General features: G+C 73.1%; 58 protein-coding genes (1 of these 58 cut by a window edge). 37 read left to right on the top strand and 21 right to left on the bottom strand.

The window, feature by feature from the left end; all coding sequences use genetic code 11:
• Positions 1–520, bottom strand: the 5' end (the start) of a protein-coding gene (locus Q0817_RS15535) for an endonuclease/exonuclease/phosphatase family protein (protein ID WP_298590186.1). 731 nt of this gene lie to the left of the window's left edge; the window shows 520 of its 1251 coding nt (coding positions 1–520); its start codon is at positions 518–520; the stop codon falls past the left edge of the window.
• Positions 521–713: 193 nt separating this feature from the next.
• On the opposite strand from Q0817_RS15535, the gene Q0817_RS15530 reads away from it, so the two are divergent.
• On the top strand, positions 714–1181 hold the full coding sequence (locus tag Q0817_RS15530) for a hypothetical protein (protein WP_298590183.1): 468 nt from the start codon (positions 714–716) through the stop codon (positions 1179–1181).
• A gap of 225 nt (positions 1182–1406) precedes the next feature.
• On the opposite strand, the gene Q0817_RS15525 is transcribed toward Q0817_RS15530, so the two are convergent.
• Complete coding sequence (locus tag Q0817_RS15525; RefSeq protein WP_298590180.1) at positions 1407–1913, bottom strand: hypothetical protein; 507 nt, start codon at positions 1911–1913, stop codon at positions 1407–1409.
• Positions 1914–2387: 474 nt separating this feature from the next.
• Here Q0817_RS15525 and Q0817_RS15520 point away from each other — a divergent pair, with 474 nt between their 5' ends.
• Positions 2388–2987, top strand: a complete 600-nt coding sequence (locus Q0817_RS15520) for an AAA family ATPase (protein WP_298590177.1) — start codon at positions 2388–2390, stop codon at positions 2985–2987.
• 245 nt (positions 2988–3232) lie between these two features.
• On the opposite strand, the gene Q0817_RS15515 is transcribed toward Q0817_RS15520, so the two are convergent.
• The 5 genes from Q0817_RS15515 to Q0817_RS15495 form a co-directional block, all read right to left on the bottom strand.
• The gene (locus tag Q0817_RS15515) at positions 3233–3637 is read right to left on the bottom strand and encodes a hypothetical protein (RefSeq protein WP_298590172.1); all 405 of its coding nucleotides are present in this window, start codon (positions 3635–3637) and stop codon (positions 3233–3235) included.
• A gap of 210 nt (positions 3638–3847) precedes the next feature.
• Positions 3848–4084 carry a hypothetical protein gene (locus Q0817_RS15510; protein WP_298590170.1) on the bottom strand — a complete coding sequence of 79 codons (237 nt, stop codon included), beginning with the start codon at positions 4082–4084 and terminating at the stop codon, positions 3848–3850.
• 4 nt (positions 4085–4088) lie between these two features.
• Positions 4089–5321: a VCBS repeat-containing protein gene (locus Q0817_RS15505; protein ID WP_298590167.1), complete on the bottom strand. Its 1233-nt coding sequence runs from the start codon at positions 5319–5321 to the stop codon at positions 4089–4091.
• A gap of 51 nt (positions 5322–5372) precedes the next feature.
• Entirely contained in the window at positions 5373–6602 is a 1230-nt protein-coding gene (locus Q0817_RS15500) for a VCBS repeat-containing protein (RefSeq protein WP_298590164.1), read from the bottom strand.
• A 931-nt stretch (positions 6603–7533) separates the two neighbouring features.
• Positions 7534–7707, bottom strand: coding sequence for a hypothetical protein (locus Q0817_RS15495; RefSeq protein ID WP_298590161.1), 174 nt, complete (start codon positions 7705–7707; stop codon positions 7534–7536).
• 365 nt (positions 7708–8072) lie between these two features.
• Between Q0817_RS15495 and Q0817_RS15490 the strand changes: the two genes are divergently transcribed.
• The 5 genes from Q0817_RS15490 (at position 8073) to Q0817_RS15470 (ending at position 11178) form a co-directional block, all read left to right on the top strand.
• On the top strand, positions 8073–9161 hold the full coding sequence (locus Q0817_RS15490) for a TerC family protein (protein ID WP_298590159.1): 1089 nt from the start codon (positions 8073–8075) through the stop codon (positions 9159–9161).
• Positions 9158–9646 (top strand): hypothetical protein, encoded by a 489-nt coding sequence (locus Q0817_RS15485; protein WP_298590156.1) that lies wholly within the window; start codon positions 9158–9160, stop codon positions 9644–9646. The genes Q0817_RS15490 and Q0817_RS15485 overlap by 4 nt, the downstream gene beginning before the upstream one ends.
• Positions 9647–9831: 185 nt before the next feature.
• Entirely contained in the window at positions 9832–10095 is a 264-nt protein-coding gene (locus tag Q0817_RS15480) for a winged helix-turn-helix domain-containing protein (protein ID WP_298590211.1), read from the top strand.
• A 177-nt stretch (positions 10096–10272) separates the two neighbouring features.
• On the top strand, positions 10273–10572 hold the full coding sequence (locus Q0817_RS15475; RefSeq protein WP_298590153.1) for a hypothetical protein: 300 nt from the start codon (positions 10273–10275) through the stop codon (positions 10570–10572).
• 42 nt (positions 10573–10614) lie between these two features.
• Complete coding sequence (locus Q0817_RS15470) at positions 10615–11178, top strand: DinB family protein (protein WP_298590150.1); 564 nt, start codon at positions 10615–10617, stop codon at positions 11176–11178.
• A gap of 188 nt (positions 11179–11366) precedes the next feature.
• Here the strand turns inward: Q0817_RS15470 and Q0817_RS15465 are convergent, their stop codons facing one another.
• Positions 11367–11570 (bottom strand): hypothetical protein, encoded by a 204-nt coding sequence (locus Q0817_RS15465; RefSeq protein WP_298590147.1) that lies wholly within the window; start codon positions 11568–11570, stop codon positions 11367–11369.
• 289 nt (positions 11571–11859) lie between these two features.
• On the opposite strand from Q0817_RS15465, the gene Q0817_RS15460 reads away from it, so the two are divergent.
• Positions 11860–12156, top strand: coding sequence for a hypothetical protein (locus tag Q0817_RS15460; protein ID WP_298590144.1), 297 nt, complete (start codon positions 11860–11862; stop codon positions 12154–12156).
• Between the two features lie 34 nt (positions 12157–12190).
• Here the strand turns inward: Q0817_RS15460 and Q0817_RS15455 are convergent, their stop codons facing one another.
• Positions 12191–12922 (bottom strand): DUF72 domain-containing protein, encoded by a 732-nt coding sequence (locus Q0817_RS15455; protein WP_298590141.1) that lies wholly within the window; start codon positions 12920–12922, stop codon positions 12191–12193.
• A gap of 85 nt (positions 12923–13007) precedes the next feature.
• Between Q0817_RS15455 and Q0817_RS15450 the strand changes: the two genes are divergently transcribed.
• Complete coding sequence (locus Q0817_RS15450; protein ID WP_298590208.1) at positions 13008–13667, top strand: thymidine kinase; 660 nt, start codon at positions 13008–13010, stop codon at positions 13665–13667.
• A 33-nt stretch (positions 13668–13700) separates the two neighbouring features.
• Here Q0817_RS15450 and Q0817_RS15445 read toward each other — a convergent pair whose 3' ends face one another.
• The 3 genes from Q0817_RS15445 to Q0817_RS15435 form a co-directional block, all read right to left on the bottom strand.
• Positions 13701–14198: a hypothetical protein gene (locus Q0817_RS15445; protein WP_298590138.1), complete on the bottom strand. Its 498-nt coding sequence runs from the start codon at positions 14196–14198 to the stop codon at positions 13701–13703.
• A gap of 420 nt (positions 14199–14618) precedes the next feature.
• Complete coding sequence (locus tag Q0817_RS15440; RefSeq protein ID WP_298590136.1) at positions 14619–16247, bottom strand: MDR family MFS transporter; 1629 nt, start codon at positions 16245–16247, stop codon at positions 14619–14621.
• Positions 16244–16957, bottom strand: a complete 714-nt coding sequence (locus Q0817_RS15435; RefSeq protein WP_298590133.1) for a TetR/AcrR family transcriptional regulator — start codon at positions 16955–16957, stop codon at positions 16244–16246. The genes Q0817_RS15440 and Q0817_RS15435 overlap by 4 nt, the downstream gene beginning before the upstream one ends.
• A gap of 136 nt (positions 16958–17093) precedes the next feature.
• Between Q0817_RS15435 and Q0817_RS15430 the strand changes: the two genes are divergently transcribed.
• Positions 17094–17705: a hypothetical protein gene (locus tag Q0817_RS15430; RefSeq protein WP_298590130.1), complete on the top strand. Its 612-nt coding sequence runs from the start codon at positions 17094–17096 to the stop codon at positions 17703–17705.
• On the opposite strand, the gene Q0817_RS15425 is transcribed toward Q0817_RS15430, so the two are convergent.
• Positions 17680–18570 (bottom strand): SDR family NAD(P)-dependent oxidoreductase, encoded by an 891-nt coding sequence (locus Q0817_RS15425; RefSeq protein WP_298590127.1) that lies wholly within the window; start codon positions 18568–18570, stop codon positions 17680–17682. The two genes, Q0817_RS15430 and Q0817_RS15425, sit on opposite strands and share 26 nt — an antisense overlap.
• Positions 18571–18662: 92 nt before the next feature.
• Here Q0817_RS15425 and Q0817_RS15420 point away from each other — a divergent pair, with 92 nt between their 5' ends.
• Together Q0817_RS15420 and Q0817_RS15415 are read left to right on the top strand one after the other, a co-directional pair.
• Positions 18663–19535 carry an aldo/keto reductase gene (locus Q0817_RS15420; protein ID WP_298590125.1) on the top strand — a complete coding sequence of 291 codons (873 nt, stop codon included), beginning with the start codon at positions 18663–18665 and terminating at the stop codon, positions 19533–19535.
• Positions 19536–19597: 62 nt separating this feature from the next.
• Positions 19598–20296 carry a type 1 glutamine amidotransferase domain-containing protein gene (locus Q0817_RS15415; protein ID WP_298590123.1) on the top strand — a complete coding sequence of 233 codons (699 nt, stop codon included), beginning with the start codon at positions 19598–19600 and terminating at the stop codon, positions 20294–20296.
• A gap of 101 nt (positions 20297–20397) precedes the next feature.
• Here the strand turns inward: Q0817_RS15415 and Q0817_RS15410 are convergent, their stop codons facing one another.
• Complete coding sequence (locus Q0817_RS15410) at positions 20398–20601, bottom strand: hypothetical protein (protein WP_298590120.1); 204 nt, start codon at positions 20599–20601, stop codon at positions 20398–20400.
• A 181-nt stretch (positions 20602–20782) separates the two neighbouring features.
• Between Q0817_RS15410 and Q0817_RS15405 the strand changes: the two genes are divergently transcribed.
• Together Q0817_RS15405 and Q0817_RS15400 are read left to right on the top strand one after the other, a co-directional pair.
• On the top strand, positions 20783–21526 hold the full coding sequence (locus tag Q0817_RS15405) for an MBL fold metallo-hydrolase (protein WP_298590116.1): 744 nt from the start codon (positions 20783–20785) through the stop codon (positions 21524–21526).
• A 132-nt stretch (positions 21527–21658) separates the two neighbouring features.
• Complete coding sequence (locus tag Q0817_RS15400) at positions 21659–22666, top strand: NAD(P)-dependent alcohol dehydrogenase (protein ID WP_298590113.1); 1008 nt, start codon at positions 21659–21661, stop codon at positions 22664–22666.
• A 67-nt stretch (positions 22667–22733) separates the two neighbouring features.
• Here the strand turns inward: Q0817_RS15400 and Q0817_RS15395 are convergent, their stop codons facing one another.
• Entirely contained in the window at positions 22734–23912 is a 1179-nt protein-coding gene (locus Q0817_RS15395; protein WP_298590110.1) for a CAP domain-containing protein, read from the bottom strand.
• A 438-nt stretch (positions 23913–24350) separates the two neighbouring features.
• Between Q0817_RS15395 and Q0817_RS15390 the strand changes: the two genes are divergently transcribed.
• The 3 genes from Q0817_RS15390 to Q0817_RS15380 all read left to right on the top strand — a co-directional run bounded on the left by Q0817_RS15390 (position 24351) and on the right by Q0817_RS15380 (position 27477).
• On the top strand, positions 24351–24782 hold the full coding sequence (locus Q0817_RS15390) for a hypothetical protein (RefSeq protein ID WP_298590107.1): 432 nt from the start codon (positions 24351–24353) through the stop codon (positions 24780–24782).
• A 49-nt stretch (positions 24783–24831) separates the two neighbouring features.
• On the top strand, positions 24832–26166 hold the full coding sequence (locus Q0817_RS15385; RefSeq protein WP_298590104.1) for a M20/M25/M40 family metallo-hydrolase: 1335 nt from the start codon (positions 24832–24834) through the stop codon (positions 26164–26166).
• Positions 26167–26235: 69 nt separating this feature from the next.
• The gene (locus Q0817_RS15380; protein ID WP_298590101.1) at positions 26236–27477 is read left to right on the top strand and encodes an acyl-CoA dehydrogenase family protein; all 1242 of its coding nucleotides are present in this window, start codon (positions 26236–26238) and stop codon (positions 27475–27477) included.
• 40 nt (positions 27478–27517) lie between these two features.
• Here the strand turns inward: Q0817_RS15380 and Q0817_RS15375 are convergent, their stop codons facing one another.
• Positions 27518–27751, bottom strand: a complete 234-nt coding sequence (locus Q0817_RS15375) for a DUF5703 family protein (RefSeq protein ID WP_298590098.1) — start codon at positions 27749–27751, stop codon at positions 27518–27520.
• Positions 27752–27791: 40 nt separating this feature from the next.
• On the opposite strand from Q0817_RS15375, the gene Q0817_RS15370 reads away from it, so the two are divergent.
• The 3 genes from Q0817_RS15370 to mshC all read left to right on the top strand — a co-directional run bounded on the left by Q0817_RS15370 (position 27792) and on the right by mshC (position 30473).
• Entirely contained in the window at positions 27792–28151 is a 360-nt protein-coding gene (locus Q0817_RS15370; RefSeq protein ID WP_298590097.1) for a primosomal protein, read from the top strand.
• Between the two features lie 107 nt (positions 28152–28258).
• Positions 28259–29089 (top strand): undecaprenyl-diphosphate phosphatase, encoded by an 831-nt coding sequence (locus Q0817_RS15365; protein WP_298590095.1) that lies wholly within the window; start codon positions 28259–28261, stop codon positions 29087–29089.
• Between the two features lie 100 nt (positions 29090–29189).
• Positions 29190–30473, top strand: coding sequence for a cysteine--1-D-myo-inosityl 2-amino-2-deoxy-alpha-D-glucopyranoside ligase (gene mshC, locus Q0817_RS15360; RefSeq protein WP_298590093.1), 1284 nt, complete (start codon positions 29190–29192; stop codon positions 30471–30473).
• A gap of 100 nt (positions 30474–30573) precedes the next feature.
• On the opposite strand, the gene Q0817_RS15355 is transcribed toward mshC, so the two are convergent.
• Positions 30574–31482: a PAC2 family protein gene (locus Q0817_RS15355; RefSeq protein WP_298590090.1), complete on the bottom strand. Its 909-nt coding sequence runs from the start codon at positions 31480–31482 to the stop codon at positions 30574–30576.
• A 75-nt stretch (positions 31483–31557) separates the two neighbouring features.
• Between Q0817_RS15355 and Q0817_RS15350 the strand changes: the two genes are divergently transcribed.
• The 16 genes from Q0817_RS15350 (at position 31558) to Q0817_RS15275 (ending at position 50739) form a co-directional block, all read left to right on the top strand.
• Positions 31558–32268 carry an HAD family phosphatase gene (locus Q0817_RS15350; RefSeq protein WP_298590087.1) on the top strand — a complete coding sequence of 237 codons (711 nt, stop codon included), beginning with the start codon at positions 31558–31560 and terminating at the stop codon, positions 32266–32268.
• Positions 32265–33398, top strand: coding sequence for a site-2 protease family protein (locus tag Q0817_RS15345; RefSeq protein WP_298590085.1), 1134 nt, complete (start codon positions 32265–32267; stop codon positions 33396–33398). Before Q0817_RS15350 ends, Q0817_RS15345 begins: the two co-directional genes overlap by 4 nt.
• Positions 33399–33545: 147 nt before the next feature.
• Positions 33546–34679 carry a tRNA (adenine-N1)-methyltransferase gene (locus tag Q0817_RS15340; protein ID WP_298590082.1) on the top strand — a complete coding sequence of 378 codons (1134 nt, stop codon included), beginning with the start codon at positions 33546–33548 and terminating at the stop codon, positions 34677–34679.
• A gap of 59 nt (positions 34680–34738) precedes the next feature.
• A complete protein-coding gene (gene arc, locus Q0817_RS15335; protein ID WP_298590205.1) occupies positions 34739–36448 on the top strand; it encodes a proteasome ATPase in 1710 nt (569 codons plus the stop codon).
• Positions 36445–38082 carry a depupylase/deamidase Dop gene (gene dop / locus Q0817_RS15330; RefSeq protein ID WP_298590079.1) on the top strand — a complete coding sequence of 546 codons (1638 nt, stop codon included), beginning with the start codon at positions 36445–36447 and terminating at the stop codon, positions 38080–38082. The genes arc and dop overlap by 4 nt, the downstream gene beginning before the upstream one ends.
• A 34-nt stretch (positions 38083–38116) precedes the next feature.
• Entirely contained in the window at positions 38117–38320 is a 204-nt protein-coding gene (locus Q0817_RS15325; protein ID WP_298590076.1) for a ubiquitin-like protein Pup, read from the top strand.
• A 5-nt stretch (positions 38321–38325) separates the two neighbouring features.
• Positions 38326–39771: a Pup--protein ligase gene (gene pafA, locus Q0817_RS15320; protein WP_298590072.1), complete on the top strand. Its 1446-nt coding sequence runs from the start codon at positions 38326–38328 to the stop codon at positions 39769–39771.
• Positions 39772–39895: 124 nt separating this feature from the next.
• The gene (locus Q0817_RS15315; protein ID WP_298590069.1) at positions 39896–40855 is read left to right on the top strand and encodes an FKBP-type peptidyl-prolyl cis-trans isomerase; all 960 of its coding nucleotides are present in this window, start codon (positions 39896–39898) and stop codon (positions 40853–40855) included.
• 89 nt (positions 40856–40944) lie between these two features.
• The gene (locus Q0817_RS15310) at positions 40945–41340 is read left to right on the top strand and encodes an FKBP-type peptidyl-prolyl cis-trans isomerase (RefSeq protein WP_017833513.1); all 396 of its coding nucleotides are present in this window, start codon (positions 40945–40947) and stop codon (positions 41338–41340) included.
• Positions 41341–41351: 11 nt separating this feature from the next.
• Complete coding sequence (locus tag Q0817_RS15305) at positions 41352–43427, top strand: WYL domain-containing protein (RefSeq protein WP_298590059.1); 2076 nt, start codon at positions 41352–41354, stop codon at positions 43425–43427.
• A 22-nt stretch (positions 43428–43449) separates the two neighbouring features.
• Positions 43450–43818, top strand: a complete 369-nt coding sequence (locus Q0817_RS15300) for a hypothetical protein (protein ID WP_298590056.1) — start codon at positions 43450–43452, stop codon at positions 43816–43818.
• Positions 43811–44107 (top strand): Sec-independent protein translocase subunit TatA, encoded by a 297-nt coding sequence (tatA, locus tag Q0817_RS15295; RefSeq protein ID WP_298590054.1) that lies wholly within the window; start codon positions 43811–43813, stop codon positions 44105–44107. Before Q0817_RS15300 ends, tatA begins: the two co-directional genes overlap by 8 nt.
• 138 nt (positions 44108–44245) lie before the next feature.
• On the top strand, positions 44246–45139 hold the full coding sequence (gene tatC, locus Q0817_RS15290) for a twin-arginine translocase subunit TatC (RefSeq protein WP_298590051.1): 894 nt from the start codon (positions 44246–44248) through the stop codon (positions 45137–45139).
• Between the two features lie 71 nt (positions 45140–45210).
• The gene (locus Q0817_RS15285; RefSeq protein ID WP_298590048.1) at positions 45211–48048 is read left to right on the top strand and encodes an RNA helicase; all 2838 of its coding nucleotides are present in this window, start codon (positions 45211–45213) and stop codon (positions 48046–48048) included.
• A 65-nt stretch (positions 48049–48113) separates the two neighbouring features.
• A complete protein-coding gene (locus Q0817_RS15280; protein WP_298590045.1) occupies positions 48114–49802 on the top strand; it encodes an amidohydrolase in 1689 nt (562 codons plus the stop codon).
• A 199-nt stretch (positions 49803–50001) separates the two neighbouring features.
• A complete protein-coding gene (locus Q0817_RS15275; RefSeq protein ID WP_298590042.1) occupies positions 50002–50739 on the top strand; it encodes a polyprenol monophosphomannose synthase in 738 nt (245 codons plus the stop codon).
• 83 nt (positions 50740–50822) lie between these two features.
• On the opposite strand, the gene Q0817_RS15270 is transcribed toward Q0817_RS15275, so the two are convergent.
• The 3 genes from Q0817_RS15270 to Q0817_RS15260 form a co-directional block, all read right to left on the bottom strand.
• Positions 50823–51158 carry an RNA polymerase-binding protein RbpA gene (locus Q0817_RS15270; protein ID WP_058874915.1) on the bottom strand — a complete coding sequence of 112 codons (336 nt, stop codon included), beginning with the start codon at positions 51156–51158 and terminating at the stop codon, positions 50823–50825.
• Positions 51159–51379: 221 nt separating this feature from the next.
• Positions 51380–52504 carry an SPFH domain-containing protein gene (locus tag Q0817_RS15265; RefSeq protein ID WP_298590035.1) on the bottom strand — a complete coding sequence of 375 codons (1125 nt, stop codon included), beginning with the start codon at positions 52502–52504 and terminating at the stop codon, positions 51380–51382.
• A gap of 85 nt (positions 52505–52589) precedes the next feature.
• A complete protein-coding gene (locus Q0817_RS15260) occupies positions 52590–53081 on the bottom strand; it encodes an NfeD family protein (protein ID WP_298590033.1) in 492 nt (163 codons plus the stop codon).
• 271 nt (positions 53082–53352) lie between these two features.
• Here Q0817_RS15260 and Q0817_RS15255 point away from each other — a divergent pair, with 271 nt between their 5' ends.
• The gene (locus tag Q0817_RS15255; RefSeq protein WP_298590030.1) at positions 53353–53727 is read left to right on the top strand and encodes a hypothetical protein; all 375 of its coding nucleotides are present in this window, start codon (positions 53353–53355) and stop codon (positions 53725–53727) included.
• Positions 53728–53737: 10 nt separating this feature from the next.
• On the opposite strand, the gene Q0817_RS15250 is transcribed toward Q0817_RS15255, so the two are convergent.
• A complete protein-coding gene (locus Q0817_RS15250) occupies positions 53738–55183 on the bottom strand; it encodes an alanine racemase (RefSeq protein WP_298590027.1) in 1446 nt (481 codons plus the stop codon).
• Positions 55184–55705: the final 522 nt, after the last annotated feature.

The following is a 55705-nucleotide window of genomic DNA, read 5'->3' as shown; positions in this document are numbered from 1 at the left end:
TGGAGTAGACGACCATCCCGTACTGGCCCGGGAAGGCCCCGAACCCCCACGCGTCGTCAGGCCCGCCCACGGTCCCGTCCTGGTTCAGATCCAGCCCCGAGGGCACGCCGGTGTTCACCGGGGCCGAGTAGACGTAGGGATAGTCCACCGGGTTCTGCCCGTTCTGCGAGACCGCAAGGTAGTTGTCGTGGAACAGCTCGGCGGAACGGCCCTCGGGGTCATGGTCGAACTCGTTGATGAGCAGGATCTCGGGATCGGTCCGCTGGATCACCTCGGCCACCGCTTGGGCCTGGGCGTCGTCCGCGGTGGCCAGATCCTCACGCAACTGCCCTTCGGTCCCTCGGTTCAGTGAGGCGTTGTAGGTCATGAACCGCACCGCCTCCCGGGTGCCCTTGCCCCGCTGCTCCCCGTGCCTGTGCCCGTGGTCATGGTCGGGCCCCGCCACGGCCGGGGCACCGGCCCCCATCAGCAGCACTGCCGCCAGCGCCGCCGCCGTCATCGGCCTGTGGACGCGCGTCATGGTGTCCTCCTCGCTCCGAGCGTCTGGACCGACCATAGGCCCACTGGGCAAACATCATCTGAACGGACCGCCTGCCGCCTTCGCCGCAGGTTGCTGGTGATGTCGCGGCAACCCGGGGGCCCGTGCCGGTCGGAGCGCCCCGCAGACGGCCACCGCCATTCCCACTGACGAGGCGGTGGAGCTGGGTGCTCCGTTGGCCCAGGCCCACGCCCACAACGACGACGAGCACGGTCGGCCCCTGTTCGATGCTCCGGAGCACGGCTCTACCTCCGTGGAAGCCGATGGGTGGCTGGTCGAGGGAGAGCTGCGGGTCGCCCATGACGCCGGGTACCGGGTGCGGTTCTGGGCCACCAACGACATCGCCGGGCAGGCCCGGGAGAGAATGTGGACCCAGCTGCAGGCGGCCGGGGTCGACCACACCAGCACCGAGAACCTTCCCGGCCTGCAGGAGTTCCTCACCCCCGAGCGCACCGGGTGCCGCGTTCCCGGCACCGTTCTGCCGCTGAAGGAACCCGGGTGCCCGGCCATGCGCATCCGGTGCTACTGGGCGTTCACCTGCCGTTGGCCGGACGGTCACAGCGGCTCCCTACGGTGTCGGAGGCCAGCAGGAGACCCCCGAATCCTGTCTGACCTGCACGGATGCGCCCCCGAGCACTCGTGACGAATGCCCCAGCCGTTCCGCGACGGTCCAGCTGGGGCATTCGACTGCCCCCGGCAGGCGACCGTGGTCTGGTCGGGGGCTTCCTGCGCTGAGGCGCCCAGGCTCTCGGAGATTGGAGCGGAGCCGGCGGCGGTCGGCTGGCCCTCTTCGCTGATCATGTACTTCCCGATCGCCTTGGTCAGGTCGGCGGTGGCCTGGGAGTCGTACTGCGGCCAGTACAGGTGCTCAGAGACAAGAACGATGGGGTAGGAGCCGGGTTCGGTGGTGTCCCGGGCGAGGTCCACGGCCGTGTCGTACTTCGTCCGACCCCCCGGCGGGCGTGGAGTTCTCCACAGGCCATCGTGAGGGCCTCTTGCCGGAGACCTCCTCGGTCCATACGTCCGGGGCGGCCGCGGCGATGGGGGAGATCCCGGCCGGCATGCGGGAGCCGCCCTCGGGTCCGCCGACCTCCGGCGACGCCTCGTGTTCCTCGGCGTCGAGGTCGGCGTCGGTGCGGGCGAAGTCCGCTCCACCGGCGGTGAAGGCCTCCCGGCCGGTCCCGGAGCAGCGGATGTCGGCCCCGGGGTGGGCTTCTTGGAATCCTTTCTGCCAGGCGGTCATCGCTGTCTCCTCGGAGGAGGCGCCGATGCCGGTCAGCGTGCCGGAGAGCTCATCGTCCCCGGCGGCGGAGCCGGACCCGCAACCGCGACCGCACCCGGTCAGGGTCAGGGCGGCGATGGTCAGCTCGGCCATGGGCGAGGCGTGCGGGGGAGGTGCTCATGGGTGCGCTCCGTCTTCCGGTCACGATGCGTGCAGTCCCCGACCTCCGGGATCGGATGCGCGCCATCAGCCGAGGTTCGGGCCACGGTCTTCTGGGCTCCCGTCGTGGCCAGGCATCGCAGGTGGAGAGCGTGGACGGAAGATGCAGCCCACCGGTGAGCTGTTCCCGCGACGGTTCGGGCGACCCCCGGTCGCGGTCGTCTGCTGTCGGCGATGAGTTCAGGGCAGGAGCAGGCAGAGTGCTCCGAGCACGGACAGCCCGGCCCGGAGGTGGTTGGCCCGCGTCCACGGCCGCGCTTCGTCACCGCCTGGCACCGCGCCCTCGGCCGAGGACCTCTGGAACGCGTCGTGGCGCACGGCGTGGGATCCTGCGATCAGTGGTGCGAAGAACAGCCGACAGAAGGGGTGGCCGGTGCCTGACGACCAGCGTTGCGTCCGGGGGGGAGGGTGCAGCATGCCGGGTCACCGACGCGCGGGCACCGGCAGATCGTGGTGCTGCTGGGCATCGACGGGTCCGGGAAGACGACCGCGGCGACCGCCCTGGCGGCTGCGGCACGGGAAGCCGGGGTCCCGGCGATCGTGCTGCGCAACCGGTCGGGTCGCCGCTGGCTGGCCCGCGCCTCGGCGCGGTGCGGACTGGAGGTGCCCGTGCGGTGGGCGGACCGGTTCGAGACCAGTGTGCGCATCCTCAACGTCCTGGTGTCCCAGGCCCGGGCCTGGCGCAGGGAGGGCCTGGTGATCGTCGACCGTCACCTGGTGTGCCAACTGGTGCTGCGCCGGGGTCGTGGTCTGCCGGCGGGCCGCTGGCTGCCGCGGCTGGCCTGTTGGGTGCTGCGCCCGGACACGGTGGTCGTGCTCGAGGTGCCGGCCGAGATCGCCCAGCAACGGATCCTGCGCCGCGGAGAGGACGACGAGTCCCTGGACTACCTGCGCACCGCCCGCGCCGCCTACCTCGAGCTCGCCTCCGCCTGGGGGTGGAGTGTCGTGGACGCGACCGTAACCACCGAGGTGCTGGTCGCCCGGATCATCGACGCCGCCGACCAGTGACCGTCGCCGGCGCTACGGTCACCCCTGCGGGCAGAGCAGCCCATGGCCGGTCGACGGCGAGGCCGCCGACGATCCCTGCTCTCCCAGAAGGGGCCGCCGACCTGGGTCGTCCCGCGGCGCGTTCGCGGCATCGGACCCCGGGACCTCCCGCGCCGTCGACGACCGGCGCAGTGCCGTGGTGCTCCAGGAGGTCCTCCACGCCGACGGCTCCTGCTTCTCGGCCCTCGGGTCGGAACCGCGACCGCTCAGGGGTTCGCGGTGATCCGACCACCGAGCTCGTCCTGCAGCTGCTGCAGGGGAGTCTCGTCCCGAGAGATGACCACCCAGTTGGCCGTGTGCAGGAAGGAGGCGTTCTCCTCGCTGCTGAGGAGGTCCAGAAGCTCCTCCATGCTCTCCTCGGAGCCCGCGACTGCCATCGCCATGACACCGTTGGCGCAGTCGAGGAAAGTGGTCGAGGGGTCGGCCGGTGCCTGCAGCTGATCCGTGCCCGGGCACTCGACACCGGCGCCGACGACGTCCTCGCGCAGTGCCAGTGCGTCGTCGTAGGCGGTCTCGCCGTCCACCATCGCCTGGACGTCGTCGGCGGTCGGCCCGCAGCCCGTCAGGGCCAGGGCGGAGAGAGCCAGTAGAGCAGGAACGGGGCGGCGCATGGGACGTCCTCTCGTCGATGGGATCGGGTGCCGAGCAGGGATCACCGAGCGCGCGGGTGCACACCCTGGTCCGATCCTATGTGCCGGGTGCCGCGGAAGGGGCCGGTCACGCGCGGACCGGGCGGACGGTGATCGTCGCGGCCGGCACTCCGATGGTGGCGGAGTGGATCAGCGCGCGGAGCGGCACCGGGGTCGTTCTGCCGGGGACCGTCAGGAGGCGGACCGGCGGTCCTGCACGGCGAGAGTGCGCACGCGGTCCCCGGCGGCGTCCATGGCCAGCGAGGCGAGCACGGCGAGGATCGCCATCCACCGGCGCGGGTGGGCTGCTCCGCGTCCGACCAGCCAGTGCTCGAGCGCCGCGTCGACCCGCAGCGAGGCGGCCTGGACCCCGCACGTCGCCGCGCCGAGGACAGTGCCGGCCCCGGGCGGATGGAGGTGTCCCGACACGTTCTCAGGACAGGGTCACGACGGTGCGGCTGGCCCCGAAGCCGACGACGTCGTCGCGTCCGTCGCCGTTGACGTCGCCGAGCAGGCGGGGGAGACGCTCGTCCCAGCCCAGGCCGACCCCGTAGTCCCCGGACAGCAGGAAGGGGGCATCGAAGGTGTTGTCGGTGCGCCCGTGGGCGGCGTACATGCCTTCGTAGCCGAAGCCCACGATGTCCTGGAGGCCGTCGCCGTTGAGATCTGCCAGGGTGCGCGGGTTGAGGTTGGTGCGCCATCCCTGGGCGTAGCCGAACTCCGGGACCTTTAGTGCTGCCGCGCTGAACCTGCCGTCCCCGCCGGCGTAGGAGACCCAGGTCCCGCCGTGGCCGAAACCGACCACGTCCTTCATCCGGTCGCCGTTGAGGTCGCCCAGGATCCGGGTGTGCCGGTCGGTGCGCCATCCCTGGTCGTATCCGAAGTCGCCGATCTCCAAGCGGGGAGGGCCCATGAACCAGCCGACCGGGGACCACCGGGAGATCCAGGTGCCGGCGTCCCCGAAGCCGACGATTTCGTGCTGGGTGACCCCGTACACGTCGGCGAGCAGCCGCGGGTGCTTCTCCACCCGCCAGCCCCGGTCGTACCCGAAGCTGTCCGAGAGCCGGGCGGGGGCGGTGAAGGTGCGGTTCGTCCGGCCGCTGGCGGCGAGGACCCCGGCGTCGCCGAACCCGACCAGGTCCGCCGCCGCGCTGTCTGCCCCCACGGTGGCGGCCGTGCGCACGTGGCGGGTGGTGGACCAGCCCTGGGCGGCGCCGAAGTCGCGCACCTTCAGGGCCGGGGCGGTGAAGGTCCCGTCCGCTTGGGCGTAGGCCACCGAGACCCCGGCGTCGCCGAAGCCGACCAGGTCCGCCCGGCCGTCTCCGTCGAGGTCGGCCACCGTGCGCACGTGGCCGGTGGTGGACCAGCCCTGGGCAGCGCCGAAATTCCGGACTCGCAGGACCGGGGTGGTGAAGGTTCCGTCCGGGCGGGCGTGGGCGACCCAGAGCCCGGCGTCGCCGAAGCCCACGATGTCGGCCCGCCCGTCGCCGGTGACGTCGGCCAGCTCGCGCACGTGACGCTCCACTCGCCACCCGTCGGCGTAGGAGAACATGGGTTGGGCGGCGGTGGGCGTCGCCTGCGCGGCGCCGCCCACGGCAAGACCTCCCAGGGCCAGCCCCGCAGCGGAGGCACCGGCGATCACGCGGTGCACCAGTGAACGTGTCATCTCAGGCCTCCGGGGGTTCGGGCATCGGGTGCGGTGCCGGAGTGTTTGGTTTCAGGACGGGCGCACGCTCAGCTGGGAGTGGCCGAAGGCGACGATGTCGTCCCGGCCGTCGCCGTTGACGTCGCCGAGCAGCCGCGGGTACTTCTGCGGGGTCCATCCGGTGTTGTAGCCGAACTCGGGGGTCAGCAGGCGCGGGCCGGTCAGGGGAGCGGGGTTGCCGTCGGAGACCCAGGTGCCGGCGTTGCCGAAGCCGACCACGTCCTCCACCCCGTCCCCGGTGATGTCCGCCAGCAACCGCGGGTGGCGATCGACCTGCCAGCCCTGGGCTGCCCCGAAGTCGGCGACCTCCAGGGCTGTGGGGTAGAAGTTGATGTTCCTCGGCAGCGTGGGGATGGAGCGGGCCACGTGGATCCCGCGGTGGCCGAAGCCGACGATGTCGGCCCGCCCGTCGCCGGTGATGTCTCCGACCGCCCGGGGGTGCTGGTCGACCCGCCAGCCCTGGGCGGTGCCGAAGTCGCGGACCTCCAGCCCCGGCTGGGTGAAGGTGCTGCCGGTGCGGCCGTAGGAGATCCAGGTGCCGCCGTAGCCGAAGCCGACCACATCGGCGGCCCCGTCGTCGTTGACGTCGGCCAGCTGCCGCGGGTGCTGGTCCGTCCGCCAGCCCTGGCTCACCCCGAAATCGGGGATCTTCAGGGCGGCGGGGGCGAAGGTGCTGTTCGCCCGGCCGTAGGCCACCCGGACCCCGGCGTCGCCGAAGCCGACGATGTCCTCGATCCCGTCGCCGTTGACGTCGGCCACATGGCGGGGGTGGCGTTCGACCGTCCAGCGCTGGGCCCAGCCGAAGTCGTCCACCACCTGCGCGGCCGGGGTGAAGGAGCCGTCCGGGCGGGCGTAGGAGACCTGCACGCCCTTGGTGCCGAAGCCGATGAGGTCGGCCCGGCCGTCGCCGTTGACGTCGCCGGTGGTGCGCTGGGCCTGTTCCCAGGCCCAGCGCTGGGCGGTGCCGTAGTCGCGGATCGCCAGGACCGGGGCGGCGAACGTGCCGTCGGTCCGTCCGTAGGCCACGAAGGTGCCGGGGTCCCCGAAGCCGACGACGTCGGCGCGGCCGTCGCCGTTGACGTCGGCGAGCTCCCTCACGTGCTCATCGACCCGCCACTCGTTGGCGTAGGTGAAGTACTGCTGGGCCGCGGCGTGGGCCGGGCCCGCCACCGCGATTCCCGTCACCGCCAGCGCCGCGGCCGCTGTGCCGGTGACCAGCCGTGACGTGGACGAATGTGCCATGGAGATCCGCCGCCCTTCTGTCTTCCCTCGTCAGAGCCGATTCTGCTCCTGAGTGGAGTCGGGCGGTAGGTGCAGACGCGAATGTGAGGCTGTGCGACGGGCACCACGAGAGGTGCGAATCCCATGGTGCCCGGACCATGTCCGGATGGAGCCGGCCCGTGCCGTCGTCCCGCAGCGCGAGCGCACGGACATGCGGCAGGTGGGGCGCCGGACCCTGCCTGCGCTCGGCATCAGCAGTCCCGGAGGTGGTGGTTCGTCCGCTCGGGCGCTCTCAGCCCTCCAGGGACCCGCCGAGGCTGAGCTCTGCGGCGATCCGTTCGGCGATCCCGGCGGTGGCGCCGTGCCGGGTGGCGTCGGCGACGAGGACGGTCATGACGGCTCCCTCCTGCTGTGCGGTTCTGCTGAACGGGCGGGACCCTGTGGTGGGGGCTCCGGCACGGCGTCCTGGTCGGTGGACGGTCCACGGCCTCTGCCGATCGCCCGCCACAGCAGCACGGCGCCTGCGGCGATCAGGGCCAGGGGCCACACGTAGGTGTACACCGCCAGCAGAGCCGTGGCCTCCAGCGCGCTCAGCACCGCCAGGGCCCCGAGGACTGCTGCCGGGATCCATGCCCACCGCCGCGGCCCGCCGGGCAGCAGCGCGACCAGCGCGAAGGTCAGTGCCAGCCCGGCGAAGAAGAGGGCGCCCTGGAGCGGTGGAGCCAGGCCGGCCCCCGGTCAGGCCCGCCTGCACCGCCAGGGTCACCAGCACCCCGGCGGGGATCACGGCCCACCAGCGGAGCCGGTCGCGCAGGTACACCGCGGCGAACCCGATCCCGATTCCGCCCAGGAACAGTGCCCCGCCCCACTGGTCGTTGCCGGCCACGTCGGCCTCGTCGGCCAGGATCACCAGGCCCAGACCGGCGAGGGCACCGCCGGGGATGGCCGCCCACTAGGCCTGGGGGTCGGCGACGAACAGGTACCAGAAGGCCGCGGCGGCCACGACGAACAGCGCACCCCAGAACAGCCCTGCGGCGATCAGCACACCGACCGTCTCGAGCAGAAGCAGGACCCCCGCCACCAGGAGCAGCGCACCGAACACCGTCCCCATGACCTTGCGCGACATCGGCCCCACCTCCAGCCTCAGGGTAGGTCCACGGCACCTGCCACGAACATGTGGGAGGACGAAGTTTCATCCGTCAGACCCCGGCCATGGTGCGCCGGGGCACCCCCCGGCACGGCGTCGCGAGCACGTTCCACGGAACCCCACGGGGGGGGGCGAACACGCTGGCGATCGTCTCGGCGACGACCCCGGGGCCTGACTGCGGAACCGGGTCTTGAGCAAACAGGTGAAGTGTGCTTCAGTTGTTCACACAGGGAGGGGAGTATCCCCCAGCGTTCCGTCGTCACTACGGCCCCCGCGGGCCCGGTGGAACGGGTCCGGTCCGGGCCGGGAGAGACCTCCGATCGGATCGATCGGAAGGTTTCGTCATGGATGTCCCGTTCTGGATCTGGGCCTCGGTGCTGGGTTTCATCGTGGTGATGCTGGCGGTGGACCTGTTCGCCCACCGCCGCGCCCACGTGATCGGGGTGCGCGAGGCGGCCGTGTGGTCGGGGGTGTGGGTGGCCTTCGGTGTGGCCTTCGGCGTCATCGTCTGGCAGGTCTGGGGCGCGCAGTTCGGCCAGCAGTACTTCGCCGGCTACCTGATCGAGAAGTCCCTGGCGGTGGACAACGTCTTCGTCTGGGCGATCATCTTCAGCTACTTCGCCGTCCCCCGGGAGTTCCAGCACCGGGTGCTGTTCCTGGGGGTGCTGGGTGCCCTGGTGTTCCGCGGGATCTTCATCGCCGCCGGGGCGGTGCTGATCCAGAACTTCTCCTGGATCCTCTACGTCTTCGCCGCGTTCCTGCTCTACACCGGGTACCGGATGATCCGCCAGCGCAACGAGCACCTGGACCCCGAGCAGTCGATGGTGCTGCGCGGTTTCCGCCGCTTCGTGCCGATGACCGATGTCTACCACGGGCAGAAGCTGCTGGTCCGGAAGAACGGGGTGCTGCTGGCGACTCCGCTGCTGGCGGTGCTCGTGCTGATCGAGGCCACCGACGTCGTCTTCGCCGTGGACTCCATCCCGGCGATCTTCGCCGTCACCGACGAGGTGTTCCTGGTCTTCACCGCCAACGCCTTCGCGATCCTGGGGCTGCGGGCCATGTACTTCCTGCTGGCCGACCTGATCCACCGCTTCGTGTACCTGAAGATCGGCCTGGCTCTGGTGCTGATCTGGGTGGGGATCAAGATGCTGCTCAAGATCGATCTCTTCTACATCCCCACCCCGGTCTCCCTGGCCGTGGTCGCCACCATCATCACCGTGTCGGTCGTCCTCAGCCTGCGCGCCACCCGGGGACAGGGCCGCCAGGCGCTGCCGACCCCGGCGGAGCCACCGTTCCGGGTCGCCACCGAGGCCGAGGACGGGGCCCTGGAGCCGGTGTGGTCCCGCCACCGCCCGGCGGCCGCCACTCCGCACCGGCACGACCGCCGGGACGACCCCGAGCGCGCCCACCGTCACGAAGGAGAGCTCCGATGACCGCCCTCGCCCCTCGCCGCCCCGTGGCTGCGGTGATCACCGACGGTCCCGAAGCCGTCACGGTGGTCCGCTGCGCGGCTCGGACCGCCGCCGAACAGAACCGCCCGCTGCTGCTGCTGGTGCCGATGCTGCGCTCGGCCTTCACCACCGACTCCGTCATCGCCGCCCGGATCCACCAGCAGGCGCTGCGCGAGGCCGAGGCCGTCGCCGCCCGCACCCGACCGGCCCTGGACGCCGCCGGGACCCCGGCCCGGGTCCAGGTCGTGTGGCACCGGTCCTGTTCCCTCCGCCGTGCCCGTCAGGGGCGGGCCATCGCCCTGGCCCACGCGGCCGGCCGGGCCGGCGCCGCGGTGGTCGTCACCCCGGCGGACATCCCGCTGCCCACGGTCCGGCACGGGGCCGAGGTCGTGCTCGTGGCGGGCGGTGCGGCGTCCCTGATCACCGTGCGCCGCCCCGCCCGCTCGCGCGGACTGGCCGAACTGTGACACGGACCTGCTCCCACGAGCAAACCGGGTCGTAGAATTGGCACCTCCGACGGGAAGGACCCACGACATTGCCCTCCAGACCCCCTTCCGGTGCGGTCGGCAGTCCGCCCCCCACCCCGGACAGTTCCGGCGGAGCAGGGGCGCGGCGCCCGGCGTGGACGTTCCTCACGAACCACGGCCACGTCCTGCTGGCCGTGGCCCAGTCCCAGGACATGAAGGTGGCAGAGATCGCCGCCCAAGTGGGCATCACCGCCCGGGCCACCCTCACCATCCTCAAGGACCTCGAGGACGCCGGGTACCTCACCCGGCACCGGGTGGGCCGGCGCAGCCACTACACCGTCGACGCCCACCAGCATTTCCGTCATCCGGCCACCGCCGGCCACGAGGTGGGGGAGCTGTTGGCCATCTTCGAGCCCGGTGCCTCCGTCCGGTCCCAGGACGGTGCCTGAGCGGCCGCCGGGGGATCGCGAGCGGTCGCCCGTCCCCGCAGGTCACGAGCGGGCTTTCCCCGACCGGCCTGCCGTGGCCTCGCAGCTGCAGCTGCGGCAGTTGCGATCTTCCTCTCGGTGGTGGTGTCCGGTCCCCGGGATGCGTAACCTGTCCGCACCAGGGAGCGGAGGCCGCAGATGTACGCACGGGTCAGTACCTACGAGGGCGCCTATCCGGAGGACTACGACTCCGGCCTGGACGCGCTGCGCTCCGAGGTCCTCCCCGGCATCCAGGCGCTGCGCGGGTACCGCGGGTCCCTGAGCCTGGTGGAGCGCTCCACCGGTCGGTCCGTCTCCATCACCTTCTGGGCGGACGAGGAGGCCCTGGTCGCCACCCGGCAGGCCGTGGAACAGATCCGGGAACGTGCCGCGGCCACGTCGGGGTCACGCATCCTGGACGTGACCGAGTACGAGGTCGGCTACAGCGACCTGCCCTAGCGGGACGCGGCCGGGAACCACCTCGAGCAGGAAGGAACCACCATGACCGACCTCGACGTCGCCGCCTGCGCCGCCGATCAGATCGACTGGCACTGGGCCCAGCAGCTGCGGCCCCGCCTCGCCGGCCTGACCGACGAGGAGTACGTCTTCGACCCGACCGGAGGGTCCGCGTGGACCGTCCATCCCCGCACGGAGCGGCGCACGCCCCTGCAGACGGGCAGCGGGGAGTTCGTGGTGGACTTCGCCTACCCCGAGCCGGTGCCCGCGCCGTTCACCACCATCGCCTGGCGGTTGGCGCACGTCGTCGTCGGCGTCCTCGCGGTGCGCAGTCATGAGCACTTCGCCGGCCCGGAGGCCTCCTACGAGAACTGGGCGTACGCCGGTACCGCCGAGGCGGGACTGGCCCAGCTGGACCGCGAGTTCGCCCGCTGGACGACCGGGGTGCACTCGTTGTCGGAGGCGGACCTGGCCCGCCCGTGCGGCCCGGGGGAGGGCCCGTACGGGGACCTCCCGATGCTCGCGCTGGTGCTGCACATCAACCGGGAGCTGATCCATCACGGCGCGGAGATCGCCCTGCTGCGCGACCTGTACGCCCACAGCCGCTGAACCGCCCGGAGCGGCGAGCACCAGCGGCTTCCGGGGCACCGGAACTGCGAAGGCCCGGCCCCTGCGATGAGCAGAGGGACCGGGCCTTCAACACGTTCCGCCTCCCGGTGCCGGAGGCAGGCCTTCCATGGTGGAAGACACCGCCCGGGCAGTGCAACCCGGGACGGTGTCCGAGGGCCGGCCGACGGCTACTCGTCGTCCGTGGGAAGACCGGTCTCCGGGTCCTCCGGCGGCACGACGTCGTCCTCTGCCTCCTCGGGCCCGCTCTCCTCGCGCCTGTTGTTCTCGTCCGTGGTGGCGGTCAGCCAGTCCTCGTCGCGCACGCCCAGCCTCTCCTGGCTCGTCTCCGCGTAGGCCTCGTCGCGGTCCGCGGGCTCCTGGTAGCGGTCCATCTCCGGCTCCTGTCCTGCTCGGCGGTGATGGCCCGATCCTATGCCCGGCCCGGCCGGCCCCCGTGCCCCGGCGCCCCCGGCCGAACGCCCTCCGGGGCTCCGCGAGCCGTCCCGGCGCCGCGTCGCCCCCAGTGGGACGGGCAGAGCTGCGACTCGGATCACCTGCCGATCCGGCTAGTGCAGGACCTCCGGACCCGTATCCTGGACACGGACGACGATGTCGAGCAACCCCCACCGGCACCGGAGTCCCACGACCCCGGTGCATCCGATCACCAGGAGGTCCCCCACCGTGACTGCTGCCAGTCTGAGTCCCGCCCCCCGTCCCGAACGATCCGCCGCCGCGCCGCCCCGGCTCTCGCGCTACCGGATGCAGGTGGACCGGCCGGGTCTGGATCTGCGCGCCGGCGAGACCGTCCTGTGCGCCCCGTACGAGCCCGCCGAGCTGGCCATGGTCGTGGTCGTGCGCTGCGAGTCCGACGGGCACAGCCCCGGCGCCCTGCTGCCCCTGAGCGAGGTCGAGCACCTGGGGCCGACCGAGGAGCACCTCGGCCCGTGCTCCTGGGGCAGGCCCGGCGTCCGGCGCTGACCGCGCGCGGGCGCACCCGGCCCCCGGGCGCTCCTCAGCCGCCCTCGAGGAGCCCGCGCAGTGTCAGGGCGTTGCGCACGGCGTGGCCGTCGCCGTCGTTGTTGAAGTACGCGTACACCTCGCGGCCGTCGTGGTGCCACTCCCGGATCCGGTCCGCCCACCAGGCCAGGTCCTCGTCCGGGTAGGACCCCGCGTACAGGTGGTGCTGGTCGGGGCCGTGGAAGCGGACGTAGACGAACGGAGCCGTGGCCTCCAGGACGCAGGGCAGCCCCGCCCCGCTCATCACGCAGTATGCCGCGCCGTGGCGCCGGAGCAGATCGAACACCTCCGGGTGCACCCAGCTGTCGTGGCGGAACTCCACCGCGACCGGGATCCACTCGGGCAGTCCGGCCAGGAACCAGTCGAGACGCGCGTCGTCGCGGGCCTGCGCCGGCGGCAGCTGGACGAGCAGCACCCCGCGACGGTCCCGCAGCTCGTGCCAGGACTCCGCGATCCGCCGGCTCCAGGTCTCGGGCGCGTAGAGCTTCTTCGCGTGCGTCAGCCCGCGGGGGGCCTTGACCGTCATCCGGAAGCCCTCCGGCAGTCGCCGGTTCCACCCGGCGAAGGTGGTGTTCCGCGGCCAGCGGTAGAAGCTCGCGTTGAGCTCCACGGTGGAGAAGACCCGGGTGTAGAGCTCCCGGCGTTCCGCCGGGGCCGTGCCCGGGGGATAGAGGACGTGCTCCCAGTGGTCGTAGCTCCACCCGGAGGTGCCGATGTGCCAGCCCATGGACTCCAGGCTAGCGGGCGTCCGCGGCCGCGCCGACCACCGGACGGTGCCGACGTAGGGTGTTCACCGGCACGCACGGCGCCCCCTGCCGTCCGCCCACCACCCGGCACGATCCCAGGAGAACCAGCATGACCACCTCCGCCAGGCCACGCTGATGGCGAAGCTCTACTTCCGGCACGGGGCGATGAACTCCGGCAAGTCCACGGTGCTGATCCAGGCCGCGCACAACTACGAGGAGCGCGACCAGAAGGTCCTGGTCGCCAAGCCCGCGATCGACTCGAAGGGCGCGGACACCGTGGTCTCGCGGCTGGGGGAGTCCCGTCAGGTCGACCTGCTCCTGGCCCCGGACGACGCGGCGCGCGAGCGCTTCCGCGCCGCCGTCGAGGAGCAGGGACCCGTGCACTGCCTGCTGGTCGACGAGGCGCAGTTCCTCGCCCCGGCGCAGGTCGACGACCTCCTGCGCATCGCGGTGCTCGACGGCGTGCCGGTGCTCGCCTACGGGCTGCGCACGGACTTCCGCACGGAGGCGTTCCCCGGCGCGGCCCGCCTGCTGGCGGTGGCCCACACCGTCGAGGAGCTGCGCACGATCTGCCGCTGCGGCTCCAAGGCGATGTTCAACGCCCGGACGGTGGACGGGGCACCGGTGTTCGAGGGCGACCAGGTGGCCATCGACGGCGTGGCGGTGTCCTACGAGTCGATGTGCGCCGGATGCTACCTGCGCCACTCCGGCGGGCGCCTGCGCTGAGCACGGACCCGGGCGGCCGGTGCGGCAGCGGCGTCACGGGGCGTCGTCCCGGTCCTCCTCGCGGGCGTGGCGGTCGACGACCGCCCAGAACAGGTCCTCGGGGACGGCTTCGAGGTCGGGGTGCAGGGCGGCGAGCTCGTCGATGATGGCGGCCACGTCGTAGTGGGCGTGCACGTCACCGCGCCGCGCCAGCCGGTTGGAGGCGATCAGCCCCTCCACGTAGGCGGCGTGGTCGGAGTCCGTGAAGGCGCTGAGCCCCGCGTCGGCCCACAGCTGCTCGAACTCCGGGTGGCCCTCGGTGACGAGACGCGTCGGGGTCCAGGCGTTCTCGTGCTCGCCGGTGCCGGGCTCCGGGGCGTGCCGCTCGAGACCTGTGGCCTTGACGAACCGCGTGCCGTCGTCGACCGTGACGGTCCGATCGGTCTCGTCGACGACGGTGCGCCGCTCGGTGCGCAGAGTGGGGCCGCCGCGGACGACCACGGCGCGGGTGCCGATGCCGGTGGCGCCGCCGGCGTGGTGGTGCTGGCTCACGGGACCCTCCTCGGGGCCTGGGCTACGGCGGCGGCCGGTCCGCCGGGTGCCTGATGCGCAGAACCTAGCAGTCGGGAGAGACTCCCGGGAACCTCCGGGACGGCCCGGGCCCGGACGGCGTCGGCGCCGCCGGAGGAGTTCCGGCGGCGCCGACGGGGCGGGGTGGACCGGGGCTCAGCCGCCGATCAGCACCGCGCGGACCAGGTCGAAGAACATGCCGAGGATGGCCGTGAAGTTGGGGTTGAAGAACGCGTCGAACTCGCCGACCAGTCTGATCATGACAGTTCCTTCCGGGGGGTGACAGAGGTGCCCGGGCCGGGCGGAGGACGCCTGGCCCGGGCTCACTCTACCGAGGGCGTTCCCTTTCGCACATGGTCTTTCGGCCAGTTCCCGTCCGGCTCGCCCGGGCGCCGGGGCCGGTCAGGGAGCGGGGGTGCCGGCGGGGGACGCGCGGCGCGCGGCCTCGTGCGCCGCGGCCTCCGCCCCGCCGATCGCCTCGCCGCGGGCCACCATGCCGGCGGTGTCCGAGAGCGGGATCTGCTTGAGGAACACCGCGAGGAGGAACGCCAGGAGCATGAAGGGGATGAGGTACCAGAACACCGGGGCGAGGGAGTCGGCGTACGCGGCGACGATCCCCTCGCGGACGGGGTCGGGCAGCTGCGCGAGGGTCTGCGGGTCCAGGGTCGCGGTCGCCTGCCCGGCCTGGGCCGAGGAGGCCCCGGCGCCGGTGAAGACGGCCGTGAGCTTCTCGGAGAGGTTGTTGGTGAAGATCGCCCCGAAGATCGCCACGCCGAGGGCGGCGCCGACCTCGCGGAAGTAGTTGTTGGTGCTCGTGGCCGTTCCCACCATGGACGGGTCCACGGCGTTCTGCACCACGAGCACGATGACCTGCATGATCAGGCCCAGCCCGGCGCCGAGCACGAGGAGGTAGACGCAGATCAGCCAGATCGGCGTGTCGGCGGCCAGGGTGGTCATGGCGAGCATGGCCGCCGCCGTGACGAGCGTGCCCGCCGGCGGATAGCCCTTGTAGCGGCCCGTGCGGGAGATCCTGAGGCCGGACCAGATCGAGGTGGCCATCAGCCCGGCCATCATGGGGACCATGAGCAGCCCGGACTCCGCGGCCGAGGTCCCGGAGGACATCTGCAGGAACGTGGGCACGAACGCGATGGCCGCGAACATCCCCAGTCCCAGCGTGAGGCCGATGGCGGTGGCGTTGACGAACACCGGGTTCCGGAACAGGCCCAGGGGGATGATCGGGTCCTCGGCCCGGGCCTCGTTCCGCACGAACAGCGCCGTGGCCACGAGCATGCCGCCGGCCCAGGCCCAGGTGGCGGCCTCGCCCCAGCCGTGCTCGGCGCTGCCGCCGAACTCGGTGAAGAAGATCAGGCAGGTGGTCGCCACGGACAGCAGCAGGACGCCGGCGACGTCGATCCTGCGGGTCGCGCGACGGTGCGGGAGCGTCAGGGTGAACCAGGCGATGGCGAAGGCGGCGATGCCGATGGGGATGTTGATGTAGAAGGCCCACTGCCAGGTGAGGTGGTCCACGAAGTAGCCGCCGAGCAGCGGTCCCGCCACGGCGGAGAGCCCGAAGATGCCGCCGAGCGGGCCCATGTACTTGCCGCGCTCGGAGGCCGGGACGATGTCCGCGATGATCGCCTGGGAGAGGATCATCAGGCCCCCGCCACCGAGGCCCTGCATCGCGCGGAAGGTCACGAACTGCCAGAACCCGGTGGCCACGGCGCAGCCCACCGACGCGAGCGTGAAGAGCGCGATGGCGATCAGGAAGAGGTTGCGCCGGCCCAGGACGTCGCCGAACTTGCCGTAGACGGGCATCACGATGGTCGTGGCCAGCAGGTAGGCCGTAGTGATCCAGGCCTGGTGCTCCACGCCGCCCAGCTCGCCGACGATCGTCGGCATGGCGGTGGAGACGATCGTCTGGTCGAGGCTGGCGAGCATCATCCCGGCGATGAGGGCGGAGAAGATGATCCAGATCCGCTTCTGGGTCAGCACCAGCAGCGGGGCGCCGGCCGCGGGCGGGGTGGTGGTCATGGGGTTCCTTCGGAGTCTGGAGTCGTGTCTGAAGTGGTGTCTGAAGTGGTGTCTGACGTGGTGTCTGACGTGGTGTCCGACGGCGCGGGGGAGAACAGGGCGCCGGCCAGCCGGACGTTGCGGGCCAGCAGGGCCGCGAACTCCTCCAGGGGCGGGGACTCCTCGGGGTCGGCACCCGCGGGCCGGGTCCCGAGGAGCTCGTGGACGGTGTGCCCCGCCAGGTGGGAGACGACGGCGGCCGCCACGCCCGGGAACGGGTCGCCGTCCCCGCAGCCCTGCCGGCGCGCGATGAGCGCGGTCAGGTCGGCCAGCCGGCGCTCCATGGTCTCCGTGAGCCGCTGCAGCAGCGCGGGCTCGCGGCGCAGGACGTCCAGCAGCAGAGACCGGTCGTGAGGACCCTCCATGACCCGGAAGGACCGCACGACCAGCTCCTGCAGGGCCGTCAGCAGCGGAGGCCCGTCCGGCGCGGAGCCACCGGCGACGAAGTCCTCGCCGAAGGCGTCGAGCGGGTCCCGGGCAGGGGTGCCCAGCACGGCGTCGTCCTTGGAGGCGAAGTAGTTGAAGAAGCTCCGGCGGGAGATGCCCGCCTCCGCGCACAGCTCCTCCACCGTGAACCCGCTCAGCCCGCGCTCCGCGGTCAGCCGGCGAGCGCCGGCGACGAGCGCGCGGCGGGTCCGCCGCATGCGCTGCTCCCGCGCTCCCTGCGTCATCGGGTGGCCCCAGGGCCCACTGAATATTGCACTCGCGACATCATAGTGCAATTCTACGACGGTGCCTCCCCGGTGCGCGCCCGCCCCGCCGTCCGTACGCTGGAACGCGAGCGCGCACGACCGGAGGAGGCTCCGCATGGCGCAGGAACCGGACCCCCGTCCGCGACTGATCGGGTTGCACGGTCGCAAACAGTCGGGCAAGGACACGTGCGGTGACCGCCTCGTGGCCGCCCACGGCTACACCCGGATCGCCTTCGCGGACCCGCTGCGACTGTTCCTCAGCGAACTGGACCCCCTCGTGGGCGTCCGGGAGGGCGCGCCGCTGCGTCTCGGGACGGTGCTGGCGGAGGTGGGCGGGGACTGGGGTCTGCTCAAGGACGAGGCGCGGGACCCGGTGCACCGGGAGATCCGGACGCTGCTGCAGAAGGTCGGCAACGAGGCCGGCAAGGCCGTCTTCGGGGAGACGGTGTGGGCGGACCGCGGCCTGGACACGGCTCGGCGGACCGACGGGCCGGTCGTGTTCACGGACGTGCGCTTCGACGTCGAGGCGGCCGCCATCACGGCCGAAGGGGGCCGGGTGGTGCACGTCGTGCGCCCTGGGGCGTCCGCCCCGGACGACCCGCACCCCTCGGAAGCCGGCATCGACCCGCACTGGATCACCGCCACCCTCGTCAACGACGGGACGGTCGAGCAGCTCTGGGCGAAGGTCGACGCCCTGGTGCTCAGCCGGCCGGGTGACCCGGGGTGAGGCCCACGAGCTCCGCGCTGCGCTGCCACAGGGCGTCCGCGAGCGCGTCGTCGGCCGCCCGGGACGGGGCGCGGGCGGGCTTGCGCTTCTCGTAGTAGCCCCCGGAGCGCCAGTCCCGCCCGGCGGCGCCGTCGGCCAGCCACACGAGGGTCTCCGCCCCCTGCTCGGGGGTGCGCATGAGCCGGCGGCCCGGGCGCGTGCTGTAGAGGAACCGCAGGGCCGTGCTGGTGCCCGAGGCGAAGTTCGTCGCCACGCCGCCGGGGTGGAAGGCCGCGGCGCTCAGCCCGTGCGGCCCGTAGCGGCGGTCGAGGCCGCGGGTGAACAGGAGGTTGGCGAGCTTCGTGTCCGCGTAGGCCCGCTGCGGGGACCAGGGCCGGTCGTCCACGAGGGTCTCCGGCGAGAGCCGGCCGATGCGCGCCGCGACGCTGGAGGTGTTGACCACCGCCGCTCCGCGCACCAGGAGCCCGTCCAGCAGCAGATGGGTGAGCAGGAAGGGCGCCAGGTGGTTGACCTGCCACGTCCTCTCGAGCCCGTCGGGCGTCAGCTCGCGGCGGTCGAAGATCCCGCCGGCGTTGTTGACCAGGACGTCGATCCGCGGAACGGACTCCCGCAGATCGGCGGCCAGGCGGCGCACGTCGTCGAGGCGCGCGAAGTCCGCGGTGAAGTGCCGGACCCCGAGCGGACCGGCCACCGCCGCGGTCTTCTCGGACGAACGGCCGACCACGACGACGTCGTGCCCCCGCCTCGTCAGCTCGCGGGCCGCGGCGGCACCGATGCCGTCGCTGGCCCCCGTGATCACGACCGTGCGCCGGCCGGGGCGCTGCTCGTGGCGCTCGCCGTCGTGCTCGTGGGTGTCCTGGTCCACAGGGGCCTCCTCGGTCGTGCCGGAATCCCCGTCAGCATATCCACGTCCCCCCGGAGCGGAATAAGCCCACGGGCGGACTCGTTGCGGCTCGCATGACGGAAAACACCCGGACCACCGCCCGAGCCGTACCCGGCACCATCGACCTCCCGGACCTCGGCACCGTCCACCGGCTCGGCTTCGGCGCCATGCGCATCGTCGGCGAGGGCGTGTGGGGGGAGCCCGCCGACCGCGCGAACGCCGTGCGCGTGCTGCGCCGGGCCGTGGAGCTCGGCGTCGACTTCATCGACACCGCCGACGCCTACGGCCCCGACGTCAGCGAGCAGATCATCGCCGAGGCCCTCCACCCTTACCCCGAGGGCGTGCGCATCGCCACCAAGGTGGGCTTCGCCCGCACCGGACCGGGGAAGTGGATCCCTCTCGGCCGGCCCGAGTACCTCCGCCAGCAGACCGAGCTGAGCCTGCGCAAGCTCCGGGTGGACGCCCTCGACCTGCTCCAGCTGCACCGCGTGGACCCGGACGTCCCCGCCGAGGAGCAGTTCGGCGTCCTGCGGGAGCTCCAGCAGGAGGGCAAGGTCAAGGCCCTGGGCCTGTCCGAGGTCACGGTCGAGCAGCTCGTGAGCGCCGGACGGCACTTCACCGTCTCCACGGTGCAGAACCGCTACAACCTCACCGACCGCGCCTCCCAGGACGTCCTGGACCACGCCACGGAGCACGGCATCGGCTTCATCCCCTGGGCCCCGATCTCCGCCGGGGAACTGGCCCGCCCGGGCGGGCCCGTCGACCGGGCCGCCCAGCGGCTCGGCGCCACCACCGCCCAGGTCGCCCTCGCCTGGCTGCTCCGGCACTCCCCGGTCATCATGCCCATCCCCGGCACCGCCTCCCTCGAGCACCTCGAGGAGAATATGGGTGCCGCGCACCTCGAGCTCGACGACGCCACCTACGAGGAGCTCACCGCCGCGGGCTGACCCGCCCCGGCCCACCCGGACGCCCCACCGGAACGCACACCACAGTTGAGGAGCAACCCATCATGGCCCGTGTTCTCATGATCGCCTCGGCCGCCGACTCCCTCACCATGCGGGACGGCACCGAGCACCCCACCGGCTTCTGGGCGGAGGAGCTCGTCGTCGCCCACCGGACCCTGCGCCGGGCCGGGCACACGGTCGACCTCGCCACCCCGGGCGGGCGCCGTCCCACCGTGGACCAGGCCAGCCTCGCCCCGGACATGACCGGGGGCCGGGAGCGGGCCGACGAGTTCCGCGCCTACCTCGAGGAGATCGACGCGGAGCTCGCCGCGCCCCGCGTCCTGGCCGACGTCGACGAGACCGACTACGACGCCGTGGTCCTGCCCGGCGGCCACGGCCCCATGGCGGACCTCGTCCGAGACCCTTCGCTCGGCCGGATCCTGGCCGCCTCGGACCGCGCCGGCCGGATCATCGCCCCCTTCTGCCACGGCCCCGCCGCCCTGCTCAGCGCCCAGGACGACGGGACGTTCCTCTTCGCGGGCCGCAGGCTGACCGCCTTCACCAACGAGGAGGAGCTCGGCGGCGGCACCGGGGAGAACACCCCCTGGTTCCTGGAGACCGTGCTGCGGGAGAAGGGAGCCGTCGTGGAGACCGGACCCGCGTGGTCCAGCCACGTCATCCGCGATGCCAACCTGATCACCGGGCAGAACCCCCAGTCGAGCCAGGCCGTCGCCGACATCGTCGTGGAGGCGCTCGCCGAGTGACCCGGGAGGCCCTCGCCCGCGCCGACCACCCCGGGCGCTCCGGCGAGCGCCCGGGTGGACCGGGCACGTGGCCGGGCCCGGCGGGGCGCTCCCGGGCGGGCTCAGAAGCCGACGGAGGCCCGCTGGTCCAGCGCCAGGGCGCGGGCGGCGGCCACGGCGTCCCGGAAGTCCGGGAACGTGCGGCGGACGGTGTCGCCGCCGCCGGCCGGGACGAAGGTCATGGCCCAGCGGCGCCGGCGGAACCGGTGGAAGGGGACGGCGACGATCTCCACGGAGGGCAGGGCATCGGGACGCTGGTCGATCACAGCGGGACCTTTCGGGGGCAGGCCGGGGGAGCCAGGGCCTGTTCCGGGCGGACCGGGGGATCCGTGGGCCGGGGCCGTGGTGGGACCCATGCTACCGGGCACCCCGTCCGGCGGGGCCGTCCCCGGGCCGGTGTCGTGGTCCGGCAGGTATGATCAGCACACTGATCGAGTGAGGAGACCGATGTTCACCCCCGAAGTCGCCGACGGCGTCCACCGCGTCACCCACGCCCACGTCAACTGCTATCTGATCGAGGACGAGGACGGCGTCACCCTCGTCGACGCCGGCCTGCCGAGCATGTGGCCCATGCTGCTCGAAGGACTCGAGGAGCGGGGCCGGCGCCCCGACGAGGTCAGGGCCCTGGTGCTCACGCACGCGCACTTCGACCACATGGGCTTCGCCCGCCGCGCCCAGGAGGAGTGGGGGCTGCCCGTGCTCGGCCACCCGGACGACGCGCGGCTGGCCGCCCACCCCTACCGGTACCGGCCCGAGCGCAACCGGTTCCTCTACCCCGTCAGCCACCCGCGGTCCCTGCCGCTGCTCGGGCGCATGGCGGCGGCCGGGGCCCTCGCGGTCCGGGGCGTCCGCGGGCTGCAGCCGCTCGGGACCGGTGCGGCCCTGCCGGTCCCGGGCCGGCCCGTAGCGGTGCACACCCCGGGCCACACGGACGGGCACTGCGTCCTGCACCTGCCGGACCGGGGAGCCGTCCTCAGCGGTGACGCGCTCGTGACGCTGGACCCCTACACCGGCCGGCGCGGCCCGCAGATCGTCGCCGGCGCGGCGACCAACGACTCCGCCGTCGCCCTCGACTCCCTCGACGCGGTGGCCGCCACCGGGGCGCGCACCGTCCTGCCCGGCCACGGGGAGCGCTGGACGCAGGGCGCGGCGGCCGCGGCCCGGCACGCCCGCGCGGTGGGCGCCCACTGAGGGGAAACTGAGGGGAACCTGCCGGAGGAGTGCTCCGGGCCCGGCCAATGGGAAGTGTGCTGATGACATGCCCGGGCTCGGCGGCTATCGTGGGCGGCGACCGATGACCGCGCCCCTGCTGGAGGACCACCCATGAAGCAACTGACCGTCTCCGCCCCCGGCGGCCTGGACCGGCTCGAGCTCGCGGACGTGCCCGGTCCCGGGGCCCCGGGACCGGGGGAGATCCGCGTCCGCGTGCTCGCGAGCTCCCTGAACTACCACGACTACCTCGTGGTCTCGGGCGGGACCCGGACCGAGGACGGGAGGATCCCGCTGGCGGACGGCGCGGGCGTCGTCGAGGCGGTGGGGGAGGGCGTCGAGGACTTCGCAGAGGGCGACGCCGTGGTCTCCTGCTTCTTCCCGCTGTGGCAGGACGGCCCGCCCGTGGACGGCAACTTCCGGCGGGTGCCCGGGGACGGGCTCGACGGCTACGGGCGTGAGACGGTGGTGCGGCCCGCCACGTGGTTCACGCGCGCCCCCGCGGGGTGGTCGCACGCCGAGGCCGCGACCATCACCACGGCCGGTGTCACCGCCTGGCGGGCACTCGTGGTGGAGGGCGGGCTCCGGGCCGGCGACGTGGTCCTGGCCCTGGGCACCGGGGGTGTCTCCGTCTTCGCCGTGCAGCTCGCCAAGGCCATGGGTGCCACCGTCGTGGTCACGTCCTCGTCCGACGACAAGCTCGACCGTGTCCGGCAGCTCGGCGCGGACCATGTGATCAACTACCGGGAGACCCCCGAGTGGGGTCGCGTGGTCCAGGAGCTCACGGGCGGTCGCGGCGCGGACCACGTGATCGAGGTCGGCGGGCCGGGCACGCTGGCCCAGTCCATCCGGGCCGTGCGGGTCGGCGGCCACATCTCCTTGATCGGCGTGCTCACCGGCGCGGCCGGAGACGTCCCCACGGCGATGCTCATGGCTCGCCAGGCGAGGCTCCAGGGGCTGCTGGTGGGCAGCCGGCGGGACCAGGCCGACTTCGTGCGCGCGCTCGAGGCGACCGGTCTGCGCCCGGTGATCGACCGCCGGCACCGCCTGGCGGAGGCCGCCGACGCCTTCCGGGAGATGGAGTCCGCGCGGCACTTCGGCAAGATCGTGCTCGAGCACTGAGCACGGTTCGGCACTGAGCACGGTTCCCGGACCGCGCCCCGGGGACCGTGCCCCGGGGCGCCGCGGGTCACCACCCGGTGACCCACACCTGACCGGTGGTCGAGGACCAGTTCACCCGGTAGCCGTTGGAGAAGCGCTGGTAGACGGTGTCCCCATAGCGGATCGGGTCGGTGACCGGGTAGCCGTAGCCCCGCTCGAAGCCGGCGGCCTTCCAGGCGCGGCCGATGGCGCCGGTCTCGTTCACCGCACGCGCCCCGTGGGCGCGGGTCCACATCACCTTGGTGAGGACGCCGTCCCGGGAGAAGACCTGGTAGGAGGACCCGTCGGCCAGCCGGCGCTCCTCCGTGGTCGGGAAGCCGTAGCCGTTCTCCCGTCCCGCCGCCACGAACTTCTGGCCGATGGCCGTGGGGTTCTCGACCCAGTGGGCGCCGGTGGCGGGGCTCCAGTACAGGGTGGTCTTGCGCCCGTTCAGGGAGAACTCCTGATAGGCGCCCCCGGCGCGCAGACCGCCGCGCTCCGCCATCACGGGCTGCCCGAGGACGGAGGCGCCGCCCAGGGCGTGGTACTTCGCGCCGATGGCACCGGCCACGCCGTAGCCCGCGGGGCTCTGGACGGGCTGTGAGGTCTCGTAGCTGTAGGCCGGGGCCCCGGTCACGCGCGTCGAGGCGTCCGCGGGGGCGCCGCCGTTGGCGTACCCGTAGAGGTTGACGGTGGAGAGCACCTGCCAGGGCTGACCGGTGTTCTCGAGCCGGCCGTCCGCGTAGCTGAGACCGATGCCGATCACCTCGTGGCGGGGGTCCTTGATCGCCTTGTCGTGGGCGGCCGAGGACTTCCACCACTTCACCAGTGCGCTCACGTCCCGGTGGTGCTCCAGGGCGATGACCTCGTTGGCGCTGGTCCAGGGCCCGGTGCGGGGGTCGGTGAGGAAGGAGGTGCTGTGGGAGAACTTCTCCTCGACCACCTGCCGGTCGGACTCCTTCTGCACCACCTGGGAGAGCGTGGCGGAGTACTTGAGCGGCTTCACGCCGAGGGACTCGCGGTACCGGTTGATCTCGTCGAGGATCAGCTGGGCGTCGGCCTGACGGGTGGCCGCGTCGACCGCCACGATGTCCTGCGCGGCGGCATGGGCCGCGGGACCGGCCAGCAGCGAGGTGCCGGCGAGGGTGGTGACGCCGATGCCGGCGGAGAGGGCCAGGGCGGCCATGCGGCCTTGACGGCGCGCGGGGGCGCAGCGGTGTTTCGCCATGGGTGCTTCTGCTTCCTGGTCTGTCTGCACGCACGGAAAAATTGGGGGGTTCCGCGCGGCGGGGGGCTATCGTCGTCCGGCCGGACGACGAGACAGATTGGGCTGGGGAAGTCGCCCAGGGGAATGCTAGGGAATTTCTATTGCAAATAGGAAATGTGTGAAATTGTTTCGTCTATCACGGAACAATAACGGCGACATCACGGAATGTACCGACCGGCCCGTATTCCCGTGGTTATAGTGAGCGGTTCTCGATCCTCCGGCACGAGGTCCGTGAGCGCCGGGACGCCCCTCGTGCAGGTGCCGGGACGCCGGCCGCGGCGTCGGCGCGAGATCGGCGGCCACGGCTCCCCGGGGGCGGCTCGGGACGACGTCCGTGCGCCGGGCGGTCCGAGGCCCGGGGAACGATAGGCTGAAGGAGCTCACCCGGAGAGGAGTCCGATGACCGTCCACGCCATCCGCGCCACCGGCGTCCGGCGCCCGCTGGGGCTGTGCCTGGCCGCCGTCGCCGTGGGCCTGACCGGGTGCGGGCCGGACCTCGACACCCCCGAGGGCACCACCCGGGCCTTCGTCGACGCGATGGCCCAGCGCGACTGGGAGAGCGCCTGCGGGCTGCTGTCCCACGACTTCGTGCACCGGGCCATGGAGGGGAACTCCCAGTACTGCCCCGTCTACCTCGAGCGCTGGCACCCGGACACCTCCCGCTACGAGACGCTCGTCGTCCAGGGCGACGCCGTCGGGACCCCGGACGGGTACCGGCTCGAGGTCGCCCCCGAGGACACCCCCGAGGAGACGGAGGAGGTCGTCGTGGTCGAGGAGTCCGGCCGCCTCGTGCTGCTGCGCTACCCCGGCCGCGACACCGCCATCCGCTGAGCGCCCCCGCGCCCTGCCCCGCCCACCAGGCACTCCAGGAAGGACCGCCATGACCGATCCGCAGACCGTTCCCACCGCCGCGGCCGCGTCGTCGCCCGAGGGCGAGACCGTCGAGATCTGCCGCAACCTCATCCGCATCGACACCTCCAACTACGGCAGCGGCGACGCCAAGGGGGAGCGGAGGGCGGCCGAGTACGTGGCCGGGCTGATCGAGGAGGTGGGTCTCGCGACGACCGTCCTCGAGTCCGCGCCCGGCCGGGCCAACGTCTTCGCCCGGATCGAGGGCACCGACCCCTCCGCCGACGCCCTGCTCGTGCACGGCCACCTCGACGTGGTGCCCGCGATCGCCGCCGACTGGTCCGTGGACCCGTTCGGGGGCGAGCTCAGGGACGGCATGATCTGGGGCCGCGGGGCCGTGGACATGAAGGACATGGACGCCATGATGATCTCGGTGCTGCGCCACATGGTGCGCACCGGGCAGCGGCCGCGGCGGGACATCGTCTTCGGCTTCTTCGCCGACGAGGAGGCCGGCATGGTGTACGGCTCCCACTGGATCGCCGAGCACCACCGCGGGCTCTTCGACGGCGTCACGGACGCCATCAGCGAGGTCGGCGGGTACTCGGCCACCATCGGCGGCCGGCGGGCCTACCTGCTGCAGACGGCGGAGAAGGGCCTCATGTGGCTGCGCCTCAACGCGCAGGGAACGGCGGGGCACGGGTCCCAGATCAACGACGACAACCCGGTGACCCGGCTCTCGAGGGCGCTGGCCAACATCGGTGAGCACCAGTGGCCGATCGAGCTCACCAAGACCACCCGGGCGTTCCTGGACTCGGTCACCGAGCTGACGGGCGTGGAGTTCGACCCGCAGAACCCCCAGCGGCTCCTCGCCGAGCTCGGTTCCGTCGCCCGGTTCGTGGGCGCGACCCTGCAGACCACGGCGAACCCGACGATGCTCGAGGCCGGCTACAAGGTCAACGTCATTCCCGGCTCGGCCCAGGCCGGGCTGGACGTGCGCTACCTGCCGGGCCAGCGCGAGATCGTGCTGGCGAAGCTCGCCGAGCTCGCCGGGGACGGGGTGTCCTTCGAGTTCGAGTCCGACGACATCGCCCTGGAGGTGCCGTTCTCCGGCACGGTGGTCGACGCCATGGTCGACGCCCTGCACGCCGAGGACCCCGAGGCGGTCGTGCTGCCGTACATGCTCTCCGGCGGGACGGACAACAAGTCCCTGGACCCGCTCGGGATCACCGGCTACGGGTTCGTGCCGCTGCGCCTGCCCGACGAGCTGGACTTCCCGTCCATGTTCCACGGCGTGGACGAGCGCGTGCCCACGGACTCCCTGGAGTTCGGCTCCCGCGTGCTGCACCGGCTGCTGAGCCGGTACTGACCGAGCCCGTCCCGGACCGCACGGTCGGCCGGGGCCCCACGACCCCAGGACACCGCCGACAGGAGCGAGATGGACCACGCCACCGGAACGCAGCCCGAGCCCGCGCCGCCCCGGCCGCCGTCGCCCGGCGACCGGACGGCCGGGGACCTGGTGCCCGAGACCCTGCTTCCGGACGACCTGCTGGCGACGTTCCGCGAGCGCGCCGCCGGCTACGACCGGGAGAACCGGTTCTTCGACGAGGACTTCGCGGACCTGGTGCGCATCGGCTATCCGCTCATGCTGGTGCCGCGGGACCGGGGCGGCCTCGGGTTCACGCTGCAGCAGGCGGTGGCCGCGCAGCGGCGCCTCGCCGCGGCCGCCCCCGCCACGGCGCTGGGCATCAACATGCACCACGTCCTGGTCGGCGTGGCGCACACCCTGCGCCTGCGCGGGGACGCCCGGGCGGATCGGATCTTCGACCAGGCCGCGGCCGGGGAGATCTTCGCCTTCGGCATCTCCGAGGCCGGCAACGACTCCGTGCTCTTCGACGCCGCCACCACCGCCGAGGCCGCCGAGGACGGGTACCGGATCACGGGCACGAAGATCTTCACCTCGCTCTCACCGGTGTGGACCCGGCTTCTCGTGCACGCCCGCGACGACGCCGATCCCGGCGCCCCGCTCGTGTTCGGCCTCCTCGACCGGGCGGCGGAGGGCATCGAGGTCCTCGACGACTGGGACACCATGGGCATGCGCGCCTCCCAGTCCCGCACCACGGTGCTGCGCTCGGTGCCGATGCCCGCGGAGCAGGTGCTCACGCGCACCCCCGTGGGACCGAACCCGGACCCGGTGGTGTGGGGCGTCTTCGGCTGCTTCGAGCTGCTGCTGGCCGCGGTCTACACCGGGATCGCGGACCGGGCGGTGGAGCTGGCCGTGGAGATCGCGGGCTCCCGGCGCTCCCGCGGCGCAGGAGCGTCCCATGCCGAGCACCCCGACGTGCGCTGGCAAATCGCCGAGGCCGCGCTCCTGCGCGACGGGGTGGAGCTGCAGCTGCTGCGGCTCAGCGCGGACGTCGACGCCCTCGGCTCCGCGGAGGCCCCGGACCACGGCCCCCGCTGGTTCCTGCTGTTCTCCGGGGTCAAGCACCGGGCCACCGAGGCCGCCCGCCAGGTCGTCGACCTCGCGATGCGCACCTCCGGCGGGGCCCAGTACTCCCGGGGCCGGGAGCTGGAGCGGCTGTACCGGGACGTGCTCGCCGGGATCTACCACCCCTCCGACAACGAGTCCGTGCACGCCGCCGTGGCCAAGGCCCTGCTCGGCCCGATCGGCGGCTGAGCCCAGTCGGGCACGGGGCCTCGGGGCCTGGATCCCGGGCTCAGACGGTGCGCTCCACGCGCATGACCCGGCGGCGCAGCCAGTACTTGCGGGTGCCGCCGTAGAGCAGGACGGAGCGGGTCAGCTCCCACTTGCCGTACTCGGCGTGCTCGCTGAGCCGGGCCCGCGCGTCGCTGAGCAGCTCGTGCGGGGCCACGGTCAGCAGGAGGTACTCGTAGCGCTGGTCGGCGTCCCTCGTGAGGGTCGCCGTGCTGGTCCGGACTTGTTCTCTCATCGGTCCCCATTCTGCACGGAATAGCGCTAACGTCTACTCCATGAGCAATGATCCTCGTGCCGCGCTGCAGGCGCTCGTGAGCGCCTTCGAAGAACACCTCGTCGCCGCGTCCAACCGCCGCAGCGACGACGACCCCGCTGTCGACGGCGCCTACATCGCCATCGCCGACGCCTTCGACGCCTACGAGGAGGCGCTCTACGACGCCTACGACGAGGTGACCCCGCTGACCGTCTTCGCGGAGGAGGAGGACGACTCCGACGACGACTCGGACGACGACGACTCGGACGAGGACGACGACGAGGAGCTCCTGGAGGACAACGAGATGCTCGACGAGGACCTCGTCGACGAGGAGGACTACGAGGACCTCGACGACACGGACGGGGCACGCTCCAGCCGCTGAGCCCCGGTCGCCGCGTCAGCAGGAACGGCCCGCACGCGCGGGCCGTTCCTGCTGTGTCCGGGCCTGTCCCGCCGTCGGCGGCGCCGGGGGTGCCGTAGGGTGGCCGGGTGAATTGGATCGAAACCATCATTCTGGGCCTCGTCCAGGGCCTGACCGAGTTCCTCCCCGTGTCCTCCTCCGCGCACCTGCGCATCGTGGGGGAGCTCCTGCCCAACAGCGCCGACCCGGGGGCCGCGTTCACGGCCATCACGCAGCTGGGCACCGAGACCGCCGTGATCATCTACTTCTGGCGGGACATCGCCCGCATCCTCACGCAGTGGACCCTGTCGCTGGTGGGCCGGGTGGAGCGCTCGGACCCGGACGCCCGGATGGGGTGGCTGATCATCCTGGGCTCCCTGCCCATCGGCGTGCTCGGGCTGCTGCTGGAGGACTACATCGACACGGAGTTCCGCTCCTTGTGGATCACGGCCACGATGCTGGTGGTCTTCGGCGTGATCCTGGCGGTGGCGGACCGGGTCGGCCGGCAGACCCGCCACCTGGACGACCTCACCGTGAAGCACGGTGTGCTCTTCGGGCTGGCGCAGGCGCTGGCCCTGATCCCGGGGGTCTCGCGGTCCGGGGGCACGATCACCGCGGGGCTGCTGATGGGCTACACCCGCGAGGCCGCCGCCCGCTACGCGTTCCTGCTGGCCATCCCGGCGGTGTTCGCCTCGGGGCTGTACAAGCTGGCCCAGACCGTGGGGCAGCCGCAGGCGGGGCCCTACGGCATGACGGAGACGCTGGTGGCCACGGGCATCGCGTTCGTGGTGGCGTACGTGATCATCGGCTGGTTCATGCACTACATCTCCAACCGCAGCTACACGATCTTCGTGTGGTACCGCATCGCGCTGGGGCTGGCCATCTTCGTGCTCCTGGGCCTGGGGGTCATCAGCGCCTGAGCCCTGCGTCACCCGGCGGACCGGGTGCGCCGGCGGGTCCGGTAGGTTGGGTGAGGCCCCGCGCCGCCGACGTCCGATCCCCGAACCACCCGAGGTGAGCATGAAAGCCTGGTCCGCCCGACCCGTCCCCGACCTCCCCGGCGAGGCCCCCCTGCCCGTCGTGCAGGACACCCGGCTGCGGCGGCGGGTGGCGCTGCCCCGGCAGGAGCGGGCGAGCCTCTACGTGTGCGGGATCACCCCGTACGACGCGACCCACATGGGCCACGCGGCCACCTACGTGGCCTTCGACCTGCTGCACCGCGCCTGGCTGGACGCGGGGACCCCGGTGGACTACGTGCAGAACGTCACCGACGTGGACGACCCCCTGCTCGAGCGGGCCCGGGCCACCGGCGTGGACTGGCGGGAGCTGGCCGCCGAGCAGACCGAGCTGTTCCGCACAGACATGAGCGCGCTCAACGTCCTCCCGCCCCAGCACTACGTGGGCGCGACCGAGGCCGTCGGCTGGATCGTGCCCGCTGTCGAGCGCCTCGTGGCGCGCGGGCTCGCCTACCGGGTCCCGGGCCAGGACGGGGAGCCCGACGGCGACGTCTACTTCGATGTGGAGGCCGCCGGCGCGCTGCCCAGCGACGACGCCGACGCGTGGGTGCTCGGCGACGTCTCCCACCTGACCCCCGAGGAGATGCTGCCGCTGTTCGCGGAGCGCGGCGGGGACCCCGAGCGCCCCGGCAAGCGGCACCGGCTGGATCCGCTGCTGTGGCGCGTGGAGCGCCCCGGTGAGCCCGCCTGGGACGGCGCGTCCCTCGGATCGGGTCGCCCCGGCTGGCACATCGAGTGCTCGCTCATCGCCCTCGAGTACCTGCCCGCGCCGTTCACCGTCCAGGGCGGTGGCTCGGACCTCGTCTTCCCGCACCACGAGATGGGCGCCGGCCACTGCTGGGCCCTGACCGGCAAGCCCATGGCCCAGCACTTCCTGCACACCGGGATGGTCGGGCTCGACGGCGAGAAGATGTCCAAGTCCAAGGGCAACCTCGTGCTCGTGTCCGCGCTGCGGGCCCAGGGCGTGGACCCCGCCGTGATCCGCACCGCGATCCTCGCCCACCGCTACACCGACGACTGGTACTGGACCGACCTCGTGCTCGCCGGCGCCGTCGCCCGCGTGGACGCGTGGCGCCGCGCCCTGGCCGTGGCCCCGGAGGGCAGCGCGGCCCCGCTGCTGGAGGCCGTGCGCACCGCCCTGGCCGACGACCTGGACGCCCCCACGGCGCTGGCCGCCCTGGACGCCTGGGCCGCCGGCGCCCTGACCGGCGGCACCCCGGGGACCTGCGGGGCGGACGCCCGGCTGGTCCGGGACCTCGTGGACGCCCGGCTCGGCATCGAGCTCTGAGCCCGTCCCGGGACCGCTCCCGCGGCACGCCGAGGGGCGGCACCCGTGACGGGGTGCCGCCCCTCGGCGCACGGCGCCCGTTCCCGGGGGCCGTGCGCGCTCACTTCTCGTCGCGGCGCCGGCGCAGGTAGCGCTCGAACTCCTTGGCGATCGCGTCCCCGGTGGCCTCGGGCAGGTCCGTGGTGTCCTTGGCCTCCTCCAGCTGCTGGACGTAGGCGGCGATCTCGGGGTCGTCCGAGGCCAGCTCGTTGACCCCCCGCTCCCACGCCTCGGCGTCCTCGGCGATGGCGTCCAGCGGCAGCGTGATGCTCAGCAGCTCCTCGAGCTCCCGCAGCAGGGCCAGCTCGGCCTTCGGGGAGGGGGACTGCGCGACGTAGTGGGGCACCGCCGCCCACAGGCTGACCGTGGGGAACCCGCCCAGGGACGCCATGTGGGAGAGCAGCCCCACGATGCCGGTGGGCCCCTCGTACTGGGAGGAGTCGATGCCCAGCTCCTCCTGGAGCTCGGCGGTGTCGGAGGTCTTGGTCACCGGGATGGGCCGGGTGTGCGGCACGTCGGCGAGCAGCGCCCCGACCATCACCACGAAGTCCACGTCGAGCAGCGTCGCCTGCTCGAGCAGCTCCGCGGTGAAGGAGCGCCACCGGTAGGAGGGCTCCCAGCCGTGCAGCAGCACGAGGTCGAGGTTGGTGCCGGGCACGGTGGCGGTGGAGAGCCGGGTCGTGGGCCAGACGATCTTCACCTCGCCGGTCGCGGCCCGGCGCACGATGGGACGGGAGAACTGGTAGTCGTAGTAGTCGTCCGACGTGACCTCGAAGACGTCCTTCGCCCCGTAGTGGCCGGCCAGGAACTGCACCGCGTCCGTGGCGGCGTCCCCGGCGTCGTTCCACCCCTCGAACGCCGCCACCAGCACCGTCACGCGCTCCTGGTCACCGTCCTCGCGGACCACCCCGAACGGGCCGGCCTGGGGACGGGGGAACGTCTCGTCGAAGTCGTTGCTCACGCCACCCACACTACGCGCAGCGACTTCGACGGCAAGAGGCCCCGGCAGGCGGACGCCCGTGTTGCGGACACTACGATGGAGGCCATGTCCCGCCTCCCGCCCCCGCCCCCCGACGTGCTCCTGCCCACCGCCGTGCTGTTCGACATGGACGGCACCCTCGTGGACACCGAGCCCTACTGGATCGAGGCCGAGATCGAGCTGGTCCGCTCCCACGGGGGGACCTGGACCGAGGCCGACGCCCTGGCCATGGTCGGCACCGGCCTCGAGGACGCGGCCGCCGTGTTCCAGCGCCAGGGGGTCCGCCTGGGCGTCCGGGAGATCGTGGACCGGCTCATCGCCCGGGTCGCCGCCCGCACCCGGGACCGGGTCGTGTACAAGGAGGGGGCGCTGGACCTCGTCGCCGCCCTGCGCGAGCGCGACGTGCCCCTGGCCCTGGTCACCAGCAGCGAGACCCCCCTGGCCGAGGTCGTCCTCGACGCCTTCGGCGGCCCGGGAGTCTTCGACGTCGTCGTCACCGGGGACCTCGGCCACCCGGCCAAGCCGGCCCCCGACCCCTACCGGATCGGCGCCGCCGGGCTCGCCGAGCGGACCGGACGACCGCTGGAGCTCACCGGCATGGTCGCCGTCGAGGACTCCCCCACGGGCATCCGCTCGGCCACCGCCGCGGGGATCTTCACCGTGGGCGTGCCCAACATGGTCCCGCTCGACGACGCCGGCGCCGACCTCGTGCTGCCCAGCCTCGCCGGCGTGGGCCCCGAGGACCTCGGACGGCTCGTGCCCGGGACCCGCGCGTGAGCCGCACCCGCACCGAGGGCATCCCCCTCGGCAGGATCGGCGGGGTGCCCGTGACCCTGTCCTGGTCCTGGTTCCTCATCGCCGCGGTCACCGTGCTCCTCTACACCCCCGTGCTCATGGAGGCGTACCCCCGGCTGGGGGCGCTCAACTACGCCGCGTCCTTCGGCTTCGCCCTCACCCTGGCCCTGTCCGTGCTGCTGCACGAGCTCGCCCACGCCTGGACGGGCCGGGCCTTCGGCTGGCCCACGAGCCGGATCGTGCTGAGCCTGCTCGGCGGCCACACCCACTTCGGAGACGTGCGCAGCACCCCGCTGGCCTCCGCCGCGGTCTCCCTGGCCGGACCCGCCGTCAACCTCGCGCTCGGCCTGGCCGGATGGGCGCTGCTGCGCACCGGGGAGCCCGAACCCACGCTCGGCTGGGTGCTGCTCGACCTCACCACGTGGGCGAACCTCATCGTGGGCGTCTTCAACGTGCTGCCCGGGCTGCCCCTGGACGGCGGCCGCGTGGTCGAGGCCCTCGTCTGGGCGGTCACGGGCCGGGAGCAGCACGGCACGGTGGTGGCGGCCTGGACGGGCCGGCTTCTCGCCGTGGGGCTCGTCGCCGCGACCGCCCTCACCGGCCTGTGGAGCCAGCCCGTCGCGCTCGTCCTCGTGGTCCTCATCGCCGGTTTCATGTGGCAGGGCGCCGGCGCCTCCCTGCGCGGGGCGGCCGTCCTCTCCCGCATGCACGGCGTCAGCGCCGCCGCGCTCGCCGAGCCCGCCGTGGCGGTGCCCGCGAGCGCCACCCTGGCCCACACCGACCGGGTGGTCACCGACCACCTCGCCCGCGCCGCCGGTCCGGGCGCCCCGGTCCCGCACGTGCTGGCGGTGTCCCCGGACCGGCAGGTGGTGGGTCTGCTCGTGCCCGCCGCCGCCGACGCGGTGCCCGCGGACCGGAGGGCGGAGACCCCGCTGACGTCCGTGCTGCAGCACCTGCCGGCCGACGCGGTGCTCGAGGCCGGGCTGCGCGAGGAGTCGCTGCTGCGGGCGGTCGCCGCCCGGGAGTACCCGCACTACGTGGTGACGGGGCCCGGCGGTGCGCTCGTGGGGGTGCTGCGCAGCGCGGCCCTCGAGCGCTTGCTGGCCGGCTGACCCCCGGCGCCCGCCCCCGCGGCACCCCGGCGGCGGCACCCCGCGCCGCGGTGACACAATGGGGGAGGACCCCGGGCCGGCGGAGCATCCGCCGGCTCCCGCACGACCCGACCAGACCACGCCCCGCCCCGCCCCGAGAGTGAGCCGATGACCGGAACCGCTGACCAGACCGCCGACCCCTCGCCCGCGTCCCCGCGGGGCGCCGCCAACCGGCGCGGGCCCTTCCGGGCCGGGGAGCGCGTGCAGCTGACCGACGAGCGCGGGCGGATGAACACGGTCACGCTCGCGGAGGACGGCGCGTTCCACTCCCACCGCGGGGTGCTCAGCCACGGCGAGCTCATCGGCCGCCCGGAGGGCACCGTGGTCGAGAACTCCGCGGGCTTCCGGTACCAGGCCCTGCGCCCGCTGCTCAAGGACTTCGTGCTGTCCATGCCGCGCGGCGCCGCGGTGGTCTACCCCAAGGACGCCGGCCAGATCATCACGATGGCCGACATCTTCCCGGGCGCCCGGGTGGTCGAGGCCGGTGTCGGCTCCGGCGCGCTGTCCATCTCCCTGCTGCGCGCGGTGGGCGACGAGGGCCGGCTGCACTCCTTCGAGCGGCGGGCGGAGTTCGCCGACATCGCCCGGGGCAACGTGGAGACCATGTTCGGCGGCCCGCACCCCGCGTGGCAGATCAGCATCGGGGACCTCGCCGAGGAGCTCGGCGAGCACGAGGCGCCCGGCTCCGTGGACCGGGTGGTCCTCGACATGCTCGCCCCGTGGGAGTGCCTCGACGCCGTGGCCACGGCCCTGACCCCCGGCGGGGTGGTCATGTGCTACGTCGCGACCGTCACCCAGCTCTCCCGCACCGCCGAGGCGATGCGCGCCGACGGCCGCTTCACCGAGCCCGACGCCTCCGAGACCATGGTCCGCGGCTGGCACGTCGAGGGCCTGGCCGTGCGTCCGGACCACCGCATGGTCGCCCACACCGGCTTCCTGCTCTCCGCCCGCCGGCTCGCCGACGGCTCCGAGCGGCTGGCGCCCAAGCGGCGGGCCTCCAAGTCCGAGTACAGCGAGGAGGACCTGCAGGCCTGGACCCCCGTGGCCCTGGGCGAGCGGGACGTCACCGACAAGAAGCTGCGCCGCGCCGGCCGCGAGGCCCTCGGCCTGGCCGAGCGCGCCGCCCGCGCGACCGCGCCGGCCGACGCCCCCGGCACGACGCCTCCGCCGGCGTCCGCCCCGGCACCCGGAGCGGCTCCTGAGCCGGAGGCCTTCGAGCACCCCGACGAGGAGCGCCCGTGAACGAGACGTCCCCGCAGCAGACCACCGGACCGGCGGACGCCGAGCAGACCCGCCGTGCCCTGGTCAACGCCCAGCGGCAGGTCAACATCCTGCGCGACCAGAAGCGAGCCCTCGACAAGCAGCTCGCCGCCGCCGGCACCCAGAACCAGAAGCTCGTCCGGCTCCTCGACGCGACCCGCACCGAGATCGCCCAGCTCAAGCGCGCCCTCGAGAACGACCTGGTCCCGCCCCTGAGCCAGGGCACCGTGCTGCAGGTCAACCCCGGGCGCACCCCGGTCGGCGAGCAGACGGGCATCGGTCCCGCCGTCACCGACCGCACCCTCGACGTCCTCGTGGCCGGGCGCCGCATGCGCGTGGCCCTCAGCCCGCTCGTGAGCTTCGCCGCCTGCGAACCGGGCCGCCAGGTCCTCCTCGACCAGAACTACACCGTCGGCGCCGTCCTCGACTACGAGCAGACCGGCGAGATCGCCACCGTCAAGGAGATCGTCGACCACGACCGCGTCCTCACCGTGGGACGCTCCGACGAGGAGCGCGTCCTGCTGCTCTCCGGGCTCCTGCGCCGGAGCCGCCCGGAGATCGGCGACGCCGTGTCCATCGACCACCGCACCGGCTTCGCCCTCGAGCCCATCGAGCGCTCCGACGTCGAGCAGCTCGTCCTCGAGGAGGTCCCCGCCGTCTCCTACGACGACATCGGCGGCCTCGGCCCCCAGATCGAGCAGATCCGCGACGCCGTGGAACTGCCCTTCGTCCACCCCGAGCTCTACCGCGAGCACGGGCTGACCCCGCCCAAGGGCATCCTCCTCTACGGGCCCCCCGGCAACGGCAAGACCCTCATCGCCAAGGCCGTCGCCCGCTCCCTCGCCGAGCGCGCCGCCGACCGCGCCGGGCGCGAGAAGGCCCTGGGCTACTTCCTGAACATCAAGGGCCCCGAGCTGCTGGACAAGTACGTGGGGGAGACCGAGCGGCAGATCCGCTCCATCTTCCTGCGCGCCCGCGAGCAGGCCGCCCGCGGCATCCCCGTGGTCGTGTTCTTCGACGAGATGGACTCCCTGTTCCGCACCCGCGGCTCCGGGCTGTCCTCGGACGTGGAGACCACCATCGTCCCGCAGCTGCTCACCGAGATCGACGGCGTGGAGCGCCTCGACAACGTCATCGTCATCGGCGCCACCAACCGCGAGGACATGATCGACCCCGCGGTCCTGCGACCGGGCCGGCTCGACGTCAAGATCCGCATCGACCGCCCGGACGCCGAGGGCGCCGCCGAGATCCTCCGGCTCTACGTCACCGAGGACCTGCCCCTGCGCCAGGACGAGGTCGACGCCGCCGGCTCCCGCACCGGGGCCGTCACCGCCCTCGTCGACGCCGCCGTGGCCCGGATGTACCAGAAGAGCCCCGGCACGCAGTTCCTGCACCTGAGCTACCGGGACGGCACCGAGGAGACCCTCTACTTCAGCGACTTCACCTCCGGGGCGGTCATCCGCAACGTGGTGGACCGGGCCAAGAAGCAGGCCATCAAGGACCTGCTCACCACCGGGATCCGCGGCCTGGGCCGCGAGCACCTGGTCCGCGCCGTGGACGAGGAGTTCCACGAGCAGCAGGACCTGCCCAACACCTCCAACCCGGAGGACTGGGCCCGCATCTCCGGGCGCCGCGGCGACACGATCACGGACCTGCGCGTGGTCCTGCACCGCGACCCGCACCCGGCCGGACCCGGCGCGCGCCACGTCCCCGCACGCGCCGGCGCGGCTCCCGGGGCGGGGCCCGCATGAGCGTCCGCCGCGTCATGGGCGCGGAGACCGAGTACGGCGTGCTCGCCACCGGCAACGCCCACGCCAACGCCACCGTGCTCTCCACCCAGGTGGTCACCACCTACGCCGCCCTCGTGCGGCGCCGGCTCGGCGCGTCCCGCGCCACCGCCGGCTGGGACTACCACGGCGAGACCCCCCTCCAGGACGCCCGCGGCTTCGCCGTCCCCCGCGAGCAGGCCGACCCCTCCCAGCTCACCGACGTCGCCCCGGTGCTCACCGCCGAGGAGGTCGCCGCCGAGGCCCTCCGGGAGACCGGCCCCCACGCGGAGTCCATGGACTGGCGCCAGGTCGTGATGAACACCGTCCTGCCCAACGGCGCCCGCCTCTACGTGGACCACTCCCACCCCGAGTACTCCTCCCCGGAGGTCACCACCCCCCGCGACGCCGTCCTCTGGGACGCCGCCGGGGACCGGGTCGCCCTCGACGCGGTCCGCGCGATCGCCGCCAGCGCCCCGGCCACCGGCCTCGACGTCGTGAACCTCTACAAGAACAACACCGACAACAAGTCCGTCTCCTACGGCGCCCACGAGAACTACCTCGTGCCCCGCTCCGTGCCCTTCGACGCCCTCGCCGCGGGCCTGCTGCCCTTCTTCGCCTCCCGCCAGGTCGTGTGCGGCGCCGGGCGCGTCGGCCTCGGCGACCGCGGCCAGCGCCCCGGCTTCCAGATCAGCCAGCGCGCCGACTTCTTCGAGCGCGAGGTCGGCCTCGAGACCACGGTCCACCGGCCCATCGTCAACACCCGCGACGAGCCCCACGCCGAGCGCACCCGCCACCGGCGCCTGCACGTCATCATCGGCGACGCCAACCTCTCCCACACCTCGAACCTGCTCAAGTTCGGCACCACCTCCCTGGTCCTGGGCCTGATCGAGGCCGGGACCGCCCCCGACCTCGCGCTCGTCGACCCCGTGGCCGCGCTGCAGGCGATCAGCCACGACCCCGGGCTGACCACCACCGTGCCGCTCCGGGACGGCCGGGAGCTCACGGGCGTCCAGCTGCAGCGGCTCTACCTCGAGGCCGCCCGGGCGCACGAGCAGACCACCGGGGGCCCGGACCCGGAGACCCGCGAGGTGCTCGAGCTCTGGGCGGAGGTCCTCGACGCCCTCGAGACCGACCCCCTGTCGCTGGCGGACCGCCTGGACTGGGTCGCCAAGCACGCCCTGCTGCTGGGCTACCGCGAGCGCGACGGCCTCGCCTGGGCGGACCCGCGCCTGACGCTGATCGACCTGCAGTACGCGGACGTGCGCCCGGAGAAGGGGCTCTACCACCGGCTGGTCGCGGCCGGGCGGATGCGCACCCTGTTCGGCGCGGAGGACCTCGAGCGCGCGGTGGGACAGCCGCCCGCCGACACCCGGGCGTGGCTGCGGGGCCGGCTGGTCACCCGTTTTCCCGACGACGTCCTCACGGCCAACTGGGACTCGGTCTCGCTCACCCTGCCCGGTGTCCGCCGCGGCGCGCGGATCGCGATGCCCGAGCCGCTCGAGCTGACCCGCGAGGACGTCGACCCCCTGCTGTCCGCGGCACCGGACGCCGAGCACCTCGTCCGCGCCCTCGCCGCCGCCCGACCCGCCCTCGTGCACACCGGCTCCCTCGGCTGAGCACCCCGACCACCGAACCCAGGAGGACCCCGTCATGGCCCAGGAACGCATCTTCGGCACCGGCGCCCAGCGCCGCGAGGAGACCGAGCTCCCCGAGCCCGGCGCGCCCGCGCCCACCGCCGCCCAGTCCCAGACCAGCGCGACCAGCGCCGACGACCTGCTCGCCGAGATCGACGGCGTGCTCGAGTCCAACGCCGAGGAGTTCGTGAAGGGCTTCGTCCAGAAGGGCGGCCAGTAGCCCCCATGGACCGCAGGATCTACGGGGTCGAGACCGAGTTCGGCCTCACCCACAGCGCCCCGGGCGCCCGTCCGATCAGCCCGGAGGAGGCCGCGCGCACCCTCTTCCGGCCCGTCGTGGCCTGGGGCCGGTCCTCGAACGTGTTCCTGCCCAACGGCGGACGCCTCTACCTGGACGTCGGCTCCCACCCCGAGTACGCCACCGCGGAGTGCGCCACGCTCGAGGACCTCGTCGCCCAGGACAAGGCCGGCGAACTGATCGTCGACGACCTCCGGCGGCAGGCCCAGGAGGCCCTGGGGGAGCAGGGGGTGGCCGGGCAGCTGTACCTGTTCAAGAACAACGTGGACTCGCGCGGCAACTCCTACGGCTCCCACGAGAACTACCTCATCGCCCGGCGCACCGAGTTCGCCCGGCTCGTGCAGATCCTCATCCCGTTCCTCGTCACCCGGCAGCTGCTCGTCGGCGCCGGCAAGGTGCACCCCGCCGGGCCCGAGGACTTCGGCGCCGTGCGGGTGGGGGACGCCGCCGGGGCGCCCAGCTACTCCTTCTCCCAGCGCGCCGACCACATCTGGGAGGGCTCCTCCTCCGCCACGACGCGCTCCCGGCCGCTCATCAACACCCGGGACGAGCCGCACGCCGACGCCGAGCACTACCGCCGGCTGCACGTCATCGTGGGCGACTCCACGATGTCCCAGACCACCACCGCGCTGCGGATCGGGACCACCGACCTCGTGCTGCGGATGATCGAGGCCGGGCAGATCCTGCCCGACCGCACCATGGTGGACCCGGTGCGGTCCCTCCGGGAGGTCTCCCACGACCTCACCGGCACCCGCCCGGTGCCGCTCGCCGACGGCACCCGCCGCTCCGCCCTGGACCTGCAGCGCGAGCACCTGGAGGCCGTGCGCCGGTTCGTGGACCGCGAGGGCGCCCACCACGACCGGGTCCCGTGGGTGCTGGACCTGTGGGAGCGGACCCTGGACGCCGTGGCCCGCCAGGACGCCTCCGCGATCGACACCGAGATCGACTGGGCGATCAAGAAGAAGCTCCTCGACGGCTACGCCGCCCGCGACGGACTGGACCTCTCGGCGCCGAGGATGGCGCAGCTGGACCTCGCGTACCACGACACCGCCCCGGAGCGGGGGCTGTTCAACCTCCTGCAGCGCCGGGGGCGGGCGGCGACCTTCGTCCCGGACCAGCGGGTCCAGGAGGCCGCCCGGACCCCGCCCGCCACACGGGCCGCCGTGCGCGGCCGGTTCATCGACGCGGTCGTCGCCTCCGGGCACAACTACACCGTCGACTGGGTGCACCTGAAGGTCAACGACCGCAGCCAGCGCACGGTGCTGTGCAAGGACCCGTTCGCCGTGGAGAACGCGGAGGCCGACGCCCTGGTGGCCTCCCTCGGCGGGCGCGACGCCACCGGCCGGGCCCACGGGGACGCCCCCGTGGTCTGAACCGCGCCGGGCACGCCGCCCGTCCAGTCAACGCCCAGCGCCCTGCACTAGGCTGGCCGCCGTCCCGCCCCGTGCCGTCCGACCCCACCGCCCCCACCCGGCCCGACCCCTGAGGAAGCAACCCGTGCGAAAGACCCTGACCACCTCCGGCGCCGCCCTGTCCCTGGCCCTCGTCCTCGCGGGCTGCTCCGGGCCCGGCGTCGACTCCGTGGAGCTCAGCAACGAACCGGACCCGGGCACGGCCCCGTCGATCACCTTCGAGACCCCCCTCAACGCCGAGGAGGCCGGCGCGAAGGAGCTGCGCGAGGGTGAGGGGGAGGAGATCGCCGAGGGCGACACGATCCTGCTGCAGGCGGCGCTCTTCAAGGGCTCCGACGGCACCTCGATCGGCGAGACCTACTCCCGCGGCGCCGGACAGGTGCTCCAGCTCGAGCAGGAGCTCAAGGACCAGATCCCGGAGATGTACGACGCGCTGGTGGGTGCCAAGGAGGGCGCGATCATCGCGTACTCCTCCCCGGAGACCGCCGGGGCCGCCGGCGACGAGTCGACCTCCGTGGAGGTCTACGAGGTCGTCCGGAAGATCCCCACCGAGATCGAGGGCGACATGCAGGACAGCCCCCGGGGCCTGCCCGAGGTCACCGAGAACGACGAGGGCGTGCCGGCCGTGGCCGAGCCGGAGGGCAGGGCCCCGAAGAAGCTCGTCTCCGAGTACCTCGTCGAGGGCGACGGCGAGGAGGTCGCCGAGGGCGACACCGTCATCGCGCACTACGTGGGCGTGAAGTGGTCCGACGGCGAGACCTTCGACTCCTCCTACGAGAACGGCGCCCCAGCGTCCTTCCCCCTCGACAACGTCATCGAGGGCTGGCAGGAGGGCCTCGAGGGCAAGAAGGAGGGCTCCCGCGTGATCCTGTCCGTGCCCGTCGGCCAGGCCTACGGCACGGAGAAGGAGCTGGGCGAGGACTCCGACTACCCGGCCGGGAGCCTGCTCTTCGTCGTCGACATCCTGGCGGCCGTGGACACCCCCGAGGCGCCGGTCGAGACCGAGCCCTCCGCCTCGCCGTCCCCCTCCGCGACCGGGGAGTAGCCCCCGGTCGGCTAAGGTGACCCGGTGGGGCCTCGCGCCCCGCCGTTCCCGACGACCACCCGTCGACGACCCGACGAACAGGAGCACCCATGTCCTTCGGAGAGCGCAAGCTCGACCGCAGCAAGCCCGAGATCGACTTCCCCGAGGGGGAGGCCCCGACCGAGCTCGTCAGCACGGACCTTGTGGAGGGCACCGGCGCCGAGGCGACTCCCGGCAAGCAGATCTCCTGCCACTACGTGGGCGTGACGTTCTCCGCCGGCGAGGAGTTCGACGCGTCCTGGAACCGCGGCCAGCCCCTCGACTTCACGGTGGGCATCGGCCAGGTCATCGAGGGCTGGGACAAGGGCCTGCTCGGCATGAAGGTCGGAGGCCGCCGCCGCCTGGAGATCCCCGCGGACCAGGCCTACGGCTCCCGGGGAGCCGGCGGGGTCATCGGCCCCGACGAGGCCCTGATCTTCGTGGTGGACCTCCTGGACGTGCGCTGAGGACCCACCGGATGGCAGCCCGATCGACGGAGCGGCTTCTCAACCTGCTCATCGCCCTGGTCTCCCGCGAACGCGGGTACACCCGCGCCGAGCTCCGGGAGGCCGTTCCGTCGTACGCGGAGTCCGCGTCCGACGAGGCGTTCGAGCGCATGTTCGAGCGCGACAAGGCGGAGCTGCGCGACCTCGGCTACCCCATCGAGGAGGTCTCCGAGGACCCCCTGTTCCCCGACGACACGCACGGCCACCGCTACCGGATCCCGCGGGGCTCCTTCACCCTCCCGCCGCTGCAGTTCACGGCGGAGGAGTCCGCGGTGCTCGCCCTGGCGGCCAACGCCTGGACGGACGCCTCCCTCGGCGAGCTCGCCCACCGAGCCCTGCGCAAGCTCGAGCCCGCCATCGGGGGCCTGCCCGAGGACGACGCCCCGCCCCTGCTGCAGCCGACCCTCACGGCCCACGAACCGTCCTTCGAGCCGCTGCTCTCCGCCGTGGTGCGCCACCGCGAGGTGCGCTTCGACTACCTCGCCCGCAGCACCGACCAGCTCACCACCCGGCGGCTGAGGCCCTGGGGGATCGGCTCCCGCTACGGCAACTGGTACGTGGTCGGCTGGGACCTCGACCGCAAGGACTCCCGCACCTTCCGGCTGTCGCGGATCATGTCCGACGTCACGGTCACCCGCAAGGAGTTCGCCCCGCCCGAGGGCTTCTCCATGAACGAGGCGCTCTCCCACATGGTCTCGCACGCCCCGGCGCGCGCCGTGGAGGTGCTCGCCCGGCCCGGCCACGCGCACATGCTGCGCCGCATGGCCTCCCGGCAGGAGCCGGGCACCACCGCCGGGGACGGTGTCGACCACTGGGACCGGCTGCACATCCCCTTCGCGGAGACCGAGATCCTCGCCGAGGAGATCGCCGCGGCCGGCCCCGGCGTCGTCGTGCCCCGGGACGGGGACGGCACCGCGCCCACGATGCAGGCCGAGGTGCGCGCCGCCGTGGTGCGCCGGCTGCACAGCGCCGAGTCGGCCGTGGCCCGGTTCCGCGGCGTGCAGGTCGACTGGAGCCTGAAGTCCCGCAAGGGCACGCGCAACAAGCTCTCCACCGCCGACCACCTCTCGCGGCTGCTCGAGATCGTCCGCTGGGTCTACGCCCACCAGGGCGCGGAGCTCGAGGAGACCGCCCGCCGGTTCGGGATCACCGACCAGGAGCTGATCGCGGACCTCAACACCCTGTTCGTGTGCGGCAAGCCCGGGCACATGCCGGACCAGCTGATCGACGCGTCCTGGGACGACGGCCACGTCTACCTCTCCAACGCGGACGAGCTCTCCGACCCCGTGCGCCTCACGCAGCCCGAGGCCTCCGCGCTGCTCGTGGGGCTGCAGACGCTGCGCACCGTGCCCGGCGGGGACTCCGAGGCCGTGGCCTCGACGATCGCGAAGGTCGCCGGCGCGGCGGGGGACGCCGGGGTGCTCGCCAACGCGGTGGGCGCCCGGCCCATCACGGACACCCCCGCGCCCGCCCTCGCCGACGTCATGGCCGCGGTCCGCCACGCCGTGGAGCAGCGCCGCCGGATCCGGATCCGCTACGTGGTCCCGTCCCGGGACGAGCTCACGGAGCGCGTCGTCGACCCGGTCCAGGTGTTCTCCTCCAACACCCACTGGTACGTGCGCGCCTGGTGCCTCGACGCCGAGGGGATGCGCAACTTCCGGCTGGACCGGATCTCCGCCGTCGAGGACGCCGGACCGGCCGGGGAGCGCCCCGCCGCTCAGGAGGCCGCCGCCGCGTCCCGGCCGGCCCCCGGCACCCCGGACACCGTGGAGGTCGTGCTCGTCACCGACCGGCGCAGCCGGTGGATCGCCGACCAGTACCACGCGACCCGCACCGCCGTGGTGCGGGTGCCCGGCGGGGCCCGCACCGGGCCGGCCGCCGACCACGAGGCCGCGCTCATCGGGTTCCAGACGGTCGAGGCCGTGTGCGCGCTCGTCACCCGCTACGGCGGCCAGCTCGCCGTGGCCGGGCCCGACGACGTCGTGGCCCAGGTGGAACTCTGGGTGAACTCTGCGCTCCGCGCCTACGGGACGTCCGAGCCGGCCTGATCCGCCCGCCTATACTGAGGGCATGCTCTGGTGGTCCTGGGTCCTGCTGTGGACGGTCCTCGTCCTGCTCGGTGCGGCATTCCTCGGACTGATGCTGTGGCGGCTGGTCCGGATCTTCCTCGTCCTCCTCCGGGACACCGAAACGGTGGCCGGGGAGTTCGCCCAGCGGTGGGACGACGCGGCCGCCGGGGTGCAGCGTCCCGTCCGGGCCGCCCCGGACCCGGCCCTGTTCACGCCGGTGGGGCAAGCCGTGGCCGACTACCGGGTCGGCCGTGACCAACGAGAAACCGCCCGTCTGAGACGCCGCATCGAGCGCAAGGACCGCATGGGCCAGCCGCAGCGGATCAGCGACATCCGCCGGGCTGAACGGAAAGGAATGTTCAATGGGTAGGCTCTTCGACAGCCCCTTCATGATCCTGATCATCCTGCTGGTGATCCTGCTGCTGTTCGGCGCGCCCAAGCTCCCGGGCATGGCCCGCAGCCTCGGCCAGTCGCTGCGCATCTTCAAGTCCGAGGTCAAGGAGATGAAGAAGGACGACCAGCCGGACGGCTCGGACGTGGTCATCGACGGCAAGCCCGTGGAGCGCGGCCAGGACGTGACCCCGGAACAGGCCCCCGGCGCCTCCGCCGCGGACGCCCCGCGCGACCCCGAGCAGCGCCCCGGCCGCCCTCCGGCCTGACCCCGCCCCCTTTCCCCGGCTTCCTCCTCCGGCCCGGTCCACCGCGCCGCCACCGAGCGGCCCGCGACCCCGGCCGGGGGAACGGACCGCCCGAGCGGCCCCGGCGCACCGTGCGGCCCCGACGTCCCGAAGGTCCCCATGTCCTCGCAGTCCCCCCGCGGCCCCCAGAAGCGCCGGACGGCGCGCAAGGCCAATCCGCAGGCGCAGATGGCGCTGGCCGAGCACCTGCGGGAGCTGCGCAACCGGCTGATCAAGTCCGCCGTGGCCACCGTGGTCGGCATGGTCGGCGGCTTCTTCCTGTACATCCCCTTCATGGCGTACATCACGGAGCCCCTGCAGCGGCTGGCCTCCGCGGAGGGCAGCGAGGCCTCCATCAACTACTCCGCGGTGGGCTCGTCCTTCAACATCATGGTGGAGGTCTCCCTGGTGCTCGGCCTGGTCCTGGCCAGCCCCGTGTGGCTCTACCAGCTCTGGGCGTTCGTCACGCCGGCCCTGCACCGGACCGAGCGCCGCTACGCGGTCGGCTTCCTCGCCGCGGCCGTCCCGCTCTTCCTGGGCGGGATCGCGGTCGCCGTGCTGACCCTGCCCACGGCCGTCTACGCCCTCACCGCGTTCACCCCGGCGGGCGGGACCAACTTCATCTCCGCGGACGTGTACCTGCGGTTCTTCCTGCAGCTGATCCTGACCTTCGGCGTCGCCTTCGTGCTGCCGGTGTTCCTGGTGGGCCTGAACATGCTCGGCGTGCTCTCCGGGCGCACGGTGCTCAAGAGCTGGCGGATCGTCGTGGTCCTCGTGATGGTCGTCTCCGCGATGGCCGCCCCGGGGCCCGACCCGATGACGATGTTCTACCTCGCCGTGCCGCTGCTCACGCTCTTCTTCGTGGCGGTCGGGCTGTGCCTGCTCCTCGACCGCCGGCGGGCCCGGAAGGAGGAGCGGCTCGCGGCGGGCACGGGCGCCGCGGCCGACGTCGCGACCCCCGCCGACGAGCTCGGGCGGCTGGGCCACGAGCCCGGGGACGGATCCCGCGCCTGATCCGCCCGGCCCGGACGGATCCGGGTCCCGGCGGGCCCGTCCGGGTCGGGGCCGAGCAGTAGGGTGGACACATGTCCTCCTACGCCGACCGATACCTGGCCGCCAAGCAGCGGGCCGCCCACGCGAGGACCGAGCTCTCCGTGTTCCAGCACCGGCTCGAGTTCGAGATGGACGACTTCCAGGTGACCGCCTGCGGGGCCCTCGAGGAGGGCCGGGGGGTGCTCGTGGCCGCCCCGACGGGCGCCGGCAAGACCGTGGTGGGGGAGTTCGCCGTCCACCTGGCCCTGTCCCGCGGGCAGAAGGCCTTCTACACGACGCCCATCAAGGCGCTCAGCAACCAGAAGTTCCACGAGTTCTCCCGGGCCTTCGGCGCCGAGCGGGTCGGCCTGCTCACCGGCGACACCTCCGTGAACTCCGAGGCGGACGTCGTGGTGATGACCACCGAGGTCCTGCGGAACATGCTCTACGCGGACTCTCCGACCCTGCTGAACCTGGGTTTCGTGATCATGGACGAGGTCCACTACCTCGCCGACCGGTTCCGGGGCGCCGTCTGGGAGGAGGTCATCATCCACCTGCCGGACAGCGTCCAGCTCGTCTCCCTGTCCGCGACCGTCTCGAACGCCGAGGAGTTCGGGGCCTGGCTGGACACCGTGCGCGGCGACACGGACGTGGTGGTCTCCGAGCACCGGCCCGTCCCGCTGTGGCAGCACGTCCAGGTGGGCGGGCGACTGCTGGACCTGTTCGTGGACGACACCACGGTCGAGGAGGCCGCCGAGCGGCTCGGGGGCCCCGGCCAGGACGAGCCCGAGGTCAACCCCGAGCTGCTCCAGCTGGCCCGCGCCGAGCACCCGCGCGGCGGCCGCCGGGGCGGCCGCGGTCCCGGCGGCCGGTCCCGCGACCGGTTCTCGCGCCGCAACGGCGGCGAGGGGTTCCGGCCGAGCCCCGAGACGCGGCGGGTGTCCCGCCCGCAGCTGATCCGCCGCCTCGACGCCGAGGGGCTGCTGCCCGTCATCACCTTCATCTTCTCCCGCGCCGGGTGCGACGCCGCCGTGCAGCAGTGCGTCACGGCGGACATCCGGCTGACCTCCGAGAAGGAGCAGCAGACCATCCGCGCCCGGGTGGCCGAGACCGCCGCCTCGCTCGAGGCCGCGGACCTCAACGTCCTCGGCTTCTACGAGTGGCGCGACGGCCTGCTGCGCGGCGTGGCCGCCCACCACGCGGGCATGCTGCCCGCGTTCAAGGAGCTCGTGGAGCAGCTGTTCGCCGACGGGCTCGTCAAGTCGGTCTTCGCCACGGAGACCCTGGCGCTGGGCATCAACATGCCGGCCCGCTCCGTGGTGCTCGAGAAGCTCGACAAGTTCAACGGCGAGTCCCGGGTGGACATCACGCCGGGGGAGTACACCCAGCTCACCGGTCGCGCCGGGCGCCGGGGGATCGACGTCGAGGGCCACGCGGTGGTGCTGTGGCAGCCCGGGATGGACCCGCACGCCGTCGCCGGCCTCGCCTCGAAGCGCACCTACCCCCTGAACTCGAGCTTCCGGCCCACGTACAACATGTCCGTGAACCTGGTGGCCCAGTTCGGTGCCCTCCGCTCCCGCAAGATCCTCGAGTCCTCCTTCGCCCAGTTCCAGGCCGACCGCTCCGTGGTGGGCCTGGCCCGCCGGGTCCGCTCCCAGGAGGAGTCCCTCAAGGGCTACGAGGAGGCCATGACCTGCCACCTCGGGGACTTCTCCGAGTACGCCGCCCTGCGCCGGGAGCTCAAGGACCTCGAGCGCGCCGAGGAGAAGGCGGGCTCGCGGCGGCGCCGCTCGGACGCCGTCGCGTCGCTGCACGACCTGCTGCCCGGGGACGTCGTGGAGATCCCGCGCGGGCGCAACGCCGGCTACGCCGTGATCCTGTCCACCGACCCCAACCGGGACGACCCCCGCCCCTCGATCCTCACCCTGGACCACCAGCTGCGCCGGGTGGGGGCCCAGGACCTGGACGGGCCCCTCGAGCCGGTCTCGCGGATCCGGATCCCCAAGCACTTCACCGGCAGGACCCCCAAGGAGCGGCGCGACCTCGCCTCGTCCGTGCGCAACGCCCTGCACGAGCACCGGCCCCCGCGCGGCGGCGGCCGGGGGCACACCATCCAGTTCGACCGCGGCACGTCCGCGGCCGAGCGGCGCATCACGGAGGTGCGCAGGGCCCTGCGCGGCCACCCCTGCCACGGCTGCTCGGACCGCGAGAGCCACGCCCGCTGGGCCGAGCGCTGGTGGACCCTGCGCCGGGACACCGACGGGCTGCTGCGCCAGATCGAGAGCCGCACCAACACGATCGCCAAGACCTTCGACCGCGTCTCCCAGGTGCTGGGCTCCTTCGGCTACCTCGAGACCCTCCCGGACGGGGAGGTCCGGCCGACCCACGCCGGCGAGCAGCTGCGGCGGATCTACGGGGACCGGGACCTGCTCCTGGCCCTGAGCCTGCGCGACGGGTTCCTCGAGGACCTCGACCCCGCCGCCACCGCGGGTCTCGTGACCCTGCTCGCCTACCAGGCCAAGCGCGAGGAGCAGGGGATCCAGCCCGTCCTGCCGTCCGCCGCCATGGACCGGGCCGCCCAGACCGTGGTGCGCAACTGGTCCCGGCTCACCGACCGCGAGCTGGAGCACCACCTGCCGGCCACCGCGGAGCCGGAGTTCGGGCTCGTGGAGCCGATGTACCTCTGGGCACGCGGCGCCACCCTGAGCACGGCGCTGTCCGGGACGGAGCTCGCCGCCGGCGACTTCGTGCGCTGGGCCAAGCAGGTGATCGACATGCTCGACCAGCTCGCGAAGATCGACCTCCTCGACGCCGGCACGCGCACCCAGTGCCAGCGCGCGATCGCGCTGGTGCGCCGCGGCGTCGTGGCCCACTCCGCGTTCGAGGACTGAGCGGCGCCACCTCCCGCGTCCCGCCCCCGCCTTCCGCCCGCACGACCGCCCCGAACAGGAGACCCGTGAGCACCACCGTCCCCGCCCGTCCCGTCCTCTACCGCAACGGCTCCGTCTACAGCCCCGCCGACCCGTTCGCCACGGCCCTGCTGGTCGACGGCGCCCGCGTCGCCTGGGTCGGCTCCGAGGAGGCCGCGCAGTCGCTGCAGGACTCCTCCATGGACGTGGTCGACCTCGACGGACGGCTGCTGGCCCCGGGGTTCGTGGACTCCCACGTGCACGTGACGGAGACCGCGCTGGCGCTGTCCACCCTCGACCTCACGGCGGCCGGCTCCCTGCACGAGGTGCTCGAGGCCGTGGCCGGTGCCGCCCGCACGGGGGCGGGCACGGTCCTCGGCTCCGGTTGGGACGAGTCCGTGTGGCCGGAGCGCCGGGCGCCGACGGCGGAGGAGCTCGACCGGGCCGCCGGGGGACGCGAGGTCTACCTGACGAGGATCGATGTCCACTCCGGGGTCGTGTCCTCGTCCCTGGCCCGGCGGCTGGGCCTCGCCGGTGCCGAGGGCTGGCTCGGCGACGGCCGGGTGGAGAACCGGGCCCACGACCGCGTGCGCGCCGCGGCCCTCGGCTTCGACGCCGGACGCCGCGCCGAGCTGCACCGGCTGGCCCTGCGGCACGCCGCGTCCCAGGGCTACGTGGCCCTGGCCGAGGCCAACGCCGAGCAGGTCGCCCCGTTCGAGGACCTCGTCCGGCTGACGGCCCTCGCCAACCACGGGGTCGGCGCCGAGGGCCCGACACCCCGCGTGCTGCCCTACCGGGGCGAGCTCGCGGCCACGGTCCAGGAGGCGAGGTCGGTCGCGGAGCGTTTCGACACCGCCCTGGCCGATCTGCTCGGGCGAGCCGTGGACCGGCGGGAGTCGCTCGTGGGGCTCGCCGGGGACCTGTGCGTCGACGGCGCCCTGGGCTCCCGGACCGCGGCCCTGCGCGCTCCCTACGCCGACGCACCGGGTGATCGGGGGGACCGCTACCTCGACGCCGAGGCCGTGGCCGCCCACCTCGCCGCGACCACGGAGGCCGGCCTGCAGGGCGGTTTCCACGTCATCGGGGACGCCGGGATGGACATCGTCCTCGACGGTCTCGACCGCGCGGTGGAGCTCGTGGGGGAGCGGGCGCTGCACAGCGCGGGCCACCGCCTGGAGCACGCCGAGATGATCGACCCCGAGGGCATCGAGCGGCTCGCCCGCCACGCCGTGACCGTCTCCGTGCAACCGGGCTTCGACGCCGCCTGGGGCGGACCGGGCGGGCTCTACGAGCAGCGTCTCGGCGCCGACCGGGCGGCGGCGATGAACCCGATGGCCTCGTTCTACCGTGCCGGGGTGCCCGTGGCCCTGGGCAGCGACGCCCCCGTGGTGCCGCTGTCCCCGTGGGAGACCGTCCGGGCCTGCCTCCGGCACCACGACCCCGACCAGCGGATCTCCGCGCGGGCCGCGTTCCTCGCCTCCACCCGGGGCGCGTGGCGGGCCGCCCGGCACCCCGACCCCATGCAGGGCCAGCTCGCGCCCGGCACCCCGGCCACGTTCGCCGTCTGGGACGTCGAGGCGCTCATGGTGCAGCAGGCCGAGGGGACCGGCTCCGCCTGGAGCACCGACCCGCGCGCCCGCACGCCTCTGCTGCCCGCGCTGGACGGCACGTCCCTGCCCGTGTGCCGCCAGACCGTGCTCGACGGCGTGGAGCTGTACCGCTCCGACGGGTTCTGAGCCCTTCGACGTCGCGCCGCGGGCACGCCGGCAGGATCTTGGTCGAGGGCACGGGGCAGGATAAGCTGGGCAACTGCTGCCGGGTGGGCTCGCTCGTCCTTAGAAAACAGGCCGGCATCCCCTCAGGGCCGGTCTGGTCCGAAGGCGAGGGAGCCTGCCCCGTGGTGTGGCAGGTGAGACCTCGAAAGGAACGACACCGGTGCGCGTACTGACCGTCATCCCCACCTACAACGAACACGAGTCGCTGCCGACCGTGATGGACCGGCTCCGCCAGGCCGTCCCGGACGGGCACGTGCTGGTGGTGGACGACAACAGCCCGGACGGGACCGGTCGTCTGGCCGACGAGATGGCGGCCGCGGACGACAACATCCACGTCCTGCACCGCACGAGCAAGGAGGGTCTCGGGGCCGCGTACATCGCCGGCTTCCGCTGGGGCCTGGCCCGGGACTACGACGTCCTGGTCGAGATGGACGCCGACTGCTCCCACCAGCCCGAGCAGCTCCCGCTGCTGCTGGACGCCGTGGAGCGCGGCGCCGACCTCGCCATCGGCTCCCGCTACGTGCCCGGCGGGCGCACCGTGAACTGGCCCCTGCAGCGCCAGCTGCTCTCCCGCGGCGGCAACCTCTACGCCCGCACCCTCCTGGGCTCCCGGATCCACGACATCACCGCAGGCTACCGCGCCTTCCGCCGCGAGACCCTTGAGCGGATCGGCCTCGAGACCGTCGACTCCAAGGGCTACTGCTTCCAGATCGACCTCGGCTGGCGCACCGAGCGGGCCGGCCTGAACGTCGTCGAGGTGCCCATCACCTTCGTGGAGCGCGCCGAGGGGGAGTCCAAGATGAGCCCGGACGTGACCCGGGAGGCCGTCGTGCGCGTCGCCCAGTGGGGGCTCTCCGCCCGCGCGAAGACCCTGGCGGGCAAGCTCACCCGGCGCTGAGCTCCCGGTCCGCGCACCGGCCGGACGTGCGGAGGGCCCCACCCGTTGCGGGTGGGGCCCTCCGTGCGCTGCGGGCGCGGGGTTCAGAGCGCGTGCTTCTCCCGGTAGAACTCGACGCGCTGGGCGAGGATCTCCTCCAGCTCGTCCACGCTGCGCCGCTCCAGGAGCATGTCCCAGTGCGTGCGCTGGTGCTTCTCGTTGGGGTTCTCCGGCTTCTCGCCGTTGACGATGATCGCTTCCTTGCCGGTCTTCGACACCCACACCGGCGGGATCTCGGCCTCCGCCGCGAACGTGACCGTGACCTTCTCACCGTCCGCGGTGCGGTACTCGACGCGCTGGCGCGGGGCCGGCTCGACACCGGCCTCCGTCTCCATGGACTGGGAGCCCAGACGCATTCCCCTGAGACTGCGGTCGCTCATTGTGGTGGTTCCTCCATAACTGACGGTGGCCACGGCAGTGGCACACGCTCGGGCTGACGGCGGGTCCTGGACCCGGGATCCGTTGGGTGCAACGTGCGGGCCCCCGGGGATGTTCCCAGGGAGGCCCCCGGGCTCGTCCGGGACGTGCTCGCGGGTCTCCCGCCGACCCCGTGCCGGACCGAAAGGTCAGCGGGGCGCCGGCCCGGCGGGGGACAGCGGGCTCAGCGGGATCCCGGCCCGTCCTCCGGGGGCATGGGGTCGTCGAGGCGCACGGGGGCCTCCGGGTCGATGCTCGAGGGACGGGGGATGGTGAACTCGTCCGGGTCGACCATGGTGCGCTCCAGGTTGGGCTGCAGGTCCTCCTCCGTCACCCGGACGGCGTCGGGCTTCACGAGGGGCTCGTCCGCGGGCTCCGGCCCGGGCTCCGGCTCGTCGGCGTCCGACCAGGTCCGGTCGGGGCCCCGGCCGTCCTCGTCCGGCCGGGAGAGGAAGTCGCCCACGCCCCGCAGGGCGTCCCCGAGCTCGGCCGGGATCATCCACACCTTGTTGGCGCTGCCCTCGGCGACCTTGGGCAGGGTCTGGATGTACTGGTAGGCCAGCAGCTTCTGCGTCGGCCGGGCCCGGTGGATCGAGTCGAAGACCTTCCGGATGGCCTGGGCCTCGCCGTCCGCGCGCAGGATCGCGGCCTTCGCCTCGCCCTCCGCGGACAGGATGGCTGCCTGCCGCTGGCCCTCGGCCATGAGGATCCGCGACTGCTTGTCGCCCTCGGCCGTGAGGATCACCGCGCGCCGCTCCCGCTCGGCGCGCATCTGCTTCTCCATCGAGTCCTGGATGGACGGCGGGGGAGTGATCTCCTTGATGTCCACCCGCGACACCCGGATGCCCCAGCGTCCCGTGGTGGAGTCCAGCACCCCGCGCAGCTCGGCGTTGATCTTGTCGCGTGAGGTCAGCGCCTCCTCGAGGTTCAGCCCGCCCACGACGTTGCGCAGCGTCGCCGACGTCAGCTGGTCGGCGGCCTGGATGTAGTCGACGATCTCGTAGGTCGCGGCCCGCGGGTCCATGACCTGGAAGTAGACGACGGTGTCGATGCCGACCACGAGGTTGTCCTCCGTGATCACGGACTGTGCCGGGAAGGACTGGACCTGCTCGCGCAGGTCGATCAGGGGCAGCAGCCGGTCCACGAACGGGATGAGGAAGTGCAGCCCCGGCGTGAGGGTGCTCTGGTACTTGCCGAGGCGCTCGACGATGCCGGCCCGCGCCTGCGGGATGATCCGCACCGATCTCACCAGGATGATGAAGACCAGGACGACCAGGACGGCGAGCAGGACGATGACGGCTAGGTCCACGGGTGCCTCTCTCAATAAAGTCTCGATGGGGTCTCGATGGGTCGTCCCGGACGCCGGCGACGTCGGAGCGGGTGCGGTCGGTGGGTCAGAAGGACGGGCGCGGTGCCGGCCCGCCGTCCGCGGCCGGTGCGGGGTAGGGGGCCACGAGGACGGTGGCGCCCTCGATGTCGTGGACGAAGACGTCCGTCCCGGGGGGCAGCTGCTCGCCGGTGACCGAGCGGGCGCTCCAGGTGTCGCCCTCCAGCCGCACGAGCCCGCTGCGACCGGTCACCGGGTCCAGCACCTGGCAGGGCAGCCCGATGAGGCGGGCGGCGTTGGACACGGTCCCGGGCGTGGACCGGTTGATGCGGCGCAGGGCGACCGGCCTGACCACGAAGATGAGCAGCACCGAGGCCAGGGCGAACGTGACCACCTGGAGCACGACGTTGTCCGTCACCCAGCTCACCGCGAACGCCAGCAGCGCGGCGGCGGACATCATCAGGAAGAGGAAGTCCAGGGTGAGCATCTCGATGGCGGCCAGCGCGATCACGGCGATCAGCCACATGACCCACGCGTTCTCGACGAGCCACTCCCACATGATCGTCCCCGGCCTCTCGTCCGCCTCCGCGAGGGCATCCTCGCCGTTCCACCATTGTGCCCCACGGCCCCGACACGACCCCGGACCGGCGTGGCGGCAGGGCGCCGGCGGGCGCCCCCGGAATAGGCGCTGTCGCGGCGGCGTTGGGATCTCTACGGTGGTGCCACCGGAGTCCTCGGGGTCCGGACGGCGCCGTCGAACGTCCATCCGTCCCGGTGCCCAGCGCCGGGCCGACACCCGCCGCACCCCGGCCCGCGGGAGGAGGAGATCCATGAAACTCATCACCTCGGTGGCGGTCTCCGCCGCCGGCGCCTGGCTCGCGGGCACGGCGACGGCCGTGGTCGGCCTCTCCGCGCTGCAGTCGCGGCTGCCCGCCATGCTGACGCGGGGCGTGCCCGCCGAGCCCGACTTCGAGCGTGCCTTCGTCCTGCTCGGCACGGGGCGCTGCGCGCCCGACGACGAGCGGGCGGAGAGGCTGCGCACCCGGCTCGAGGCCCTCCACGGCCGGCCGGTGGTCTACGTGGACCTCACCGTCCGGCCGGACGCCTCCGAGCGCCAGGCCGCCCGCACCGGCGAGCTGGCGCGGAACTTCCACGCCGACCTCGTGCTGGACCACGACGCCGGGCCCGCGGCCGGACGGCCCTGACCGGCGCCGGTCACCCGCCGGTGGTCGTCACCGGCAGCGGCGCCGTGGCGTCGAGCATGTGGAAGGCCTCCGCGCTGAAGTCGATGGCGACCTCGTCACCGGCGGCCGCGTCCGGGACCTCGGACAGGTCCAGGGTCAGGACCGTGCCGTGGTCCAGCAGCACCGGGACCTCCTTGCCCCCGACCGTGTACGTCAGCTCGTTCTCCCGGGACGGGATGTGGTTGATCAGGCCCACCTTCTTCGGGGACGTGGTGGGCTCGGTGCACCCGTAGTCGATGCACCAGCCCTCCGGGAGCGTCTTGACCTGGGCCAGCTCCGTGGTCCAGGAGTAGAGGCGCTCCTCCGGCGGGCTGCTGGCGAAGAACATCCCGCCGACCCGCAGCAGGTCGTAGTACAGGGCATCGATGTCGTTGGCGAGCACGTCGCTGGCTCCGGCGTGGATGAGGGCGTCCTTCCCGAGACCGGCGTCCCGGATCGCGGCCACCGCGCCGTCGAAGCGGTTCTTCTGGGCCACCGTGGTGTTGGCCGTGTCGTTGCGCTCGATGGCGGCCTCGTCGTCCTCGGTGATGGTGGAGAAGTGCGTGGCGATGCCCGCGAGCTCCAGGTGCGGGGCGTCCTCGACGGCCCGGGCCAGGGGGAGCGCCTCCTCGGGCACCACGCCCTCGCGTCCCATGCCGGTGTCGACCCACAGGTGGACCTTCAGCGACCCGCCCGTGGTCGACAGCACCTGCTCCGCCGCCTCGACCCAGGCGGGGTCGGTGGCGGCGACCTCGACGTCGTAGTGCATCAGCAGCGGGATGTCCTCGACCTGGGCGACGTAGAGCACGGCGATCTTCGCCTCGACGCCGGCCTCGCGCAGGGCGATCGCGTCGTCGAGCTTCGGCACGAAGACGTAGTCGACGTCGGCCGCGTCCTCGATGACCTTCCCGAACACGTCCACGGGCTCGCCGTTCTTGAGCACGGCGCCCAGCTGGACGTTCGACGGGAAGTCCGCCCGGATCGCCTCGGCGTTGCGCCGCACGGTCTCCGTGTCCACCGTCAGCAGGGGGATGTCCTGCGTGCCCTGCGTCGTGTAGGTGTAGGCGGTCTTCTCCTCGACGTCGCTCCCGCCGCCGGCGAAGGAGACCTCGACCGTGCCCGGGGTCCCACGGGCCGGAGCCACGCAGGCGTGACGTGCCGAGCGCTCGTCGAACTCGCACTCGACCTCCTCCTCGCCGAAGCGGACGGTGACCGGCCCGTCGGTGTCCCCGCCGGTGTCCGCCAGCACCAAGTTCCCGCCCTGCAGCCCGCCGTGCGAGGGGGAGAGGGCGACCGAACCGGAAGCGGTCGCCGGGGGCGCGTCCGAGCCGTCGTCCTGCGCGCAGCCCGCGAGGGCCAGCACCGACAGTGCCAGCACGGACGTCACCAGCCGGCGCCCCCGGCCGTCCGGCGCGATCACACAGTTCTGTCGTCCCACGGAGGTCCTTCCCTCGAGCATGTGTTTGCCGACGCGAATCCATGCCGACCACGGCGAGCGTACCGGCGTGCGTCGGCCCGGGCCCGGTCGCCAGGGGGATCTCCCCACAAGTGGCCACAAGACGGGCGTCCGACGGCGCAACATTCCGAGGACGAGGTCCGGGTCCGGGTCCGGGTCCGACGATCGACGCCCGGACCGGGGTGGCCGCGAGACTGCCGGCGCCGCTTCGAGGCGGATCGGCCCGCTGCGGCCCGGAGCAGATCGTCCCGACCTCGCCGGCGCCGGACGCGACGACGCGGTCGACCGGCCGGGCCCGCCGGCGGGCCAGAACCGTTCACGACGGTGTCCGGGCGCCGCGCGGAGAGCACCGCGACACGCATCGTCGTGGTGACCGGGACGGCGACGCCGGAACGAGGCACGACACGTCCTGCCGCCCCCTTCCGGAAACCGGTAGGCACGGATGTTGATGAGGCGGGAGTTGGCGACGTCGTCAGCGTTCTCGGGGCTTCTGGCGTGCGGCGA

The sequence above is a fragment of the uncultured Kocuria sp. genome, assembly GCF_947500125.1.
GTDB lineage: Bacteria > Actinomycetota > Actinomycetes > Actinomycetales > Micrococcaceae > Kocuria.
This window is presented reverse-complemented; position numbering and strand designations above follow the sequence as displayed.

Coding starts and splice junctions, on each gene's coding strand:
- Q0817_RS15525 (WP_298590180.1), bottom strand. CDS start 1,913: ATGGCCGAGCTGACCATCGCCGCCCTGACCCTGACCGGGTGCGGTCGC.
- Q0817_RS15515 (WP_298590172.1), bottom strand. CDS start 3,637: ATGCGCCGCCCCGTTCCTGCTCTACTGGCTCTCTCCGCCCTGGCCCTG.
- Q0817_RS15505 (WP_298590167.1), bottom strand. CDS start 5,321: ATGACACGTTCACTGGTGCACCGCGTGATCGCCGGTGCCTCCGCTGCG.
- Q0817_RS15500 (WP_298590164.1), bottom strand. CDS start 6,602: ATGGCACATTCGTCCACGTCACGGCTGGTCACCGGCACAGCGGCCGCG.
- Q0817_RS15495 (WP_298590161.1), bottom strand. CDS start 7,707: ATGTCGCGCAAGGTCATGGGGACGGTGTTCGGTGCGCTGCTCCTGGTG.
- Q0817_RS15490 (WP_298590159.1), top strand. CDS start 8,073: ATGGATGTCCCGTTCTGGATCTGGGCCTCGGTGCTGGGTTTCATCGTG.
- Q0817_RS15485 (WP_298590156.1), top strand. CDS start 9,158: ATGACCGCCCTCGCCCCTCGCCGCCCCGTGGCTGCGGTGATCACCGAC.
- Q0817_RS15475 (WP_298590153.1), top strand. CDS start 10,273: ATGTACGCACGGGTCAGTACCTACGAGGGCGCCTATCCGGAGGACTAC.
- Q0817_RS15470 (WP_298590150.1), top strand. CDS start 10,615: ATGACCGACCTCGACGTCGCCGCCTGCGCCGCCGATCAGATCGACTGG.
- Q0817_RS15465 (WP_298590147.1), bottom strand. CDS start 11,570: ATGGACCGCTACCAGGAGCCCGCGGACCGCGACGAGGCCTACGCGGAG.
- Q0817_RS15455 (WP_298590141.1), bottom strand. CDS start 12,922: ATGGGCTGGCACATCGGCACCTCCGGGTGGAGCTACGACCACTGGGAG.
- Q0817_RS15440 (WP_298590136.1), bottom strand. CDS start 16,247: ATGACCACCACCCCGCCCGCGGCCGGCGCCCCGCTGCTGGTGCTGACC.
- Q0817_RS15435 (WP_298590133.1), bottom strand. CDS start 16,957: ATGACGCAGGGAGCGCGGGAGCAGCGCATGCGGCGGACCCGCCGCGCG.
- Q0817_RS15430 (WP_298590130.1), top strand. CDS start 17,094: ATGGCGCAGGAACCGGACCCCCGTCCGCGACTGATCGGGTTGCACGGT.
- Q0817_RS15420 (WP_298590125.1), top strand. CDS start 18,663: ATGACGGAAAACACCCGGACCACCGCCCGAGCCGTACCCGGCACCATC.
- Q0817_RS15415 (WP_298590123.1), top strand. CDS start 19,598: ATGGCCCGTGTTCTCATGATCGCCTCGGCCGCCGACTCCCTCACCATG.
- Q0817_RS15405 (WP_298590116.1), top strand. CDS start 20,783: ATGTTCACCCCCGAAGTCGCCGACGGCGTCCACCGCGTCACCCACGCC.
- Q0817_RS15400 (WP_298590113.1), top strand. CDS start 21,659: ATGAAGCAACTGACCGTCTCCGCCCCCGGCGGCCTGGACCGGCTCGAG.
- Q0817_RS15395 (WP_298590110.1), bottom strand. CDS start 23,912: ATGGCGAAACACCGCTGCGCCCCCGCGCGCCGTCAAGGCCGCATGGCC.
- Q0817_RS15390 (WP_298590107.1), top strand. CDS start 24,351: ATGACCGTCCACGCCATCCGCGCCACCGGCGTCCGGCGCCCGCTGGGG.
- Q0817_RS15385 (WP_298590104.1), top strand. CDS start 24,832: ATGACCGATCCGCAGACCGTTCCCACCGCCGCGGCCGCGTCGTCGCCC.
- Q0817_RS15380 (WP_298590101.1), top strand. CDS start 26,236: ATGGACCACGCCACCGGAACGCAGCCCGAGCCCGCGCCGCCCCGGCCG.
- Q0817_RS15375 (WP_298590098.1), bottom strand. CDS start 27,751: ATGAGAGAACAAGTCCGGACCAGCACGGCGACCCTCACGAGGGACGCC.
- Q0817_RS15370 (WP_298590097.1), top strand. CDS start 27,792: ATGAGCAATGATCCTCGTGCCGCGCTGCAGGCGCTCGTGAGCGCCTTC.
- mshC (WP_298590093.1), top strand. CDS start 29,190: ATGAAAGCCTGGTCCGCCCGACCCGTCCCCGACCTCCCCGGCGAGGCC.
- Q0817_RS15350 (WP_298590087.1), top strand. CDS start 31,558: ATGTCCCGCCTCCCGCCCCCGCCCCCCGACGTGCTCCTGCCCACCGCC.
- Q0817_RS15340 (WP_298590082.1), top strand. CDS start 33,546: ATGACCGGAACCGCTGACCAGACCGCCGACCCCTCGCCCGCGTCCCCG.
- dop (WP_298590079.1), top strand. CDS start 36,445: ATGAGCGTCCGCCGCGTCATGGGCGCGGAGACCGAGTACGGCGTGCTC.
- Q0817_RS15325 (WP_298590076.1), top strand. CDS start 38,117: ATGGCCCAGGAACGCATCTTCGGCACCGGCGCCCAGCGCCGCGAGGAG.
- pafA (WP_298590072.1), top strand. CDS start 38,326: ATGGACCGCAGGATCTACGGGGTCGAGACCGAGTTCGGCCTCACCCAC.
- Q0817_RS15310 (WP_017833513.1), top strand. CDS start 40,945: ATGTCCTTCGGAGAGCGCAAGCTCGACCGCAGCAAGCCCGAGATCGAC.
- Q0817_RS15305 (WP_298590059.1), top strand. CDS start 41,352: ATGGCAGCCCGATCGACGGAGCGGCTTCTCAACCTGCTCATCGCCCTG.
- Q0817_RS15300 (WP_298590056.1), top strand. CDS start 43,450: ATGCTCTGGTGGTCCTGGGTCCTGCTGTGGACGGTCCTCGTCCTGCTC.
- tatA (WP_298590054.1), top strand. CDS start 43,811: ATGGGTAGGCTCTTCGACAGCCCCTTCATGATCCTGATCATCCTGCTG.
- tatC (WP_298590051.1), top strand. CDS start 44,246: ATGTCCTCGCAGTCCCCCCGCGGCCCCCAGAAGCGCCGGACGGCGCGC.
- Q0817_RS15285 (WP_298590048.1), top strand. CDS start 45,211: ATGTCCTCCTACGCCGACCGATACCTGGCCGCCAAGCAGCGGGCCGCC.
- Q0817_RS15270 (WP_058874915.1), bottom strand. CDS start 51,158: ATGAGCGACCGCAGTCTCAGGGGAATGCGTCTGGGCTCCCAGTCCATG.
- Q0817_RS15260 (WP_298590033.1), bottom strand. CDS start 53,081: ATGTGGGAGTGGCTCGTCGAGAACGCGTGGGTCATGTGGCTGATCGCC.
- Q0817_RS15255 (WP_298590030.1), top strand. CDS start 53,353: ATGAAACTCATCACCTCGGTGGCGGTCTCCGCCGCCGGCGCCTGGCTC.